Origin of the sequence: Chryseobacterium daeguense DSM 19388 (assembly GCF_000430825.1) — a bacterium.
GTDB lineage: Bacteria > Bacteroidota > Bacteroidia > Flavobacteriales > Weeksellaceae > Chryseobacterium > Chryseobacterium daeguense.
Map to the genome: position 1 here is coordinate 1 of NZ_AUMT01000019.1, position 55654 is coordinate 55654.

At 36.0% G+C, this 55654-nt stretch carries 71 protein-coding genes (1 of these 71 cut by a window edge); 52 read left to right on the forward strand and 19 right to left on the reverse strand.

All coding sequences use genetic code 11. The features are described from left to right. The 3 genes from H560_RS0117970 to H560_RS23810 form a co-directional block, all read left to right on the forward strand. On the forward strand, nucleotides 1-286 hold a 286-nt coding region (locus H560_RS0117970), incomplete at its 5' end, for an IS3 family transposase (RefSeq protein WP_027380653.1). A gap of 140 nt (nucleotides 287-426) precedes the next feature. Continuing rightward, on the forward strand, nucleotides 427-666 hold the full coding sequence (locus H560_RS23805) for a GLPGLI family protein (RefSeq protein ID WP_081414005.1): 240 nt from the start codon (nucleotides 427-429) through the stop codon (nucleotides 664-666). Between the two features lie 205 nt (nucleotides 667-871). Beyond that, the gene (locus H560_RS23810) at nucleotides 872-1003 is read left to right on the forward strand and encodes a hypothetical protein (RefSeq protein ID WP_394330268.1); all 132 of its coding nucleotides are present in this window, start codon (nucleotides 872-874) and stop codon (nucleotides 1001-1003) included. A 147-nt stretch (nucleotides 1004-1150) separates the two neighbouring features. Here H560_RS23810 and H560_RS0117980 read toward each other — a convergent pair whose 3' ends face one another. Beyond that, the gene (locus H560_RS0117980) at nucleotides 1151-2683 is read right to left on the reverse strand and encodes a trypsin-like peptidase domain-containing protein (protein WP_027381273.1); all 1533 of its coding nucleotides are present in this window, start codon (nucleotides 2681-2683) and stop codon (nucleotides 1151-1153) included. 336 nt (nucleotides 2684-3019) lie between these two features. Here H560_RS0117980 and trhO point away from each other — a divergent pair, with 336 nt between their 5' ends. Further along, nucleotides 3020-4393 (forward strand): oxygen-dependent tRNA uridine(34) hydroxylase TrhO, encoded by a 1374-nt coding sequence (trhO, locus tag H560_RS0117985; RefSeq protein WP_027381274.1) that lies wholly within the window; start codon nucleotides 3020-3022, stop codon nucleotides 4391-4393. A gap of 5 nt (nucleotides 4394-4398) precedes the next feature. Further along, on the forward strand, nucleotides 4399-4977 hold the full coding sequence (locus H560_RS0117990) for a 5-formyltetrahydrofolate cyclo-ligase (protein ID WP_027381275.1): 579 nt from the start codon (nucleotides 4399-4401) through the stop codon (nucleotides 4975-4977). On the opposite strand, the gene H560_RS0117995 is transcribed toward H560_RS0117990, so the two are convergent. Next, nucleotides 4923-5507: a hypothetical protein gene (locus H560_RS0117995; RefSeq protein WP_027381276.1), complete on the reverse strand. Its 585-nt coding sequence runs from the start codon at nucleotides 5505-5507 to the stop codon at nucleotides 4923-4925. The genes H560_RS0117990 and H560_RS0117995 overlap by 55 nt on opposite strands. After that, nucleotides 5491-6672, reverse strand: coding sequence for a hypothetical protein (locus tag H560_RS0118000; protein WP_027381277.1), 1182 nt, complete (start codon nucleotides 6670-6672; stop codon nucleotides 5491-5493). The genes H560_RS0117995 and H560_RS0118000 overlap by 17 nt, the downstream gene beginning before the upstream one ends. A gap of 182 nt (nucleotides 6673-6854) precedes the next feature. On the opposite strand from H560_RS0118000, the gene H560_RS0118005 reads away from it, so the two are divergent. Then, on the forward strand, nucleotides 6855-7196 hold the full coding sequence (locus H560_RS0118005) for a hypothetical protein (RefSeq protein WP_027381278.1): 342 nt from the start codon (nucleotides 6855-6857) through the stop codon (nucleotides 7194-7196). Nucleotides 7197-7319: 123 nt separating this feature from the next. On the opposite strand, the gene H560_RS0118010 is transcribed toward H560_RS0118005, so the two are convergent. The 8 genes from H560_RS0118010 to H560_RS0118045 form a co-directional block, all read right to left on the reverse strand. Beyond that, nucleotides 7320-8087: a TrmH family RNA methyltransferase gene (locus H560_RS0118010; protein ID WP_027381279.1), complete on the reverse strand. Its 768-nt coding sequence runs from the start codon at nucleotides 8085-8087 to the stop codon at nucleotides 7320-7322. A 79-nt stretch (nucleotides 8088-8166) separates the two neighbouring features. Further along, complete coding sequence (gene rmuC, locus H560_RS0118015) at nucleotides 8167-9672, reverse strand: DNA recombination protein RmuC (protein ID WP_394330269.1); 1506 nt, start codon at nucleotides 9670-9672, stop codon at nucleotides 8167-8169. 55 nt (nucleotides 9673-9727) lie between these two features. After that, nucleotides 9728-10369: a hypothetical protein gene (locus H560_RS0118020; protein WP_027381281.1), complete on the reverse strand. Its 642-nt coding sequence runs from the start codon at nucleotides 10367-10369 to the stop codon at nucleotides 9728-9730. Between the two features lie 23 nt (nucleotides 10370-10392). Then, nucleotides 10393-11148 (reverse strand): DUF5995 family protein, encoded by a 756-nt coding sequence (locus tag H560_RS0118025; RefSeq protein ID WP_027381282.1) that lies wholly within the window; start codon nucleotides 11146-11148, stop codon nucleotides 10393-10395. A 78-nt stretch (nucleotides 11149-11226) separates the two neighbouring features. Next, nucleotides 11227-11820: a hypothetical protein gene (locus H560_RS23135; RefSeq protein ID WP_027381283.1), complete on the reverse strand. Its 594-nt coding sequence runs from the start codon at nucleotides 11818-11820 to the stop codon at nucleotides 11227-11229. Nucleotides 11821-11822: 2 nt separating this feature from the next. Beyond that, the gene (locus tag H560_RS0118035; RefSeq protein ID WP_027381284.1) at nucleotides 11823-12290 is read right to left on the reverse strand and encodes a YciI family protein; all 468 of its coding nucleotides are present in this window, start codon (nucleotides 12288-12290) and stop codon (nucleotides 11823-11825) included. A gap of 7 nt (nucleotides 12291-12297) precedes the next feature. Then, a complete protein-coding gene (pncB, locus tag H560_RS0118040) occupies nucleotides 12298-13476 on the reverse strand; it encodes a nicotinate phosphoribosyltransferase (protein WP_027381285.1) in 1179 nt (392 codons plus the stop codon). A gap of 96 nt (nucleotides 13477-13572) precedes the next feature. Next, nucleotides 13573-14049 carry a Dps family protein gene (locus H560_RS0118045; protein ID WP_027381286.1) on the reverse strand — a complete coding sequence of 159 codons (477 nt, stop codon included), beginning with the start codon at nucleotides 14047-14049 and terminating at the stop codon, nucleotides 13573-13575. A 385-nt stretch (nucleotides 14050-14434) separates the two neighbouring features. Between H560_RS0118045 and rpsL the strand changes: the two genes are divergently transcribed. The 7 genes from rpsL (at nucleotide 14435) to H560_RS0118080 (ending at nucleotide 20470) form a co-directional block, all read left to right on the forward strand. After that, on the forward strand, nucleotides 14435-14848 hold the full coding sequence (gene rpsL, locus H560_RS0118050; RefSeq protein WP_027381287.1) for a 30S ribosomal protein S12: 414 nt from the start codon (nucleotides 14435-14437) through the stop codon (nucleotides 14846-14848). Between the two features lie 23 nt (nucleotides 14849-14871). Then, nucleotides 14872-15348: a 30S ribosomal protein S7 gene (gene rpsG, locus H560_RS0118055; protein ID WP_027381288.1), complete on the forward strand. Its 477-nt coding sequence runs from the start codon at nucleotides 14872-14874 to the stop codon at nucleotides 15346-15348. Between the two features lie 6 nt (nucleotides 15349-15354). Further along, a complete protein-coding gene (gene fusA / locus H560_RS0118060) occupies nucleotides 15355-17472 on the forward strand; it encodes an elongation factor G (RefSeq protein WP_027381289.1) in 2118 nt (705 codons plus the stop codon). A gap of 18 nt (nucleotides 17473-17490) precedes the next feature. Continuing rightward, complete coding sequence (rpsJ, locus tag H560_RS0118065; RefSeq protein ID WP_002661363.1) at nucleotides 17491-17796, forward strand: 30S ribosomal protein S10; 306 nt, start codon at nucleotides 17491-17493, stop codon at nucleotides 17794-17796. A gap of 284 nt (nucleotides 17797-18080) precedes the next feature. Then, the gene (locus tag H560_RS22570) at nucleotides 18081-18926 is read left to right on the forward strand and encodes a carbonic anhydrase family protein (RefSeq protein ID WP_162143867.1); all 846 of its coding nucleotides are present in this window, start codon (nucleotides 18081-18083) and stop codon (nucleotides 18924-18926) included. A gap of 141 nt (nucleotides 18927-19067) precedes the next feature. After that, nucleotides 19068-19892, forward strand: coding sequence for a GLPGLI family protein (locus H560_RS0118075; protein WP_027381290.1), 825 nt, complete (start codon nucleotides 19068-19070; stop codon nucleotides 19890-19892). A gap of 77 nt (nucleotides 19893-19969) precedes the next feature. Beyond that, nucleotides 19970-20470: a low affinity iron permease family protein gene (locus H560_RS0118080; RefSeq protein ID WP_027381291.1), complete on the forward strand. Its 501-nt coding sequence runs from the start codon at nucleotides 19970-19972 to the stop codon at nucleotides 20468-20470. A gap of 19 nt (nucleotides 20471-20489) precedes the next feature. Here H560_RS0118080 and H560_RS0118085 read toward each other — a convergent pair whose 3' ends face one another. From H560_RS0118085 to H560_RS0118115, 7 genes are all read right to left on the reverse strand, one after another. After that, on the reverse strand, nucleotides 20490-23195 hold the full coding sequence (locus tag H560_RS0118085; protein ID WP_027381292.1) for a hypothetical protein: 2706 nt from the start codon (nucleotides 23193-23195) through the stop codon (nucleotides 20490-20492). 144 nt (nucleotides 23196-23339) lie between these two features. After that, entirely contained in the window at nucleotides 23340-24317 is a 978-nt protein-coding gene (locus H560_RS0118090; protein WP_027381293.1) for a hypothetical protein, read from the reverse strand. Next, nucleotides 24317-24730, reverse strand: a complete 414-nt coding sequence (locus H560_RS0118095) for a hypothetical protein (protein ID WP_027381294.1) — start codon at nucleotides 24728-24730, stop codon at nucleotides 24317-24319. Before H560_RS0118095 ends, H560_RS0118090 begins: the two co-directional genes overlap by 1 nt. A gap of 161 nt (nucleotides 24731-24891) precedes the next feature. After that, entirely contained in the window at nucleotides 24892-25692 is an 801-nt protein-coding gene (locus H560_RS0118100; RefSeq protein ID WP_027381295.1) for a hypothetical protein, read from the reverse strand. A 19-nt stretch (nucleotides 25693-25711) separates the two neighbouring features. Next, entirely contained in the window at nucleotides 25712-26443 is a 732-nt protein-coding gene (locus H560_RS0118105) for an MIP/aquaporin family protein (protein ID WP_027381296.1), read from the reverse strand. A 26-nt stretch (nucleotides 26444-26469) separates the two neighbouring features. Next, nucleotides 26470-27966, reverse strand: a complete 1497-nt coding sequence (glpK, locus tag H560_RS0118110) for a glycerol kinase GlpK (protein ID WP_027381297.1) — start codon at nucleotides 27964-27966, stop codon at nucleotides 26470-26472. Continuing rightward, nucleotides 27963-29573 carry a glycerol-3-phosphate dehydrogenase/oxidase gene (locus H560_RS0118115; RefSeq protein ID WP_027381298.1) on the reverse strand — a complete coding sequence of 537 codons (1611 nt, stop codon included), beginning with the start codon at nucleotides 29571-29573 and terminating at the stop codon, nucleotides 27963-27965. The genes glpK and H560_RS0118115 overlap by 4 nt, the downstream gene beginning before the upstream one ends. A 115-nt stretch (nucleotides 29574-29688) precedes the next feature. Here H560_RS0118115 and H560_RS0118120 point away from each other — a divergent pair, with 115 nt between their 5' ends. The 31 genes from H560_RS0118120 to rplQ all read left to right on the forward strand — a co-directional run bounded on the left by H560_RS0118120 (nucleotide 29689) and on the right by rplQ (nucleotide 45849). Next, a complete protein-coding gene (locus H560_RS0118120; RefSeq protein ID WP_027381299.1) occupies nucleotides 29689-30450 on the forward strand; it encodes a DeoR/GlpR family DNA-binding transcription regulator in 762 nt (253 codons plus the stop codon). Between the two features lie 145 nt (nucleotides 30451-30595). Further along, nucleotides 30596-30883 carry a hypothetical protein gene (locus tag H560_RS0118125; RefSeq protein ID WP_027381300.1) on the forward strand — a complete coding sequence of 96 codons (288 nt, stop codon included), beginning with the start codon at nucleotides 30596-30598 and terminating at the stop codon, nucleotides 30881-30883. Nucleotides 30884-30960: 77 nt separating this feature from the next. Continuing rightward, nucleotides 30961-31602 (forward strand): GLPGLI family protein, encoded by a 642-nt coding sequence (locus H560_RS21975; RefSeq protein WP_027381301.1) that lies wholly within the window; start codon nucleotides 30961-30963, stop codon nucleotides 31600-31602. 423 nt (nucleotides 31603-32025) lie between these two features. Then, nucleotides 32026-32652 (forward strand): 50S ribosomal protein L3, encoded by a 627-nt coding sequence (rplC, locus tag H560_RS0118135; RefSeq protein ID WP_027381302.1) that lies wholly within the window; start codon nucleotides 32026-32028, stop codon nucleotides 32650-32652. Continuing rightward, on the forward strand, nucleotides 32643-33272 hold the full coding sequence (rplD, locus tag H560_RS0118140) for a 50S ribosomal protein L4 (protein WP_027381303.1): 630 nt from the start codon (nucleotides 32643-32645) through the stop codon (nucleotides 33270-33272). Before rplC ends, rplD begins: the two co-directional genes overlap by 10 nt. Nucleotides 33273-33275: 3 nt before the next feature. Next, on the forward strand, nucleotides 33276-33566 hold the full coding sequence (gene rplW, locus H560_RS0118145) for a 50S ribosomal protein L23 (RefSeq protein ID WP_027381304.1): 291 nt from the start codon (nucleotides 33276-33278) through the stop codon (nucleotides 33564-33566). 22 nt (nucleotides 33567-33588) lie between these two features. Beyond that, entirely contained in the window at nucleotides 33589-34410 is an 822-nt protein-coding gene (rplB, locus tag H560_RS0118150) for a 50S ribosomal protein L2 (RefSeq protein WP_027381305.1), read from the forward strand. 2 nt (nucleotides 34411-34412) lie between these two features. Continuing rightward, nucleotides 34413-34691, forward strand: coding sequence for a 30S ribosomal protein S19 (gene rpsS / locus H560_RS0118155; protein ID WP_002983209.1), 279 nt, complete (start codon nucleotides 34413-34415; stop codon nucleotides 34689-34691). Between the two features lie 2 nt (nucleotides 34692-34693). After that, complete coding sequence (gene rplV, locus H560_RS0118160) at nucleotides 34694-35092, forward strand: 50S ribosomal protein L22 (RefSeq protein ID WP_027381306.1); 399 nt, start codon at nucleotides 34694-34696, stop codon at nucleotides 35090-35092. A gap of 7 nt (nucleotides 35093-35099) precedes the next feature. Continuing rightward, nucleotides 35100-35855 (forward strand): 30S ribosomal protein S3, encoded by a 756-nt coding sequence (gene rpsC, locus H560_RS0118165; protein WP_027381307.1) that lies wholly within the window; start codon nucleotides 35100-35102, stop codon nucleotides 35853-35855. A gap of 106 nt (nucleotides 35856-35961) precedes the next feature. Beyond that, on the forward strand, nucleotides 35962-36387 hold the full coding sequence (gene rplP, locus H560_RS0118170) for a 50S ribosomal protein L16 (RefSeq protein WP_027381308.1): 426 nt from the start codon (nucleotides 35962-35964) through the stop codon (nucleotides 36385-36387). A gap of 12 nt (nucleotides 36388-36399) precedes the next feature. Continuing rightward, on the forward strand, nucleotides 36400-36585 hold the full coding sequence (gene rpmC / locus H560_RS0118175) for a 50S ribosomal protein L29 (protein WP_027381309.1): 186 nt from the start codon (nucleotides 36400-36402) through the stop codon (nucleotides 36583-36585). 12 nt (nucleotides 36586-36597) lie between these two features. Next, complete coding sequence (gene rpsQ / locus H560_RS0118180) at nucleotides 36598-36852, forward strand: 30S ribosomal protein S17 (protein ID WP_027381310.1); 255 nt, start codon at nucleotides 36598-36600, stop codon at nucleotides 36850-36852. A 2-nt stretch (nucleotides 36853-36854) separates the two neighbouring features. Continuing rightward, entirely contained in the window at nucleotides 36855-37223 is a 369-nt protein-coding gene (gene rplN, locus H560_RS0118185) for a 50S ribosomal protein L14 (RefSeq protein ID WP_007839504.1), read from the forward strand. 22 nt (nucleotides 37224-37245) lie between these two features. Next, nucleotides 37246-37572: a 50S ribosomal protein L24 gene (gene rplX, locus H560_RS0118190; RefSeq protein WP_027381311.1), complete on the forward strand. Its 327-nt coding sequence runs from the start codon at nucleotides 37246-37248 to the stop codon at nucleotides 37570-37572. 13 nt (nucleotides 37573-37585) lie between these two features. Then, nucleotides 37586-38137 (forward strand): 50S ribosomal protein L5, encoded by a 552-nt coding sequence (gene rplE, locus H560_RS0118195; RefSeq protein WP_007839502.1) that lies wholly within the window; start codon nucleotides 37586-37588, stop codon nucleotides 38135-38137. A 3-nt stretch (nucleotides 38138-38140) separates the two neighbouring features. Beyond that, entirely contained in the window at nucleotides 38141-38410 is a 270-nt protein-coding gene (gene rpsN, locus H560_RS0118200) for a 30S ribosomal protein S14 (protein WP_007839501.1), read from the forward strand. 145 nt (nucleotides 38411-38555) lie between these two features. Beyond that, the gene (gene rpsH, locus H560_RS0118205; protein WP_027381312.1) at nucleotides 38556-38954 is read left to right on the forward strand and encodes a 30S ribosomal protein S8; all 399 of its coding nucleotides are present in this window, start codon (nucleotides 38556-38558) and stop codon (nucleotides 38952-38954) included. Nucleotides 38955-38971: 17 nt separating this feature from the next. Further along, entirely contained in the window at nucleotides 38972-39517 is a 546-nt protein-coding gene (gene rplF / locus H560_RS0118210) for a 50S ribosomal protein L6 (RefSeq protein ID WP_027381313.1), read from the forward strand. Between the two features lie 15 nt (nucleotides 39518-39532). Beyond that, nucleotides 39533-39886 (forward strand): 50S ribosomal protein L18, encoded by a 354-nt coding sequence (rplR, locus tag H560_RS0118215; RefSeq protein WP_027381314.1) that lies wholly within the window; start codon nucleotides 39533-39535, stop codon nucleotides 39884-39886. A gap of 19 nt (nucleotides 39887-39905) precedes the next feature. Beyond that, a complete protein-coding gene (gene rpsE / locus H560_RS0118220) occupies nucleotides 39906-40427 on the forward strand; it encodes a 30S ribosomal protein S5 (RefSeq protein WP_007839495.1) in 522 nt (173 codons plus the stop codon). Nucleotides 40428-40438: 11 nt separating this feature from the next. Next, nucleotides 40439-40615, forward strand: coding sequence for a 50S ribosomal protein L30 (gene rpmD, locus H560_RS0118225; RefSeq protein ID WP_007839493.1), 177 nt, complete (start codon nucleotides 40439-40441; stop codon nucleotides 40613-40615). A 19-nt stretch (nucleotides 40616-40634) separates the two neighbouring features. Further along, nucleotides 40635-41084, forward strand: a complete 450-nt coding sequence (rplO, locus tag H560_RS0118230) for a 50S ribosomal protein L15 (protein ID WP_027381315.1) — start codon at nucleotides 40635-40637, stop codon at nucleotides 41082-41084. 9 nt (nucleotides 41085-41093) lie between these two features. Further along, entirely contained in the window at nucleotides 41094-42473 is a 1380-nt protein-coding gene (gene secY, locus H560_RS0118235) for a preprotein translocase subunit SecY (RefSeq protein WP_027381316.1), read from the forward strand. A 3-nt stretch (nucleotides 42474-42476) separates the two neighbouring features. Next, nucleotides 42477-42692 (forward strand): translation initiation factor IF-1, encoded by a 216-nt coding sequence (gene infA, locus H560_RS0118240; protein WP_027381317.1) that lies wholly within the window; start codon nucleotides 42477-42479, stop codon nucleotides 42690-42692. 63 nt (nucleotides 42693-42755) lie between these two features. Then, nucleotides 42756-42872 (forward strand): 50S ribosomal protein L36, encoded by a 117-nt coding sequence (gene rpmJ / locus H560_RS22800; RefSeq protein WP_007839480.1) that lies wholly within the window; start codon nucleotides 42756-42758, stop codon nucleotides 42870-42872. 9 nt (nucleotides 42873-42881) lie between these two features. Next, a complete protein-coding gene (rpsM, locus tag H560_RS0118245) occupies nucleotides 42882-43259 on the forward strand; it encodes a 30S ribosomal protein S13 (protein WP_027381318.1) in 378 nt (125 codons plus the stop codon). A 12-nt stretch (nucleotides 43260-43271) separates the two neighbouring features. After that, complete coding sequence (rpsK, locus tag H560_RS0118250) at nucleotides 43272-43661, forward strand: 30S ribosomal protein S11 (protein WP_002983263.1); 390 nt, start codon at nucleotides 43272-43274, stop codon at nucleotides 43659-43661. A gap of 19 nt (nucleotides 43662-43680) precedes the next feature. Further along, entirely contained in the window at nucleotides 43681-44289 is a 609-nt protein-coding gene (rpsD, locus tag H560_RS0118255) for a 30S ribosomal protein S4 (protein ID WP_027381319.1), read from the forward strand. A gap of 33 nt (nucleotides 44290-44322) precedes the next feature. Continuing rightward, nucleotides 44323-45318, forward strand: a complete 996-nt coding sequence (locus H560_RS0118260) for a DNA-directed RNA polymerase subunit alpha (RefSeq protein WP_027381320.1) — start codon at nucleotides 44323-44325, stop codon at nucleotides 45316-45318. A gap of 6 nt (nucleotides 45319-45324) precedes the next feature. Further along, a complete protein-coding gene (gene rplQ / locus H560_RS0118265; protein ID WP_027381321.1) occupies nucleotides 45325-45849 on the forward strand; it encodes a 50S ribosomal protein L17 in 525 nt (174 codons plus the stop codon). A 53-nt stretch (nucleotides 45850-45902) separates the two neighbouring features. Here rplQ and H560_RS0118270 read toward each other — a convergent pair whose 3' ends face one another. After that, nucleotides 45903-46325: a hypothetical protein gene (locus H560_RS0118270; RefSeq protein WP_027381322.1), complete on the reverse strand. Its 423-nt coding sequence runs from the start codon at nucleotides 46323-46325 to the stop codon at nucleotides 45903-45905. A 66-nt stretch (nucleotides 46326-46391) separates the two neighbouring features. Here H560_RS0118270 and H560_RS0118275 point away from each other — a divergent pair, with 66 nt between their 5' ends. From H560_RS0118275 to H560_RS0118310, 8 genes are all read left to right on the forward strand, one after another. Next, the gene (locus tag H560_RS0118275; protein WP_027381323.1) at nucleotides 46392-48242 is read left to right on the forward strand and encodes a glycoside hydrolase family 35 protein; all 1851 of its coding nucleotides are present in this window, start codon (nucleotides 46392-46394) and stop codon (nucleotides 48240-48242) included. Between the two features lie 163 nt (nucleotides 48243-48405). Beyond that, the gene (locus H560_RS0118280) at nucleotides 48406-49038 is read left to right on the forward strand and encodes a response regulator (RefSeq protein ID WP_027381324.1); all 633 of its coding nucleotides are present in this window, start codon (nucleotides 48406-48408) and stop codon (nucleotides 49036-49038) included. A gap of 3 nt (nucleotides 49039-49041) precedes the next feature. Then, on the forward strand, nucleotides 49042-49731 hold the full coding sequence (locus H560_RS0118285; RefSeq protein ID WP_027381325.1) for a hypothetical protein: 690 nt from the start codon (nucleotides 49042-49044) through the stop codon (nucleotides 49729-49731). Between the two features lie 341 nt (nucleotides 49732-50072). Beyond that, on the forward strand, nucleotides 50073-50378 hold the full coding sequence (locus H560_RS23045) for a hypothetical protein (protein ID WP_155845042.1): 306 nt from the start codon (nucleotides 50073-50075) through the stop codon (nucleotides 50376-50378). A gap of 46 nt (nucleotides 50379-50424) precedes the next feature. Next, nucleotides 50425-51159 (forward strand): sensor histidine kinase, encoded by a 735-nt coding sequence (locus H560_RS0118295; RefSeq protein WP_228372504.1) that lies wholly within the window; start codon nucleotides 50425-50427, stop codon nucleotides 51157-51159. Between the two features lie 254 nt (nucleotides 51160-51413). Continuing rightward, a complete protein-coding gene (gene eno / locus H560_RS0118300; protein ID WP_027381328.1) occupies nucleotides 51414-52706 on the forward strand; it encodes a phosphopyruvate hydratase in 1293 nt (430 codons plus the stop codon). Nucleotides 52707-52788: 82 nt separating this feature from the next. After that, the gene (locus H560_RS0118305; RefSeq protein ID WP_027381329.1) at nucleotides 52789-54075 is read left to right on the forward strand and encodes a citrate synthase; all 1287 of its coding nucleotides are present in this window, start codon (nucleotides 52789-52791) and stop codon (nucleotides 54073-54075) included. Between the two features lie 721 nt (nucleotides 54076-54796). Beyond that, nucleotides 54797-55654: the 5' portion of a dimethylarginine dimethylaminohydrolase family protein gene (locus H560_RS0118310; protein WP_027381330.1), read on the forward strand. It continues 57 nt past the right edge of the window; only the first 858 of its 915 coding nucleotides appear in the window; the start codon lies at nucleotides 54797-54799; its stop codon lies beyond the right edge, outside the window.

Below are 55654 nucleotides of genomic sequence, written 5' to 3' on the forward strand. Positions count from 1 at the left end.
GTATGCGTGCACAGAATTTACGTCAATAGTCGGGAAAAATATTACCCGAAGTATGAGTGGAAAGGGAAATTGCTATGATAATGCTGTAGCGGAGAGTTTTTTCAAAACTCTGAAAACCGAACTTGTCTATCAAAATAAATATGAAACTAGAGACCACGCCAAAAACTCTGTGTTTGAATATATAGAAACATTTTACAACACCCAGAGAAGGCATTCAGCTTTAGGAAATTTAACCATAAGAGAGTATCAAAATTTAATGTCTAATCAATCTAAAAATGTAGCATAAAGAGTATATAAATTTTGTCTCAAAAATAGTTGCAAGTTCAATTCTGTATTTCAATTTCTTTTAAATAGACAGAAAGAGGAGTTCCTGCTCTTAGGTAGAAATTATTATACATTTGAAAGTCCTGATAACTTGATTGGCAAATTGATAATAAAAGTACTTCTACTATTGGAGGTTATAAATGCAATAAGGCATCTGTTAGTATAGGTGGGAAAAAGTTTATTGCTTGGTTTACCCATGATATACCAATTAGTGATGGACCATATAAATTTAGAGGACTTCCTGGACTAATTTTAAAACTTAATGAAGTAAACAACTATATCGGTTTTGAATTGATCTCTATAAATAAAACGAGTTTACCAATAGAACAAAAAAAGGAATAGTTATCACAAAGGAGCAGTATCTATCAAAAAGAGCGGAATATATCAATGATCCATATCAGGGTAAAGTCAATAATCCTGAATACAGAAAAATGGTAGAGGAAAACAAAAAAAAATACAATAACTCTTTAGAATAATTTAAATATTCTAATCTGCGAAATCAAAGTAAAAAAAATAAAAATATCCTACGATATTTATTACCGGAGGAATGAATGATCAACGAGTCGCGGTATGGGAGCCAGTAAAATTTGCTGCAAAATTAATGGCTAATGACTTATCAAATAATCCTATTCTTTTAAAAATAGATTTTGAAGGGGACATGGAGCAAATCTTCCTATAACTCAAATATATGCAAATATTGGAGATATATTTACCTTCGCTTTCTGGCAGCTTGGCCATCCGGATTATCAACCTAAAAAAAAACAAAAAAACGCTGCAATTTGCAGCGTTTTTTGTTGATATGAAATTAAGTTTAGTTGTTCTTTAATTAAGGCATTTTAAATCCTCTGGTATAGATCTGTCCGTAAGCATCTACAAACTTTACAGATACATTTCCGGAATATTTATCAAGGATTCTTTCAACATCTTTTTGAGAATTGACTGGTTTACCATTAATCTCAATCACAATATAATTATCCACAATTCCGATTTTAGCGATTTCGCTTCCTTCGGTTACATTTTTGGCAACTACACCGCTGTTTAAGCCATAATCAGTTTTGAATCTGTCGCTTAACGGTTCAAATTCTGCCCCTATTTTTTCGGTTACACTAAGGTCTGCTTTTGTTCTTGTAGAAGTTCCACCTTTCTGGTCTCTTAAGGTAACGGTTGCCGTATTTTCCTTACCATTTCTAAGATAAGTTACAGATACCTTATCACCAGGACGCTTGCTTCCGATAGCGATAGAAAGGTCTGCAAAATCAGTAACGGCAGTGTTATCAATTTTAGTGATAACATCACCTACTTTTAATCCTGCATCTTCCGCGCCGCTGTTATCACTGAATCCTCTAACATAAACCCCCGAACCTGGTTTAACATTAGCTTTTTTACTTCTATTATAATCGGCAACCTGCATGTCATTTGATAAATCTAATGATTGTACCCCAAGGAAACCTCTCTGTACAATACCAAATTTCTTGATATCTTCAACAATCTTTCTTGCCAAATTGGCAGGAACCGCAAAGCCGTATCCCTGGTAATATCCTGTGGTAGACTGAATCGCTGAGTTAATACCAATCAAATCACCGTTTGTATTTACCAAAGCCCCACCTGAATTTCCAGGGTTAATAGCTGCATCCGTCTGAATAAAGCTTTCAATCGGGTTAGCTGCTTTTCCCTGAGAACTTAAAATTCCTATTCCTCTTCCTTTTGCAGAAACAATACCAGCCGTTACTGTAGAATTTAACCCAAGCGGATTTCCTACGGCAAGAACCCATTGCCCTACTTCAATATTGTCAGAATTGGCAAAATTTAAATAAGGCAACCCTTTTTCTTCAATTTTCAATAATGAAATATCCGTATTAGGGTCTGTTCCTATCAATGTTGCGATATAAGATTTTTTATTACTTAAGACCACTTCCAGCTTACTGGCTCCGGCAACTACGTGGTTGTTTGAAATGATATACCCATCCGGCGAAATAATTACCCCCGAACCCATTCCTGAAGGCATATTATCCGGTGCCTGCTGTCTCTGTGGCTGTCTTTGCTGGCCTCTTCCCCCGAACGGATCGCCAAAGAAGAAATCAAACAGATCCTGTTCCGAAGCTCTGTTGTTTGAAGTTCTGCTTTGGTAGTTCTTAATCGTAACTACAGCCGGAACCGTTGTTTTAGCTGCTTTTACAAAATCATCACCTACTGCCGCAGAATTCATTCCTGCGAAAGAAACATTGGACGCTTTTGTAAAGTATGATTGGTCTCCGTTGTTGGAATCATTATTAAAGTATTGTAATGTTCCAACGGTAGTAGCTCCTGAAATAACGCCTACTACTGCGAATGGTAATAGTTTTTTTAAAGTACTCTTCATTGTATATCTTTCTTGTTAATTATTAATTATAATTTTTTTTCGTTTTATAGTAAACAAATTTAATGCTAAATAGGTAGCTTATTGGTATATAATGTTTCAATTTTAACTAAAATTTAACTACAATAACATTATTTTATGTCTTAACTGATAATTATTGACGGCAATTAACAAAACTTAAAATTTTATTAATGACAAAGTGTCAGACTATATGTAATGAGTAACGAGTAATTAAATATCATCTTATCGTTAAAATATATTCATTATACATTGCTTATTACTTATATTTTAAAAATCTTTATCTTTGCAAAAATTTTTCTCACTTAAAACGTTTATAGCATGCAACTGTATAACACCTTAAGCGCAGAAGAAAGAGCTCAGCTTATTGATGAAGCCGGTAAGGAACGCCTTACATTGTCTTTCTATGCGTATGCCAAAATTGAAGATCCCAAAAAATTTCGCGACGAATTATTTATAGCCTGGAATGCCCTTGATGCTCTTGGCCGTATTTATGTAGCCCATGAGGGCATAAATGCCCAGATGAGTGTTCCTGCCGAAAATTTTGAGGCTTTCCGGGATACGCTCGAAGTATATGATTTTATGAAAGGAATCCGTCTGAATGTGGCCATAGAACAAGATGATCATTCATTTTTAAAATTAACAATAAAGGTTAGAAATAAAATCGTTGCAGACGGGCTTAATGATGATACTTTTGATGTTACCAATAAAGGAATTCACTTAAAAGCAAAGGAGTTTAATGATTTGCTGGAAGATCCCAACACAATTGTAGTAGACTTCAGAAACCACTACGAAAGTGAAGTGGGGCATTTTGAAGGAGCTATTACTCCCGATGTGGAAACTTTCAGAGAAAGTCTGCCGATCATTAATGAACAGTTACAGGATTTTAAGGAAGATAAAAACCTTTTAATGTATTGTACCGGAGGAATCCGTTGCGAAAAAGCCAGTGCTTACTTCAAGCATCAGGGCTTCAAAAATGTTTTCCAATTGGAAGGCGGGATCATTGAATATACACGTCAGATTAAGGAAGAAGGTATTAAAAGTAAGTTTATCGGTAAAAATTTCGTGTTTGACCACCGTTTAGGTGAAAGAATTACTGATGATATCATTGCGCAGTGTCACCAGTGTGGAAAGCCTTGTGACAATCATACCAATTGTGCTAATGATTCCTGTCATTTGCTGTTTATCCAGTGTGATGAATGTAAGGCTGCAATGGAAAACTGCTGTTCTACGGAATGTCTGGAAATTACTCATTTACCTCTAGCCGAACAGGTCAAATTAAGAAAAGGCTTACAGGTTGGAAACAAAGTGTTCAGAAAAGGAAGATCTGAAGCATTGAAATTTAAAAAATCAGGAGAATTACCGGCTGTAAAACCTTTAGCAAAAGCCGAAACAAAAAATATCCGTAAGAAAATAAGTACTAAAAAAATATTGCTTGGAAAAGCAGAACATTATTATTCTAAATCAAAAATTGCACAGTTTTTAATTGAAAATAAAGAGCTGTCAGTAGGAGATAAAATATTGATTTCCGGTCCTACAACAGGTGAGCAGGAAATTGCAATCACAGAACTTTATGTAAATGGAGCACCTTGTGAGACGGTACAAAAAGGAGACCAGATTACATTTGAACTTCCATTCAGGGTTCGTCTCTCTGACAAATTATATAAAATTATTACACCCTCTGAAACCGCATAAACATTATGCTGAAATCTGAGATCAGGAAAAAATATATGCAGAAAAGAAAGGCCTTGTCAACTGATGAGGCTTTCTTGTTATCAGGGAAAATTTTTGAAAATTTTATCAATTATTTTAACCTTGCTTCTAATCAATCAGCACATATTTTTATTCCGATCGAGAAATTTAATGAAATAAATACTAACATTTTTATTGATTATTTTTTAAGCCGAAACATCAGGGTTTTTGTTCCGAAAGTTGTTGATACAAAGTTGATTTCAGTAGAAATATTTAATGATACAAAATTCGAGATCAATTCGTGGGGTATTTCCGAGCCTGTTTCCGATGAAGACTCCGGTATTTTGGATTTTAATTATGTCATCACACCTTTAGTATATTGCGACTCCAAAGGAAATAGAGTAGGCTATGGAAAAGGATTTTATGACGGCTTTTTTGAAAGTATTTCGGGTGATACAAAAAAAATCGGAATTAATTATTTTAACCCCGATGAAAATATCGATGATGTCTGGGAAAATGATATTCCGCTGGACTATCTTGTAACGCCTACTGATGTGCTGTCTTTTTTGAGAAGGGGTTTTGAATAAAAATCTAAAAAGAAAAATTTAAACTCATTATTAGTATTCGGTGTAGATACTAATATATATTGAGCATTTTTCTCGAAAGAACCCAATGATTTATTCTTATTATCAAAATATTCTACATTGAATCTTGCAAAATCCAAAGTGTCCTTTTTATAAAAGTCTTTATATACTTCTAAAGTGCTTACCTTTGCACTTTTTACCTTTAAGCTATCCAGTTCGCTAAATAAGTTCCTGAAAGTCAGGCTGTCCGGTTTGTGAAAATAACTCTGCATTTGGGAATAGATTACAGTGTCAATTTCCGTATTTCTGTTTCCGGAAAGGTACAAAGTGGAAAGATCCAGTAATTCCTGCACTTTTTGTTTTGTGATGAGGTTGATAGCCTGTGCGCTATCCATCTGTACTGCAGGATAAGTCTTTGTATTCGTACTGTTTCTGAGCTTGTCCAGATCACTTATTTCCGTTTTTTTATTATTACAGGAAACAAATGCCAGGAGCAATATTGCAAAAGTTAAAAAATTATTTATTCTTTTCATCTGTGGTTGCAATTTTAAATTTAATTGAGATGATCTTTCCTTTATTATCCTTTTTCATTTCTATCACGCTTAGATTTTTTAATGATGTAGTAGGAGTGGTTACCAGTGTAATATATTTTTGCTTGTCAAGTCTTTCGATACCATATGTGTTATTGTCATAAACCTGATAGATAACTGCATTATTGCTGATTAAATTCTCCAGCTGGTTTCTTTTCTGCTTGATAAGCGTCAGCTGTTCCTCTTTTGGGGCGCCTGTAACATCTTTAATTGAGAAGTAATAAGCCGCCATCTTGTAATCATCAGGCTTCAGCTCTATCATTTCTTCATCCGGAGCATTCTCCAGGCTTCTGTTCACCTCCATGTATTCATAGAATGGTGCGCTGATCTGCATTTTAAGGTTCTTATCTTTTGTGGAATAATAAAAGCACTCTCCCGGTTTTATCTTATAAAGAATAGGGGATTCGTTTTCCTTGATCACTTTTATTTCCAGAGTATTTATTACTCCAACTCCCCGGTCTGCATCCGTAAAACAGTATTTATAAGTTTTGGAAAAAATTTCATCCTTGAAACCTAAAAATCCGGTAATCACGATCAAAACAGAAGTTACGAGGATCCATGCGTTCTTTTTAAAGAAATTTTTGTCGGATTTTACGCTTCCAAAATCAGAGGATTGCACTAATTCTGTTTTTTGATTAATTAATTGATTTTCAGTAGCTGATTTTTGTAAATCGTCGGTTTTAGGGGCTGATAAATCTATTTTTTTGGGATGAATTTCGGTTTTTGGAAGGTCAGGAGCATTTGAAACTGTTTTTTCCAATTCCTGCATGTCTTCTTCTGTGCTATCTTCGTCATCAGTGAGTAATTCTCCTGCGAAAAGGTGTTGCTTTTTGAATTCATACCATGAGTCGTATCCCGCATAAATACTCAATAAATTAAGCATGTCAATCCTTGGAAGTTTTGTTACGGGAGAAGATTTGAAATAGGTATAAAAAGATTTTTCGCTGATGTTTCCTTTTGCTTTTTTACGAAGATCTTCTTGGAAATATATAATATCGATGCCCTTCCATTTTGATATATCATCAAACGAAGGGGTGTATTCTTTCAAATATTGAGCCTGCACATCCTTTTTCAGCTGCTCAAAGTGTAATAGATCTAAATCTGTCAATTTATTCTAAGTGATTAATTAATTGATTATCAGTTGTATTTATTTGTAAAATGATTTTACAAAGGTATTACAATTATTTTTCCTAAACAAATTTTCTATCTGCTATACCTTTGTCTTGTTCAAATAACAGAACAGAGAAAGATTTTATAAAACAATATTAACAAAATTAAATTTAATTTATTATGAAAAAGTCATTATTCGTAGCTGCTATCGCTGCAATCTCTTTAGTTGCTTGTAAAAAAACTGAAGCTACTTCTACTGAAGGTGGTGCTGATTCAGCTGCTGCTGCTACTACTGATTCAGCTGCTGTTGTAGTTGATTCAGCTGCTAAAGTTGTTGATTCTGCTGCTACTACTGCTGTAGATGCTACTAAAGATGCTGCTGCTGCTACTACTGCTGCTGGTGCTGATGCTGCTAAAACTGCAACTGAAGGTGCTGCTGACGCTGCTAAAGGAGCTGCTGATGCTGCTAAAGGAGCTGCTGATGCTGCTAAAGATGCAACTAAAGACGCTGCTAAGAAATAATTTTAGCTTACGCTTTAAAAATAAAAGAACCGCTCACCCAGTGATGCGGTTTTTTTATGTCTGTTATTTGATAAATAATCAGCAATAGGTAATGAGCAATCAAGAAACAACCATGAAGAAAAACTATCCTTTCTTTTGCTTCAAGGTTTCGTAGCATGTAATCGCTACTGCATTGCTCAAATTCAGAGAGTCGATACTTCCGGACATCGGGATCAATGTATTTTTACCTTTTCCTATCCAGAAATCACTCAGGCCTGAATGTTCCGTTCCGAATAATACCGCAGATTTTTGCTTGAAATCTCTTTTATAAAGGTCTTCCGCATTTTCATCCATAATTGTGGTGTAAATATTAAAAGAATTTTTTTTAAGAAATTCCAATGTTTCTGAATTTTCTGCCTGGAAAATCTGCATTCCAAAAAGACAACCAACGCTAGATCTGATTACATTTGGATTGTAGAAATCCGTTTTACCGTCTGAAACAATAAGTGCATCTATTCCAAAGGCTTCGCAGCTTCTCAGAATAGCACCCAGATTTCCGGGTTTTTCAACTCCTTCTACGATAATAACTGTAGAATTTTCTTTGGGTTTAAATGTAGAAAGGTCTGATTCTTTTGTTTTATAAATCCCGATAATTCCTTCTGAAGTTCCACGATACGCAATTTTCTCATAGACTTTATCACTTACCAAATGTATTTTGCCTTTTGGAAGTTCACTCTGGAAGATATTTTCACAGATAAAAAATTCTACAGGTTCAAAGCCAAATTTCTGAGCCCTGTCATTTTCCTGCTGCCCTTCAACCACAAAAACCTCGGATTTTTTCCTGAATCTGTTGTCCGTAAGGAGTTTGGTAATGTTTTTTATTTTATCGTTTTGAAAGCTTTCTATTAACATTCGGCAAAATTATGTAAATTATTGTGATCTAAAAAGAAAACCCCAGTCTGGGACTGAGGTTGATTTTAATTGTTATGTTTTATTCCGTGATATCCAGTGAAATCTGTGAATTATCAATCAAGCTTTGAGGCAGGTCTTTTTTATTTTTGATCCCTAATGATTTTAATTTTTGAGTCTGCGTTACCAGATTATCGTTTCCTGTTGAAAGCTGCTTGTAAGCATCATTGTACACATTTTTTGCCTGGTCCAGGTTTTTCCCAACTTTCTCTAAGTTTTCAACAAATCCTACAAATTTATCATATAGTTTTGCCCCTCTATCCGCAATTTCCATAGAATTCCTATTCTGATATTCACGTTTCCAAAGATCTGCAATCAATTTTAAAGACGTAATTAAATTGCTTGGGTTCAATAGTAAAACTCTTCTTTCATAAGCATAATTCCAGAGGTTCTGATCTGCCTGCATTGCTGCAATATAAGCCGGCTCGCTCGGGATGAACATCATCACAAAATCCAAAGATTTTCCGTAATCGTCATACGCCTTCTGGCTTAGCTGGGTGATGTGGTTTTTAATTGATGACAAATGCTGGTTTAGCTTCATTACATAAACATCCTGATCATTTTCATCCACTAATTCCGTGAAAGCGGTCAAAGAAACTTTTGAATCAATAATTACATTTCTTTCGTCTGGATATTTCACAACCGCATCGGGACGCATTTTTTTGCCGGAAAATTCTGAAAACAAGGCTTTGTTGTCCTCATCACGAAGCTCATGCTCGAGGAAATATTCACGCCCTTTTACCAGTCCGGATTTTTCAAGGATGCTTTCAAGGATCATTTCGCCCCAGTTTCCCTGAGTTTTACTTTCTCCTTTTAATGCTCTTGTCAGCTTTTTGGCGTCTTCCGAAATTTGTTGGTTCAGCTCTGCCAGCTCCTTTACTTTTTCAGCCAGGGAAAAACGCTCTTTATTTTCCTTTTCATAAGCTTCATTTACGCGATTTTTTAAGTCGGTAATTTTTTCCTGGAAAGGTTCAAGGATTGTTTTTAAATTATTTTGATTTAAAGTGGTGAATTTTTCAGTTTTCTCTTCCAAAATTTTATTGGCCAGATTCTCAAACTGCAGTTTAGATTCCTCCTGGATTTTTGTGATTTCCTCTTTTTGAGTTTCCAGGGATTTTTGTAAACTTTCATTGATGGCCGAAAGCTCAGAATTTTTTGCGAATATGGTTTGTTTTTCCGTTAAAAGGCTCTCAATCTGGGAAGTTTGTTTTGCATTCAGCTGTTTTTGTTCTGAAAACTGAGCGTTCAACGAAGAATGTTCGGCAGAAATTTTTGCGAACTCATTTTTAAGATCATTCAGAAGATCGGTCTGCTGTAGATTAAGCTCCTTTTCTTTAGTTATGCTTTGCGTTAATTCCTGAATTTTAAGATTGGAATTTTCTAAATCCGAATTATTTTTAATATGTAAATTATTCAGTTCATCATAAGAAGTCCTTGAAACCATCGACGATTTCAATACAAAATACAAAATAACCGCTCCAAGAATTCCTCCGGCAATAAATCCGATAATTAAATATGTCATCTCCATTTTTCAAAATTACAAAAAGGAAAGTGGATTTCTTTTATGGAAACCCGTAAAAATTTTACCAAAACTTCCACCACTTTTTTTCCGGTTTGTTTTCAATAATGGCTACCGGATATGGCTGGCCGTTTATTTCCATTAATTTGAATAGAAGATTATCAAAAATATTAAGATTAAAGTTTTGGTGAGGCTCAACAATAAGTTTTGAAACTCCTATTTTAGTCTCTGGATTATAATTTTCCACTCTTGCCCAAATGAGTTCGGGTGTGTTTTTATTATTGATCAAAAAAATCTGAATGTCATCAGGAAAACCAGGAGTTCTGAACTTATCGTAATCTTTCTCTTCTCTGAAAGATTTTAAATCATCGCGTCTGTATGATTCAAGATAGGCTGGGATTCTGGCCCCTAACTTTTTCACCATTTCATCCTCTGCCAATTGAAAATCTGTTTCATAAAAATCCTCAAATCTTATAATTGCCCGTGATTTATCTGCTTCAAGATCTTTACTAATATTAAAATCTCCGTTATCTTCTGTGAATAATTTTAGTATATCAAGCGTAATTCCCTCTTCATGGTCTATGTAGGTATATCCAATAAGATTTTCGCCATTATAGCCCGTAAGTAAAGTTGACAATAAAGGAAATCGCCTGAAGTTTTCAATGATGATAAATTGATTCCAAAGTCGTGTAGAATTTTCGGTCATCGATCTATTTTAGATTTATTGCATTAAACATTTTTTGTTGAAGCCAAAATTTCAATATTCTTCGCCACATCGTTGCTTTCGCACTTTTTTAATTCCTTCAATAAAGCAGGAGTTATTATTTTTGGGTTTAAAATTTGAGTGGCAACTTTCGCAGCGGCATAATCTACAATACCGATAACAGATTCCCTCAGGAAATTTGGTGTATTGGAGGCGATAACTGCTGTAGCCCAAGAGGTGTCCCTGGCTTTTGAAATGGCAAAATCCAAGACTGCATTATCTTTCCCGTTTGAAATCTTATCAATTAAATCTACGGGATAACAGATTTTATTTAATGATTCCTGAACTTTTTGATTAATGGAAGCGATAACATTATTAATATTCTCAAAATCTTTTTTCAAGGGATTAATTTTCCTGTAAGGCATAATAGATGCTGCTGATATTCCAAGATCAAGATTAATATGAGCATTCATGCCCAGAAAAATATGCTGTAATATGAGGAGGTTTTTATTTTTTGCAGCTTCAAAGGCTATGTACCAGGAATTTGTACATTTTTTTCCTTTGGAATAAGCATCCCATGCTTCAAGATATCTTGTAGCAAAAGCGATGTCGAGTAATATCATTCTTGGATTGTCCTCAAATTTTTTCTGCTGGATTCCTTTCAGCACCTGAGCGGTCATAATTCTGTAAGTACAGGCAAAATAGCCTGCCGGGCTTTGATTTTCTTTCGCCCAGATTACAATTTCGTCCAGTCGTTTCAGAACTTCTTCTATGGTTTTCATGGTAGTTTTTATTTTGATAAATATAAGAAAACCTCACAGAATTTGTGAGGTTAGGTATATGAATGTTTATTATTTCCTTTACATAAAAACGAACATAATAATATAGGCAAAATTCAAAAGTGTAGCCAAAAAAGTTGCAATAAATACAGTCAGATTTTCCCTTGTTTTTTTAGTAAATAATCTGATAATAAAATAATTGATTATATAGGCCGGAACCAGCAAAAATAAATGAAAAACAATTAATTCATTAACCGCAATAAGGAGTGAGGACATTATCAAAGTGCTTATTGATGAAGCGATAAATATGCCTGCAAAGCTCCGTACAATTATATTTAAATCAACTTTTAAATTGTCAATATTATATTTAATCTGATAATATTTTGTGTGGACAAGGATTTTAATTTCTTTTTGAGAAAGTATATTTGAATCCAAAAGTGAAAAGCATTCTTCTTTAGATCGCTTATTCATATAATGCTGATGAATTTCTCTAATAATTCTATTCCTTTCATCCAATATTTTCCTTTGATTCTCAATTTTATCCTGAAAATCTTTCAACGAACCACGTTGTGTAATTTCCTCAAGGAGTTCATCGCTTATTTTTTCCTGATAGTCTATTTGATTTTTATAGGATTCAATTAAATCTTGTTCAGAAAAACTACTGTAAAAGCCCATTCTTAAGGATTCTCTTTCGCAATCTCCGCATGATGCTTCAGATATGTCGGCAGTGCTGCTGATCCGTACCACGGGAAAATTTCATAATTGAAAACCCCGGCCTGAACAGCGGGATCGGTTTTTACCCATTGCTCTGCTTCTTCCTTGGATTTTGTATTGAAAATGAACATTCCGCGGTAGTTTTCTTTATTTTGTTCAAGAAAAGGTCCTGCAACAGTTATTTTTCCTTCGTCTGCAAGCTTCCCGATGTTGGCAAGGTGTCCTTTCATAAGCTCACCCATTTTTGCTTTGTCTTCAATTTTCGTTGAACCTGATGTCAGCATCACGATGACGTAAGGCTTCATTCCATACTTGTCGGCACCAAGTTCGGTGGCGAGCTGCTGATTGAATTTCGGTTTTTCTGCTTTCTTTTGAGCGAATGAAAAACCAACTGCTAAAAGGGATAATACTAAAATAATTTTTGCTTTCATTTTGTTTTTAATCTTTAATTCTTAAAAATTCTTTTGCTAATTCTATCATTTTTGGATCTCCTGTGTATTTTCCATGTTCGTCGGAAAGTTTCACGGTTGGGATCCATTCCTGATTCGGAGCCTGTACTCCGATTAATTTCATCACAATATTCATTGGTTTTAAGCCAACGTCATTCGTAAGGTTTGTTCCGATTCCGAAAGATACGCCAATTTTTCCGCTACAGTAATTGGTGATCTCTTCTACTTTTTCAAGATTCAGGGCATCGGAGAAAATGATATATTTAAATAAAGGATTAATTCCGTGTCTTTGATAATGAGCAATTGTTTTATCTGCAAATTCCAATGCATCTCCACTGTCGTGACGTACCCCGTCAAAAAGCTTGGCAAATTTTTTATCAAACTGCTGGAAGAAAACATCGGTGGTATAAGTGTCTGAAAGGGCCACTCCCAGATCTCCTCTGTATACATCTACCCAATGTTCAAGAGCTAATTCGTTGGCCATTTTGAATCCATATTCTGCAGCATGGAACATGAACCATTCGTGAGCATGGGTTCCGATAGGTTTTACACCGTATTTCATCGCAAAATGCACGTTAGAGCTTCCTATAAAAGTTGAATCCTTTTTTTGTGTTAAAGCTTCCATCACCAGGTTCTGAACTTTGTGTGAATGTCTTCTTCTGGTCCCAAATTCTGCAAAATTTACCCCAAGTCTCGCCAAAATATCTGCTTTTTCAAGGGTTTTGCTCATTACTATTTCGTTTGAATCCCTTTCCATGTGGTTCATTTCGTAATGCAGCTCACTGATTAAGGCTAATAATGGAACTTCCCAAAGAATGGTACGGTACCAGAGTCCTTCCACTGTTACAGACAGTTCTGTCCCGTCCTGATGAATTTTTACTTCAGAAGGATCATAATGATAGCCTTCTAGAAAATCAAGATAAGGCAGATCAATGTACGGACATGTTCTTGCCATGAACTTTTTTTCATCTTTGGTTAATTTAAGCTCTGCCATTTTATTCACGGCTTCTCTTAATGCTGCATCAAATCCTTCCGGAAACTGATGCTTTCCTCTGTTGATAAACTCATATTTTACGATAGAGCTTGGGAATAATTTTACCACGGCATTCTGCATGGTTATTTTATAGAAATCATTATCCAGGATAGAATTCAAACGTACGTCGTGCATGATTGTGTAATTTATACGCAAATTTAATAAATAAAAATAAAATCGCCTAAATGTAAGACGATTTTTTTTAATATTTTCTGATGAAATATATTATGTTTACTTTCCAAGGTAAGAGTTGTACATCCAGACTTCTTTTTCCTGTTCTGTAATGTAGTCGCTCATCTGGGAGTTTGTACCTTCATCGCCGGCTTCAGCGGTAATGTCCAGCAATTCTCTTTGTAAATCAATGACAACTTTAAATGAGTTTAAAATATTTTCAACGCTTTTCGTTCCATTGCTTACTTCCTGGCTTTCTTTAATGGTTGCCACCTTCAGATAATCAGAATAGTTGTGTGCCGGTGTAGCTCCTAAAGTAAGGATTCTTTCAGCAATTTCATCTATTTTCAAAACGAGGCTGTTATAAAGCTCTTCGAATTTCGGGTGCAGCGTGAAAAACTGATCACCTTTGATATTCCAGTGAGAGCCTCTGGTGTTTTGATAGAAAACAGAATAGTTAGCTAAAAGTACATTCAGCTTTTCTGAAATTTTTTTGCAATCGTCTTCTTTCAGGCCGATAATGTTCGCATTTTTCATAATATTCAGTAGTTTATTTTTTATAATAGCAAATTTACAAAATATTGTGCTATAAGATGTGTTTTAATGATTGATGGTTTTTATCCTTCAGATTTTTATAATGTATATATAAAGATTGCTTTTGCTATTTATTATAATAAAGAAAGGTTGGCTATAGGTATTATATATTAATGTATAATAATATAATCCTGAATATTTCTTTATACAGGTTTGTTTATCCATTAAAATCTTGTTTCCTATATAATATATAGCAGAAGATAAATATCTCTTATCAATTGTAAGTGCCTGTTAATTAAATTTTAATAAAAAAACAATATTTGCATATAACTGCTTGTTAATTAAAAAAATATTACTATTTTTGCACCCTAAAATAAAAAGCAATTAAATGCCTACTATTCAACAATTAGTAAGAAAAGGAAGAGCCACGCTTGCCAAGAAGAGCAAATCGGCTGCCCTTGATTCTTGTCCACAAAGACGTGGTGTATGTACGAGAGTATATACTACTACACCGAAGAAACCTAACTCTGCACTTAGAAAAGTTGCAAGGGTAAGACTTTCTAACGGTAAAGAAGTTAACGCCTACATCCCGGGCGAAGGACATAATCTTCAAGAGCACTCGATAGTATTGGTAAGAGGCGGAAGGGTGAAAGACCTACCGGGAGTACGTTACCACATCGTAAGAGGTGCATTAGACACTGCAGGTGTAAATGGAAGAACACAGAGAAGATCGAAGTATGGAGCGAAGAGACCTAAACCAGGTCAGGCACCAGCTGCACCAGCAAAAGGAAAGAAAAAATAATCATTAAATAAGGTACAGAAACAATGAGAAAGACAAAAGCGAAAAAAAGACCGTTGTTACCAGATCCGAAATTTAATGATCAATTGGTAACAAGATTCGTAAATAACTTAATGCTTGACGGTAAAAAGTCAATCGCATTCAAAATTTTCTATGATGCGTTAGATATCGTAGAAACTAAAAAAGGAGAAACTGAAAAAACAGCCCTTGAAATCTGGAAAGATGCACTTACTAATGTAATGCCTCACGTAGAAGTACGTTCCAGAAGAGTAGGTGGAGCTAACTTCCAGATCCCGATGCCAATCAGAGCCGACAGAAAAATTTCTATGGCAATGAAATGGTTAATCAAATATTCTAAAGCTAGAAATGATAAGTCTATGGCTTTGAAATTAGCTAACGAAGTGGTAGCGGCTTCTAGAGAAGAAGGTGCTGCTTTCAAAAAGAAAACTGATACTCACAAAATGGCGGAGGCTAACAAAGCTTTCTCACACTTCAAATTCTAATCTGAAATGGGAAGAGATCTTAAATTTACAAGAAATATTGGTATCGCTGCTCACATTGATGCAGGTAAGACTACCACTACAGAAAGGATTTTATTCTATACAGGTGTAAACCACAAAATTGGAGAGGTTCACGATGGTGCTTCTACAATGGACTGGATGGAACAGGAAGCAGAAAGAGGTATTACCATTACTTCTGCTGCAACTACTTGTAACTGGAATTTCCCAACAGATCAGGGTAAGAAATTACCTGAAACAAAACCTTACCACTTCAACATTATCGATACACCGGGACACGTTGACTTCACAGTAGAGGTTAACAGATCTTTGAGAGTATTGGACGGTTTGGTATTCTTATTCTCTGCAGTAGATGGAGTAGAGCCTCAGTCTGAAACAAACTGGAGACTTGCTGACAACTACAAAGTGGCAAGAATGGGATTCGTAAACAAAATGGACAGACAAGGTGCTGACTTCTTGAACGTTGTAAAACAAGTAAAAGAAATGTTAGGCTCTAATGCAGTTCCAATCGTTTTACCAATCGGTGCTGAAGAAGATTTTAAAGGGGTTGTAGACTTAATTAAAAACAGAGCGATCATCTGGGATGAAGCTGGACAGGGTGCTACTTATGAAGTAGTTCCAATTCCGGAAGACATGAAAGATGAAGTTCTTGAATATAGAGAGAAATTAGTAGAAGCTGTAGCTGATTATGATGAAACTTTGATGGAGAAATTCTTCGAAGATCCGGATTCAATTTCTGAAGAAGAAATCAACGAAGCGCTTAGAAAAGCTACTATCGATCTTTCTATCATTCCTATGACTTGTGGTTCTTCATTCAAGAACAAAGGGGTACAGTTCATGCTTGATGCTGTTTGTAAATACCTTCCTTCTCCACTTGATAAGGATAACATTACAGGTACAGATCCAAGAACTGATGCTGATATCGAAAGAAAACCAGACGTAAACGAGCCTTTCGCTGCATTAGCTTTCAAAATTGCTACTGACCCTTTCGTAGGTAGATTAGCATTCTTCAGAGCTTATTCAGGAAGACTTGATGCTGGTTCTTATGTTCTTAACACAAGATCAGGAAACAAAGAAAGAATTTCCAGAATCTATCAGATGCACGCTAACAAACAAAATCCGGTTGAGTTTATCGAAGCTGGAGATATTGGTGCTGCTGTAGGATTTAAAGATATCAAAACAGGAGATACATTATCAGATGAAAAGAACCCAATCGTTCTTGAATCTATGATCTTCCCGGATCCGGTAATCGGTATCGCTGTTGAGCCTAAAACTAAGGCTGACCAAGATAAAATGGGTAACGCTTTGGCTAAATTAGCTGAAGAGGATCCTACATTCCAGGTTAAGACTGACGAGGCTTCAGGACAAACGATCATCTCAGGTATGGGTGAGCTTCACTTGGATATCATCGTAGACCGTATGAGAAGAGAGTTTAAAGTAGAAGTTAACCAGGGTCAACCGCAGGTAGAATACAAAGAAGCTCTTACAGCTACTGCAAACCACAGAGAAGTTTATAAAAAGCAATCTGGGGGTAGAGGTAAGTTCGCGGATATCGTATTTACAATTGGTCCGGCTGATGAAGGTAAAACAGGTCTTGAATTCATCAATGAAATTAAAGGTGGTAACATTCCAAAAGAATTTATCCCTTCAGTGGAAAAAGGATTCAAAGAAGCTATGAAGAATGGTCCTTTAGCTGGATTTGAGGTTGAAGCGATGAAGGTTGTGTTGAAAGATGGATCTTACCACCAGGTTGACTCGGATCAGCTTTCTTTCGAACTTGCTGCAAAGTTAGGTTTCAAAGAATCTGGTAGAGCTGCTAAAGCAGTTATCATGGAACCAATCATGAAGCTGGAAGTAGTAACTCCTGAAGAGTACATGGGTGATATCGTAGGTGACCTTAACAGAAGAAGAGGTACAGTAAACGGTATGGATGACAGAAATAACGCTAAAGTTATCAAGGCTTTCGTTCCGCTTTCTGAAATGTTTGGTTATGTAACTTCTCTTAGAACGCTATCTTCAGGTAGAGCAACATCTTCTATGGAATTCGAAAGATACGAAGCTGCTCCTACAAACGTTGCTGAGGAAGTAATCGCTAAGGCTAAAGGTTAATATTTAAATTAGATTAAAATGTCACAAAGAATCAGAATAAAACTTAAATCTTACGATTACAACTTAGTAGATAAATCTGCAGAGAAAATCGTAAAAACGGTAAAGGCTACAGGTGCTGTTGTAAACGGACCTATTCCATTGCCAACTAACAAGAGAATCTTCACTGTGTTGAGATCTCCACACGTAAACAAGAAAGCCAGAGAGCAGTTCCAATTATCAGCTCACAAGAGACTAATGGATATCTACTCTTCTTCTTCTAAAACGGTGGATGCTCTAATGAAATTAGAGTTGCCAAGCGGTGTAGACGTAGAAATTAAAGTGTGATAACTTGCATACTTTGCAATGATTATATAAATCCGTTCCTGAAAAGGGGCGGATTTTTTTATGCTTAAACTTGAGGACCTCCTTGCTGAGAAGATTGTTAAAATAAATTAATCTTTTCTCTTCTTTTTCTTTATAATTTTCATCATTTTAAGAATTTTTGTGCGGAATTAAAATTCAATTAAATGTTGATTATGAATATGTTATATTTTCAAAACATATATAAATTTGCTCTTGAAAAAAAACATACTTATTTAATTAAACAAACAAATATTTTAAAGATGCAAATGGAAAAAAAATTAAAAAGCACATTTGGACTAAGATCCAATGTAAAAAAGTTTATTGCTGCTCTTGGAATGGTTCCTCTACTTTTAATGACTTCGTGTCACAGTGATAATGAAGATATGCGTGAGCTGAATTCATATCCTTCCGACATTATCAGTACCCCAATAGTTACGTCTAATATTCCTGCGGTGGTTGCAGAAGCTCAGACGCCGATCAATATTGAGCCGTCGAAAGCAGTGGTTTTTCACAGCATTGATCCTACCATTCATTATGGAGCAGTTACAATGAATTCCGTAATGAATAACGGAGGAGAAAACCTGAGAGTAAATGTAAGCGGAGCGGATAATTTAAATAATTATATTACTGTAGGTGGTAAAAAATATAACCTGGTCAACTTTCACTTTCACTATAGCAGCGAGCATACTGTTGACGGAAAGTACAGTACAATGGAGATCCATTTTGTGAATGTATCTGCAGATAATTCTTATGCTGTTTTGGGTGTTTTGGTTGATTTAGGTAGTGGCAACACGTCACTTCAGAATTTATTTGCTCAATCTCCAACTACGAGCAATAGTGTTAATTCCTCCAATGCAACACTTGATATTTCAAATTTATTACCGACAAATACCAGAGAGTATTTTACGTATAACGGATCACTTACAACCCCTAATTTTGGTTCCAATTCTTCTATCACAAACGGCGGGCCTGTTACCTGGTTTGTATTTAAGAACAAACAGCAGTTGTCTACGGATCAGTTTAATTATTATAAGAACATCTATTTAGATCCAAACTTCAGAGCTATACAGCCCTTAAATGGTAGGAAAGTATATGTCAATCCAGGAAGATAAACATAATGAAAGGAATCAGTTAGATTCCTTTTTTTTATGCTCTAACATATAATATATAAATTTAACTGTAAATATTTTTACTTTTTTACTAATATGTATTGCAAGGTTCTGTATAATTTTTAAATTTGTAAAAATTATTCTATGAAAAAAATTCTATTATTAATGATCATGATAAGTTTCTGCTTTAATGCACAAACGAATCGTTTTATCTATGAGCTTCAGTTTAAAAGAGATTCTACACAATCTCATCTTGACAAAATTAATTTTGTACTGGATGTAAATCCTAAAGACGTAAAGTTTTACGAATATAATTACCTGGAATCAGATTCTATCAATAAAGTAAAAGGTAACTATCAACATCAATATGGAGGAGATTTCCCGACTGTAAAAAGAAACAGGAACACCTTTAAAAACCAGAATTATGAACTGATCAATTTTGATTCATTCAGCTATCCTTCGGAAGACAGGATAAACTGGAAATTATCTGCCGAAACCAAAAAAACCGGTGAACATACCTTACAAAAAGCAACTGCTGATTTTGGTGGCAGAAGCTGGATAGCCTGGTTTAATAAAGATGTCAATATTCCGGAAGGTCCATATAAATTCAATGGCCTGCCCGGGCTTGTTTTTGAACTGCAGGACTCAAAATCCAATTTTACTTTTACATTAATTAAAAATATTAAGCTTAAAGAAACCTATGATACAACGGGATTTGTAGAAACATTTTACGGAAAGAAACCTCTTGAAATTTCAGAAAAAATGAGAGAGCGGAAGAAGAAAGAGTTTTTCAATGATCCTTTAGCCAATATGAGAAATAACTTTAAGGAAAATATGGAGGGCCAGATGTTTGTAATGGGCACAAAAATTACAAGCATGGAGCAATTTAATGAACTTAGCAAAAAGCTTCAGGAAATGCTGAGAAAAACCAATAACCCGTTAGAACTCGATAAAGCTGTAAAATATTGATTCAAATAATAAATTTAAACATTAAACTCTGCCCGTTCGGCGGAGTTTTTGTATATTTTTACTAAAAAATTAATACAATGGCTAAATTGAAGAATAGTTTTTTTGAAAGGTTTTCTAATTGGGCAACAAAATTTACAGGAAGTTCATACGCATTCATCATTGCAATGCTTATTGTAGTTATCTGGGCTGCCTCGGGGCCAATTTTTAACTATTCGGAAACGTGGCAGCTTGTCATTAATACAGGTACTACAATCATTACCTTCCTGATGGTTTTCCTGATTCAGAAAGCCCAGAACAAAGATTCCAAAGCAATCCAGATCAAATTAAATGAACTAATTGCTGCCAACGAAAGAGCAAGCAACAGGATTGTAGATATTGAAGATCCTACAGAAAAAGAGCTGGATCAGCTTCACTGCTATTATGAAAAGCTTGCAGATTTTGCTGAGGAAGACGGGGATATTCATACCTCACATTCAATAGATGCGGCACAGCGGAATCAGGACGATAAGCTGATTTTTTCAAAATCCAAACATAGAGAATGGCTAGCAAAAGCACAACAAAAAAAGGAATCGCAGTGATTCCTTTTTTTTGTCTAAATTATCTCATAAAGTAACTAAAATAAGAACAGCTTCCCATAAGGCTTTTTGCTGTTTCCGTATTAGCATACTGTGTTTTCAGCATTTCAAAATACGTTCTGTATTTTTGATTCTTGATCTGGTCAAGCTCTTTTTGATGCGTATCGGTTTTTTCGCTCCATTTGGGGTCAGAATAGTCAATATTAGAGGGGTGATTCGCTTCATACTGGTAATATTTACCCTGCTCTGCACTCGCCATCTGGAAAAGAATTCTGGCTTTCTGCTCATTGTCCGCTGAAATGTCTAATGCTTTTTTGTAATAATTAATGGCAAGATCAAAATTATCAGGCTCAATGTAAGAACGGTCAAGGAAATTTTTATAATAATACTGATACGGATTTTTCTTTTCTGTGTTCACAAAATCATATTTTCCGCCGTTGCTGTTATCAATATCCATTACAAAAAGTTCTCTGTAATACCCTAGAATAGAAGTGTTATACAACAGATTTCCGATAAGCTGATTGGCTTTAGAAGACCTTTCATCTTTTCCGGTTCCTAATTTTTTTAGCTGAACCAAAGCATCTGCCAGTTCCAGTTTATTCATCATCGGCTTAATAAATGAAAACTGTGCGTAATCTTCTTTTATCATGCTTTCATTGTCTGCACTTTGGTAGCTTTCCCAGACGTTATGCCCGAAAACGAGATCAGAAATATTATTGAATCCATTATAAGTGCCGGCTGCATATTGAAGCGTGCCCGGTTTTTTCTGTTCATAATTCCATTCCGTTCTTGGAATTCCTGAGAAATTCTGTGCTTTCTGATAGAAGGATTTAGCTTTTTCAAAATCCGCCTGTCTCATGGCTCTGTCGCCATAGATTACGGCAAAAAAGGCATCAATATTTCCTACATCATTAATGTTTTTAGCGATAATCTGCTGTTCAAACTGAGTTTTATTTGGTTTTCTGTAGAAGTCTTCCACACTTTTTACCAGGCTTGAATTCGGATTATACTGAAGGTCTGAAAGTTTATTATTCATTAAAAAAGACTTTCCGTCTTCTCCCTGAAGAAAATATCGGTTGGCCAGTACATCTTTGAGAAAATCAGCTGTGGAAGGGACTTCACCATAATAATCATACTCATCTGTTTCCGTACTGTCTTTTTTAGCTTCAGGTTTTTCAGTAAAATATTCAGCATAGTCTTTCATTAAATGATCTTCGTATTCAGCGTCAATTTTTGGCTGGGAAACGATATCATTCAGAACTTTCATCCTTTTGATTTCTTCCAGGTATTCAGGATTTGAAGTTTTGATATTTTCTAAAATTTCGGTGCTGGCCTTATAATCTTTTTTCAAGAATTTTAAATAGGCATCTGCAATCTGCCAGTACTCATCTTTGGATTTTTCTTTTGTTTTATTGGTAAATTTTTCCAAATCATCCAGAAAATCTTTCGATTTTTCGTCATACCAGTAATTATTATTAGTGAAAACAGGGATTCTGTTTGGGTTATCCAGCAATTCATCATCGCTTTGGTCTGCTTTATTCTCATCGGAACCTTGTTCTTTTGATCCTCCAAAAAGATTTTTAAAGAATCTCACAATTTTCTGCCAGAAAGAAAGCTCTTCCTTTTTTACTTCTGTGGTTTCGGTTTTGGCTTTATCTGAAGTTTTATTTGAATTAACAACCTTAGTCGCAGAATTGCTATTGTCCGAATTATAATAATAAATCGGCAGGTAATTTCTTTCCAGTTCATTGATGCTTCTCACCGCCATTACTTTTAGAATTTCGGAATCAGGATTGATTTCGAACATTTTTTCCATCACCGGAATCGGATTATTAAAGTCTTCATAGCCTAAAAGAAAATAAGCCATATCTTTCTCATCATTGGTCGCTGCTCTTTTCAGGATGTTATTAAAAGAGGCTGTATCCGAAAGTTTCATGGATACAAAAGCAGATTCTTTACGGCTTTTGCTGTCTTTAAAAACCTGGAAAAAGTTCCAGTTGGCATCGCTGTTCAAACCCAGACCACGCTGTGCACCGGCAAGCTGGTCGAGAGCCATGATGTAAGGTGCGCCTTTCAGCTTGATAGGCTGAACATACATATTAAAAGCCTGAACAGCCTTATCGTAATTTCTCGTATAATGATTGAAACGAACGATCTGGAAACCGTAACGCTGCTTTATTTCAGGATTTTTTGCGGCATTGTAGAGAGAAGTTAATGCTTTGATTGTTTTATTATAATCAAGCTGAGTAGCATTTTTCGCGGACTGATTTTCATTGTAATAGAATGAATTCGGACTCTCTACATAATTAATCCTCATGTATGGCTCAAGATATTTGGCTTCAATGAGGTAATCAATTCCTTCATGATATTTCTGATAAAAGCCGGAACCCTGCTTTATTAGCAGTTGATTGGCCGGACTTCCTTTTTTCAAAGCATTAAGGTCATTCATGCTCATTTTATTTACCAGGAAGTCGGTTTCGGCATAGCTTAGCTGATTGTTGAAAAATTTTCTCCAGGAATCAATATTTTCATCCGGAATCTGAGAGGGCTTAAAATCAGTATAAAACCTCGTGGAATAGCTGTGGAGAAATGGCAGGTAAGATTTATCCTTGATGATGCTCTGTGTAAACAGGTTGAAGTATTCATAATCAGGATCAGACCATGCGCAGGCTTCAGTTTTTGCATAAAAAAGCGATACAACAGCAAGTGAAAGGAAGTACTTTTTCATATTATGTATGGTGTTTTTGAGTTTGTTGTTTTAAATGGAATTACCAGTTACATTTATTCTCAATCATTTGGTGAACTAATGTGATCAAATCTCTCGCAGATTAGGCAGACTACACAGATGGTTATGTTAAAAAAAATCCGCGAACTAAAAATTAAAATTCTGCCCGGTAACAAATTTACTATCTAATTGATAATAAATAATTGAAAAGGATGGTATTTTTTTATCTAAAAAGGAAACAACATCTTTCAGCTGATCGTCAGAAATTTCCTCGACTTTTATTTTAAAACCTTTGTTCATATAGTTTCCAAAGTAGAAGCCGTCTTTCTGTATTTCAATTTCCGTTTCCGAAATCTTTTTAAAGGCTGGATTTTCAAGGTCTTTTTTTGATAAGGCATTTATCAGTTTGTGTTTACCCAAATAATTGGTCACAATCCCCCAGGAATAAATAGGGAGGGCAACTTCAATTTTTTTAAGAGGATACTCATCTATTTTTGAAAGGTAAGTTTTCAGGATATTAACGTCAAGAATGGAGTTCTTATCAGAATTTTCCAGTGGAGAAGAAGTAGAGTAGCACATCAGATAGACTTTTTCTACGGGCGGAATTCCCGCCTGGGACTTATCTTTTACCTGATGAAGCCGTAAAGTGCAGGTAATTTCTTTTCCGGAGATTTTCTTTAATTCTTTTAAAAATGCAAAATAATCGTCCCGCGTTCCGGCCGTCCAGTCACAGTCGATCTGGATTTCGTTATTTGTTTTTAAATGATATTCCGAAGTTTTTCTTTGAATTAAATCTTGAATGCTTTTTGCTAAAAAAATGATCTCTTCATTTTTTATAAACAGAAAAGTTCTGTTGGTAATAAATACCGTCGGAACAATCTGCTTGTCGGTTTGAAAACTATTATCCTTAATAATAATGCCTACCGGTTGAAATTTCCCATCGATCTTATCAACATCAAAAAAACGGCTGTATACATAAGGAGCTGTTGCCTTGTGTAAGACATTTTTTTCTGTTTTGTCTAAAGCCAATTTGGTTTTCCAATAATAAAATGTGTACGGATGGTGTTCTTTTTTACTGCAGGAAACAGCAAAAAGCAGAATGAAAAGTAAACGTAAAATCTGCATTATTGATATAAAGCGCTTTCGCAGTTACAGTTCATTTCAGCCATTTCGGATACCGGGCAGCAGTCATCCGACTTTTTAATTTTCCCGTTTTCATCTGTAAGGTAAATCTTTTCTTTATCGAATTTTACGTAAAAAGTTTCATTGTAAGTTTTAAAATAGACCTTCATCACGTCCGGATTATATTTTCCGGCGTTGATTTCTTCCTTGGTTTCCGTTCCGTCCGCCTGATTGATCTGGACAAAACCGAAGTGTACATCACCATTTTTTTTAACATCAAGATAATAAGCCGGAGTTCCGGAGCCGCTGCCTCCCTGCTCAATATTAAAATCTCTTTTTCCCGTGAATGGTGCTTTGGATTGCGCAAATGAAAAGATACAAATGCACAAAAGAAGAACACTAAAAGCTTTTTTCATATCTAAAGTTTTTCTCAAAATTAAAGTTTTCTCAGCAAAAATTACACCGTAAAATAACGGAAATACCTTTATTAACGCCTTTTTGCATAGATTCAATTTAAATTTAAATAAAAAAACCATCCCCTATAAAAGGAATGGTCTTGTTTATATTGAGAGAAAAATTAAAATACGGTAGCCGCAAGCTGGACTCTCGCATATTTGTGAGCCGGATTCCACATTGCTGTCATGGAAACAGGAAGATTATAATGATCTGTAATTTTTATTGTTTTGCTGGCTTTTAGTCCAATGTTCACTACCTGGAATCCCTTTTTTCCGTTTCCATACAGGGAAACCGAATCGTTCAGGGCAAATCCAGCTCCTACAAAGGCATCAAGATTTACTTTTTTGTGGGCAATCACTGGATAAGAAGCTTGAATGTACGTTGAAAACTTATTTTTTTTATAGCTTCCGTCTTCCTTCAAAATCACTTCACCCGCATTAGCCCCTCCGTAAAGCATGATGTCTGCCTCAATATTGATAGGAAATGAGGGCCCGAAAGTGTAATTGGTTCTAAGATCAATAATATGAGCCGTTCTTCTGTTTGAATAGTTGAAAATATCGTCAGAGGCAACTTCGGTATTGATGTTTCTTGCATTAAAAAGGTCCCACAACCCGATGTAGAATCGACCGTCAGAATATTGAACGTAATAATTGATTTCTTTATAATGTGTTCCGTCTTTATCATCAGCCATTGAGGAGGCGCCCCAGATTCCCGCTTTCCATTTTTTGTCTTTGTCTAAAGCATAGGAAAGATTTCCCATTACAACAGGCTTATCTGTAATAATCAATCCTCTCCAAAGATGATTGGTCTGTATATTTGCAGTAAAATCTAATCTGCTGTCTTCTTTAATTTCATCATTTTCCTGGGCAAAAAGATTCCCCATACCCAGCATAGCCAGGCATATTATGAATAGTTTTTTCATTTATGTAACTTTCTTTGATTTAACTTAAAGCGCCGTAGAGCAGTGCAGCAATGACTGCTCCTAAAACAGGCCCCGCAACAGGAATCCATGCGTAGCTCCAGTCGCTGCTGCCTTTTACAGGAAGAATGGCGTGCATAATTCTCGGGCCAAGATCTCTTGCGGGGTTAATGGCATATCCTGTGGTTCCGCCCAAAGACAAACCGATTGCCCAAACCAAAAGGGTTACCGGTAAAGCACCTACTGTACCCAAACCGATTTTTGCTGTCGGATCATCGTTTAGTGTAAGGCTCGGATCTGCAAAATAGAAGATCACGAAAACAAGAACAAAGGTTCCGATGGTTTCACTGATCATGTTAGAAAGAGGGTTTCTGATGGCTGGTCCTGTACTGAAGCAAGCCAGTTTTGCCCCTTCATCTTCTGTAATGGCAAAATGATCTTTGTTAAACAACCAGACAAGAAAAGCCCCGATCATGGCTCCGATCATTTGTGCTGCAATATAAGAGGGAACCTGCTCCCATGGAAATTTTCCGGCAATGGCCAGTCCTATCGTAACAGCGGGATTTAAATGAGCCCCGCTTACCGGGCCTGCTACTGTAACACCTACAAAAACGGCGAGTGCCCATGCTGTGGTGATTACAATCCATCCGGAGTTGTTACCTTTTGTATCTTTTAAAACTACGTTGGCTACAACGCCGTTTCCTAATAATATGAGAAGCATTGTTCCAATTACTTCTGCTATAAATGGAGTCATATTTAATGTGCTTTTTTAGTGAGGGATTAATCTTCTATCCAGTTTTGTGAACGCTGAACGGCTTTTGCCCAAGTGGAAACCATTTTATCAGCCTTCGCTTTTTCCATTTTCGGGTGGAAATCCTTATCTATTATCCATTGTGACTGGATTTCGTCAATATTTTTCCAGTAACCAACGGCTAAACCTGCCAGATAAGCAGCTCCCAAAGCCGTTGTTTCCAATGTTTTTGGCCTTGTAATTTTAAATCCGAATATATCCGATTGAATCTGCATCAAAAGATCACTTGCAGAAGCTCCGCCATCCACTCTCAGCTCAGGGCTTTTTCTTCCTGAATCCGCTTCCATGGCTTTTACAATATCATATACCTGAAAAGCAATACCTTCCAAAGTGGCTCTGGCAATATGTCCGTCTGTGGTTCCCCGTGTAATTCCTACAATAGTTCCGCGGGCGTACTGGTCCCAGTAAGGCGCACCCAGTCCTGTAAGCGCAGGAACGAAATAAACACCGCCACTGTCTTCTACAGATTGGGCCAATGGATTTACTTCTTCTGCGGTTTTGATTAATTTAAGTCCGTCTCGCAGCCATTGGATAGCAGCTCCGCCCACAAATACGCTTCCTTCCAAAGCGTAATTGACTTCTCCATTAATTTTCCATGCTACGGTTGTAAGAAGGTTGTTTTTTGATGCAACAGCTTCTTTTCCTGTATTCATTAATAAGAAACATCCTGTTCCGTAGGTATTTTTTACCATTCCCGGTGTGGTGCACATCTGCCCGAATAATGCTGCCTGCTGATCTCCTGCAATTCCTGAAATTGGAATTTTTGTTGAAAACAGTGTAGTGGAAGTTTCTCCGTAGATTTCACTGCTTTGTTTTACTTCGGGAAGAATAGCTTTCGGAATATTGAATAATTTCAATAAATCTTCATCCCATTCTAGAGTATGGATGTTCAAAAGCATAGTTCTGCTCGCATTGGAAACATCGGTAATGAACATTTTTCCTCTCGTCAGCTTCCATACAAGCCATGTATCCACAGTCCCGAAACAAAGTTTTCCGGCTTCTGCTTTTTCTTTTGCTCCTTCTACATTGTCCAGGATCCATTTTAATTTGGTTGCAGAAAAATAAGCATCCAGGACGAGCCCTGTTTTATCTTTAATCGTTTCAGCATGGCCCTGCTCTTTTAATTCATCACAATATTTAGATGTTCTCCTGTCCTGCCATACGATAGCGTTGTAAACAGGCTCTCCCGTTTCCCTGTCCCATACTACAGTAGTTTCCCGCTGATTGGTAATCCCAATGGCTGCTACTTCCCGGCCGGAAATTCCTGCCTTGGCGATAACTTCTGCGGCTACGGAAATCTGTGAAGACCAAATTTCATTAGGATCATGCTCCACCCAGCCCGGAGTAGGGTAAATCTGTTCAAAGGGTTTCTGCGATACATATTCAATTTCTCCGCTGCGGTTGAATAGGATGGCTCTTGATGAGGTTGTACCTTGATCCAGAGCGAGAATCAATTTTTCACTCATTGTGCAATATTATTAAGGTTAGTTGATTTTGGTGAATAAGGAGTCAGTAGATATCCTTTTGCTAATTCTATGAATTCTTTTGCCTGCTCATTGGCCCATTCTTCTGAATGTCCGTTTTCTTTGGCTATGATTAAAGCAATCTTATGAGCGCTGTCAATAGCTGCTCTTGCATCCAGAAAAAGAAGACGTACTCTTCTTGCTAAAATATCTTCGATGGTTTCTGCCATTTCATTTCGGACGGCCCACACTGCTTCTGCAATTGTAAACGGATGATCCGGATGTATTTTTTCGGATAATTCCGGATTATTATATTGTAAGGCTTTTATCTTTGGAATATCTGATCCGTAAACGTATAAATGATTGCTTCTGTCAACGGTTTCAGGTTTTACATTTCCATGAATTGAAAGATTTTCTGTTTTGGAAGTGGTCATTCCTAAGTTGTGAACTTTCATTGCTTCATTGATGGTGTCTTCTGCCATTTTTCGGTAGGTGGTCCATTTTCCCCCGATGATTGAGATCAGGCCTGTTTCTGAAGTTACCACTTTATGGCTCCTTGAAACTTCTTTTGTGCTTTTACTCCCATCTTTTGGTGCAGCCAATGGTCTTAGTCCTGCAAATACGGATTTTACATCTTCACGGGTTGGCTTTTTTGCTAAATACTGTCTGGCGGTATTTAAAACGAAACTAATTTCTTCTTCCAAAGCTCTGGGTTCAAAGCTTTCGTTTTCTAATAAAGTATCTGTGGTACCTACCAAAGCCCTGTCGTGCCATGGAACTACAAACAATACTCTTCCGTCTGAAGTTTTAGGAATCATAATAGCATCATCGCTCAGCAGGAAAGATTTATCCAAAACCAAATGAATGCCCTGACTGGGAACTACGAATTTTCCGTGTTTTGGATTATTCATATTTAATATGTCATTGGTAAAAACTCCGGTTGCGTTTATGACTACTTTCGCATGAATTTCGAATTGCTGTTTTGTGAACTGATCTTCTGCTACAACGCCGGTTATTTTATTGGAATCGTTTTTAATTAAACTGATGACCTTGATATAATTAATAGCTGTTCCTCCTTTTTCCACAATAGTCTGGGCAAGATTTATTGCAAGTCGTGCGTCATCAAACTGCCCGTCCTGATAGACTACGCCGCTGGCAAGATTTTTTTGCTCAATCGTGGGAAGTTTTTCAATGGTTTTTGCTTTGCTGATGTATCTTGTTTTGCCCAGGCTTAGTTTTCCAGCCAGAAAATCATAAATCGAAAGTCCTATTTTGTAATAAATTCCTCCCCACCATGTGTAATTCGGAATAATGAAAGACTGGTTTTTTACTACATGTGCTGCATTTTTAGCCAATAAGCCTCTTTCCTTTAGCGCTTCTTTTACCAATCCTATATCTCCCTGGGCAAGGTATCTTACCCCTCCATGTACCAGTTTTGTGCTTCTGCTGGAAGTTGCTTTCGCGAAATCGTGAGATTCCAGCAGTAATGTTTTAAATCCTCTGCTTACTGCATCCAATGCCGAACCTAAACCACTCGCTCCGCCACCGATGATGATAAAGTCCCATTGCTGGACGGTGGATAATTTGCTGAGTTCTTCATTTCGTTTCATAATATTTCGTTATGTTTCGTTTTCAAATTTATAAATTTAAAATGAAACTAAAAAGAAAATAAATGAAATTTTTCGAATCAAAATAAAATTGGTATTTTTGATGAAACGAAACGCTATGGAAAAATTACTGCCAAGACATAATGATATACTAAAGGAGCTGGATGAAAAGGATCATGTGCTTGTGCAGGATTTATGCGAAAAGTTTAATGTATCATCGGTTACGATTCGAAAGGACCTGAATTATCTTGAAAGCCTTGGCCTGCTTTTTCGTAATCATGGAGGAGCAAGCAAGCATGTAAGATACGCCTATGAAAAAAATGTAGATGAAAAAGAAAACATCAATGTAGAAGCTAAACAGAGCATTGCAAAAGCTGCTTTGTCTTTGATTGATGAAAACGACTGTATCATTCTTGCTTCCGGAACTACAATGCATTACTTGGCGAGGATGCTCGTGAATTTCGGACCGCTTACGGTTTTGACTTCTTCTTTACGTGTGGCAATAGAGCTGTGTAATAATCCTAATATTAATATTATACAATTGGGAGGCGAGGTAAGAAAAAGCTCTACTTCCATTGTAGGTTCTATTTCTGAAGCCATTTTGAAACAATTTTCCTGTAATAAACTTTTCTTGGGTGTGGACGGGATTGATATGGATTTCGGGATCAGTACTTCCAATGCCGCTGAAGCTCATCTGAACCAGCTCATGATTGAGTGTTCTGAAAAGGTGGTAATTCTTGCAGATTCTTCCAAATTAAATAAGAAAGGCTTCGGTAAAATAGTAGATCTTGATAAGATTGATTACCTGATTACGGACAATGGTATTTTAAAGGAAGATAAAGATATGCTTGAGGAAATCGGAGTCAATGTTATTATTTGATTAAATAAGTGCACACAAATCTGTCAATGTATTTTCGCTATTAAAAATATTTCATCATTTGTTGAAAAACACTTGTTTTTTTTATTCTATTATTCTTAGTTTTGACTTGAAATTCAACTAAACAAACTAATAGCAATGAAAAAAAATGTTTTTTATCGCAGCTTTAGCTGTTGCAGGATTCGTAAGTGCAAATACTACTGAAGAAATCAAAAAAGAAGTGAATGCTGAAAGCTCAAAGGAAAGAACAGTGCTAGTAGAAAACAAAGATCAAAAAGGTGCTTCTCAAACCCTTAAGGTTACTTTCGAAGAGCATGACTGGGTTACTATTGTTACTCCTTGCGGAGCTGTTTTTTATCTGGATTATAATGATTACTCTACTAGTGATGAGTTTTGGAATGATGTACATCATTTTGCTGGAATAAAGTGTTCATAATCAATTTGTAAGAAAGAAATTAGTGCGGAATCGGCGGCTTAAGGCTTCCGATTCTTTTATTATTTATATTTTTAAGTATGAAGTTTTATTTAACATTGTTTATTTTTTTCTCTGCTATTTTTCATGCGCAGTTCCGCATTGAAGGGGCAAAATTTTCAATGAAAACTGCCAACTATACCACTGAAAACTTCGGTGGAAGCTTATATAATGTCTATTATCATTTCAGTTTTAGCAAGGACGCGGCGCATCTTGAAAAGAAAAAAGAGACTGTATGTGTTCTGCAGATAGGAAAGGAGTATTCGAAATTTACTGATGTGAAGCAGCTGAAACTGGATTCCCTAAATGAGCAGTACAGCCATAAAAAAGAAATTAATGCCCGGGAGATGGAAGCACTGATGAACATCAATGTAGCTTTTCCGGCAGTAATCCTTAAAGATTTAATAAAAAAGGAAATTACATTTCAGGGAAAAATAAAAGACAGTTATCAGTATCAGGAAAAGCAGCCGGAATTTAAATGGAAAGTGGAAAAAGACACCAAAACTATCCTGGGATACAGCTGCAGGAAAGCGACTGTAGATTTCCGGGGACGGGATTACGTCGCGTGGTTTACAGAAGCTATATCTTCTAATAACGGATCTTATAAATTCGAAGGATTGCCGGGGCTTATTCTTGAGCTTTATGATACAAATAAAGAATTTCATTTTACAGCTGTAGGGTAGACAAGAAAACTTTTCCTATATATATATAAGAAATGAAGACCGGATCCTAAAAATTACCCGTGAAAAATACGCAGAAGTAGAAAAAAGCTATCATGATAATCCTGCTTTTTTTCATGGCAAAGCTTACAATGCAGACGGAAGTCTTATGGTTGGCAAATCAAAACCACTTCCCTACAATCCTATTGAGCGGAACTAATTTGTATCTAAAATTTCACCTGCTTACTCACCACTAAAAGTTGTGTATTTTTTGTAATTGATTAAAAATCAAAATATTTTACAGCAAATATTTGTCAGTTATAAAAATATTCATAAATTTGCACACTCATTTTAGGGGCGTAGTATGCCTATATCAAAAGTAGAAATTACTTCAGACCTCCGAAAAATGGTGATAAATAAAGGATAAATTTTATTATAACATAAACAATGTCAGGTATTATTGGTAAAAAAATCGGTATGACGTCTTTGTTTAACGAAGAAGGAAAAAACATTCCTTGTACAGTTATTCAGGCGGGTCCATGCTCGGTTTTACAGGTCAGAACCGTAGAAAAGGATGGATACAAGTCTGTTCAATTGGGTTTCGATGACAAGAGTGAGAAGAACGTTGGTAAAGCGTTAGCTGGCCATTTTAAAAAGGCTGGTTCTGCTCCTAAAGCTAAGTTGGTAGAATTCTACAGAGAATTCGTAGACGAGGTAAAAGTAGGAGAAGAAGTAAAGGTTGATCTATTTGCTGAAGGTGAATTCGTTGACGTAACAGGTACTTCTAAAGGTAAAGGTTTCCAAGGTGTTGTTAAAAGACACGGATTTGGAGGTGTAATGCAGGCAACTCATGGTCAGCACAACAGACTTAGAGCTCCAGGTTCTATCGGTGCTGGTTCAGACCCTTCAAGAGTATTCAAAGGGATGAGAATGGCTGGAAGAATGGGAGGTAAGCAGGTAACTGTTCAAAACCTTCAGGTATTAAAAGTGGATCAAGAACAAAATCTTTTAGTAGTAAAAGGTGCTGTTCCGGGAGCTAAAAATTCTTATGTAATTATCAGAAAATGGAACTAGTAGTATTAAATACATCAGGAAAAGAGACCGGAAGAAAAGTAACTCTAGACGAAACAGTATTCGGAATTGAGCCAAATCAGCACGCGGTTTACTTAGAAGTTAAACAGTACCTTGCTGCACAAAGACAAGGAACTCATAAAGCAAAAGAAAGAAGCGAAATTACAGCTTCTACTAAAAAACTTAAGAAGCAAAAAGGATCTGGTTCTGCTAGATACGGGGATATCAAATCTCCAACTTTCAGAGGTGGAGGTAGAGTATTCGGACCAAAACCAAGAGACTACAGATTCAAATTGAACAAAGCTCTTAAGAGATTAGCAAAAAAATCTGTTTTATCTCAGAAATTGAGAGACAACAGCATCAGAGTTTTAGAAGATATGAGCTTAAACGCTCCTAAGACTAAAGATTTCATCACTGTATTGGATGCTTTGACATTGAACGGTAAAAAGTCTTTATTCATTCTTCCTGAAGCTAACAAGAATGTATATTTATCTTCAAGAAACTTACCTAAAACTAAAGTAATGAACTTCAATGAAGTGAGCTCTTACGATTTAGTAAATGCAGGTGAGATCGTATTCTTCGAAGGTGCAGTTGAAAAATTCCAGGAAAATTTAAAGAAATAAATCATGTCTATTATCATTAAACCAGTTATCTCAGAAAAGGCTAATTACCTTACGGATTTAAGAGGTTCTTATTCTTTCTTGGTAGATACTAAGGCGAATAAAATCCAAATTAAAAAAGCTGTAGAAGCGGCTTATGGTGTAAAAGTAGCAGACGTTAACACAATGATTTATGCTCCGAGGGTTTCTTCGAAATACACTAAAAAAGGTCTTCAAGTAGGAAAGACAAACAAATTGAAAAAAGCGGTAATCAAACTTGCTGAAGGTGAGGTTATCGATATTTTTGCTGTAAATTAATTATTAATTATAAATAATAGTAATGTCTGTTAGAAAATTAAAACCTATCACCCCGGGACAGAGATTCAGAATTGTAAACAATTTTGAGGAAATTACTACTAACAAACCAGAGAAATCTCTAACAGTTGGTATTAAAAAGTCAGGTGGACGTAACCAAACAGGTAAAATGACCATGCGTTACACCGGAGGTGGACACAAAAAGAAATACAGAATTATTGACTTCAAAAGAAACAAAGCAAACGTTGAAGCAACAGTAAAGTCTGTAGAATACGATCCAAACAGAACTGCATTTATCGCTTTATTAGAATATGCTGACGGAGAGAAGAGATACATCATCGCTCCAAACGGTATCAAAGTAGATCAGAAAGTAGTTTCAGGTGAAAGCGTAGAACCAAATGTAGGTAACGCAATGAAATTGAAAAATATTCCATTGGGTACTGTAATTTCTTGTGTTGAAATGAAACCTGGTCAAGGTGCTATTTTAGCAAGAAGTGCTGGTTCTTCGGCTCAATTAACATCAAGAGACGGAAAATATGCAATCATCAAATTGCCTTCAGGAGAATCAAGAATGATCCTTACTGAATGTATGGCAATGATAGGTTCAGTTTCTAACTCTGATCACCAATTAACTGTATCAGGTAAAGCTGGTAGAAGCAGATGGTTAGGTAGAAGACCAAGAACAAGAGCGGTTGTAATGAACCCGGTAGATCACCCGATGGGTGGTGGTGAAGGGCGTTCTTCTGGAGGTCACCCAAGATCTAGAAACGGTAAGCCGGCTAAAGGTTACAAAACTAGAAAGAAAAACAAAGTGTCTAACCGTTACATCGTATCTAAAAGAAAATAATTATGGCAAGATCACTTAAAAAAGGACCGTTCATTCATCATACTTTAGATAAGAAGGTTCAGGCAAATATAGAGTCTGGTAAGAAGACAGTTATCAAAACTTGGTCTAGAGCATCTATGATCTCTCCGGACTTCGTAGGACAAACTATTGCTGTACACAACGGGAAATCTTTTATCCCTGTTTACGTTACAGAAAACATGGTGGGTCACAAGTTAGGCGAATTTTCTCCAACAAGATCTTTCAGAGGTCATGGTGGTAACAAAAACAAAGGAAGCAGATAATCATGGGATCTAGAAAACAAGATAGTTCAATCGCAAGAAAAGAAGCTAACAAGGACGTTGTTAAAGCTTCATTAAATAATTGCCCGTCTTCTCCAAGAAAAATGAGATTAGTTGCTGATATCATTAGAGGAGAGCAGGTAGATAAAGCTCTTTATATCCTAAAATATTCTAAAAAAGAAGCATCTAACAAGTTAGAGAAATTACTTCTTTCTGCTATGGCAAACTGGCAGACTAAAAATGAAGGTGCGGATATCGAAGAAGCAAACCTTATCATTAAAGAAATCTTCGTGGATAGCGCAAGACAATTGAAGAGACTAAGACCGGCTCCACAAGGTAGAGGGTACAGAATCAGAAAAAGATCTAACCACGTTACGTTAATCTTAGGTAATAAAGAAAATTAATCAAGGTATGGGACAGAAGACAAATCCAATTGGTAACAGATTAGGTATCATCAGAGGATGGGATTCTAACTGGTTTGGCGGAAACGATTATGGAGACAGAATCGCGGAAGACTACAAAATCAGAAGATACCTTGAAGCTAGATTATCTAAAGGTGGGATTTCAAGAATTTATATTGAAAGAACATTAAAATTAGTAACAGTTACAATCACTACTGCTAGACCGGGACTTATCATCGGTAAAGGAGGTCAGGAAGTTGATAAATTAAAAGAAGAGTTGAAGAAATTGACTAAAAAGGATATTCAAATCAACATCTTCGAAATCAAAAGACCTGAGCTTGATGCAGTATTAGTAGCTGACAGCATTGCTAAGCAAATCGAAAACAGAATCTCTTACAGAAGAGCTGTGAAGATGGCGATGGCTGGTACAATGAGAATGGGTTCTGAAGGTATCAAAGTTCAAATCTCTGGTAGATTGAACGGAGCTGAGATGGCAAGATCAGAATCTTTCAAAGACGGAAGAATTCCTTTGTCTACTTTCAGAGCAGATATCGATTACCACATCGGTGAGGCATTAACTCAATACGGAAAGCTAGGTGTAAAAGTTTGGATCATGAAAGGTGAAGTTTACGGTAAAAGAGAACTTTCTCCACTAGTGGGACAGCAGAAAAAAGGAGGTCAGTCTGACAGAAGAGATAACAGAGGAGGAGACAGAAGAGACAATAGAGGACCTAGAAAAAATAACAACAATAACAATAATAATTAATTAGAAGTTAGAAGATAGAAACTAGAAATTAGATCTTCCGTTACAAGAACTGAATTCACTTTTATCTAACATCTAACATCTAACATCTAACATCTATATTAGAATTATGTTACAACCAAAAAGAACCAAGTTCCGTAGAGTACATAAGATGAAGATGAAGGGGAGTGCCCAGAGAGGTAGTCAACTTGCTTATGGAACTTTCGGGATCAAGGCGACAGAAGGTGCTTGGATCACTGCAAGACAAATTGAAGCTGCGCGTATTGCTGCTACAAGATATATGAAGAGAGAAGGTCAGCTATGGATCAAAATCTTCCCGGATAAGCCAATTACTAAAAAACCAGCGGAAGTACGTATGGGTAAAGGTAAAGGTGCTGTGGAATATTGGGTAGCCGTAGTAAAACCAGGTAAAATTATGTTCGAAGTAGGAGGAGTTCCTTACGAAGTAGCGAAAGAAGCTCTTAGACTTGCGGCACAAAAATTACCAGTAGTTACCAAATTCATCGTTGCTAACGATTTTGTTAAACCTCTTTAATCTTTGAATACAATGAAAAAAGCTGATATTAAAAATTTAAGCGCGGGTGATATTCAAGCTCAATTAACTGAAGCAAAAGCTCAATATTCTAAATTGAAATTGGCTCATGCAATCAGCCCAATTGAAAACCCGATCCAAATCAGAGATTTGAGAAAAACAATCGCTAGACTAAACACTGAGTTAACTAACAAACAATAATTTCATTTTACAATGGATAGAAATTTAAGAAAAGAAAGAATCGGAGTGGTTTCCAGCAATAAAATGGAAAAAACCATTGTTGTTAGTGAAACGATGAGAATGAAACACCCGATGTACGGTAAATTCGTATTAAAAACGAAAAAATATACTGCACACGACGAGAACAATGAGTGCAACGAAGGAGATACAGTGCTTATCCAAGAAACTAGACCTTTGAGCAAAAATAAGAGATGGAGATTAGTAAGAATCATTGAAAAAGCTAAGTAATAATGTTACAAACAGAATCAAGATTAAAAGTTGCTGATAACACAGGTGCTAAAGAAGTATTGGTTATCAGAGTTCTGGGAGGAACCAGAAGAAGATATGCTTCAGTTGGTGATAAAATCGTTGTTACTATCAAAGATTCTACACCATCAGGAAACGCTAAAAAAGGTCAGGTATCTAAAGCTGTAGTAGTAAGAACAAAAAAAGCAGTTAGAAGAAAAGATGGTTCATACATCAAGTTCGAAGACAATGCTTGTGTATTACTAAACGCAGCAGGAGAAATGAGAGGAACTCGTGTTTTCGGACCGGTTGCCCGTGAGTTGAGAGACAAAGAATATATGAAAATCATTTCATTAGCTCCTGAAGTACTTTAATTTTTAAAATTTTTAAAAGAAAATGTCAAAGTTAAAAATAAAAAGAGGAGATAACGTAATCATTACTACTGGTAAGAAAGATATCAAAGGTAAGACTGGTGAAGTTATTGAAGTGATCAAAAAAGAAGGAAAAGACCCAAGAGTTGTTGTAGCAGGACTTAACATCGTTAAAAAACACGTTAAGCCTTCAGCTTCAAATCCTCAAGGAGGAATTACTGAAAAAGAAGCTTCTATTCATATCTCAAACGTAGCTTTAGTTGGTAAAGACGGAAAAGCTATCAAAGTAGGTTACAAAATCGAAGGAGATAAGAAAGTAAGAATCAATAAAAAAACGGGTGAAACTTTATAATTTTAAATAACACATGGAATATATAGCAAGACCCAAGAAAGCATATAAAGAAACAATTGTTCCTGCAATGATGGAAGAATTTGGGTACAAGTCAGTAATGCAAGTACCTAGATTAGAAAAAATCATCTTATCTCAAGGTTTAGGTGATGCTACTGCAGACAAGAAAATCATTGATTATGCTGTAGAAGAACTTACAAATATCACTGGCCAAAAAGCTGTTGGTACGATCTCTAAGAAAGACGAAGCTGCTTTCAAATTGAGAAAAGGAATGCCTGTAGGTGCTAAAGTTACTCTGAGAGCAAACAAAATGTATGAATTCTTAGACAGACTTACTTCTTCTGCTTTGCCTCGTATCAGAGATTTCTCTGGAATCAAGGCTGATGGTTTCGATGGTAGAGGTAACTATAACTTAGGGATCACTGAACAAATCATCTTCCCTGAGATCGTAATCGACAAAGTGAAAAAAATCCAGGGGATGGACATCACTTTCGTTACAACTGCGAAAACAGATAAAGAAGCGAAAGCATTATTAACTCACTTCGGTTTACCATTTAAAAAGAACTAAGAAATGGCTAAAGAATCAATGAAAGCGCGTGAGCGCAAAAGAGAAGCACTAGTTGCTAAATACGCTGACAAAAGAAAAGCTCTTAAAGAAGCAGGTGATTACGAAGCATTACAAAAACTTCCTAAAAACGCTTCTCCTGTAAGATTACACAACAGATGTAAACTAACAGGAAGACCAAGAGGATACATGAGAACATTCGGAATTTCCAGAGTAACTTTCAGAGAAATGGCAAATAACGGATTAATCCCGGGAGTTAAAAAAGCTAGTTGGTAATAATTACTAATTAAAATCGGGACAATTAAGTTGTCTGGATACTAAAGAATATAAAATATCAGACCTAAGTTTTCTGAAGTCTGATATTTTTCTCTTCAAGTCCTTTCAATACTGATTGTTCTTTAACCAATAATTTAAAAGAAAAATGGTAACAGATCCAATTTCAGATTTCCTAACAAGAGTAAGGAACGCACAAAGCGCAGGCCACAAAGTGGTGGAAATTCCTGCATCGAAAATCAAAAAGGAGATTACTAAGATTTTATTTGATCAAGGGTATATCTTAAACTACAAGTTTGAAGATAACGCTGTTCAGGGAACAATCAAAATCGCTTTAAAGTACGACAAACAAACTAACAAGCCGGCTATCAAGTCTATCCAAAGAGCTTCAAGACCAGGTTTGAGACAGTACAAAGGTTCAGCTGAACTTCCAAGAGTACTAAACGGTTTGGGTATTTCTATCATCTCTACTTCAAGAGGAGTAATGACTGACAAGAAAGCTAGAGAAGAAAAAGTAGGCGGTGAAGTAATCTGCTATGTTTATTAATTTTTAATCAAAGGAAAATGTCAAGAATTGGTAAAGCAATTATAACAGTTCCGGCAAACGTTACAATCACTGAAAACAACGGTGTAGTAACTGTAAAAGGTCCTAAAGGAGAACTTTCTCAGGAACTTACAGCAGGAATTACTTTAGAACAAAAAGATGGTGAGCTGAATGTAAACAGACCATCTGATTCTAAGCAACACAAAGCGCTTCACGGTTTATACAGAGCGTTGATCGCCAACATGATCGTTGGGGTATCAGAAGGTTTCGAAAAGAAACTAGAACTAGTAGGGGTAGGATACAGAGCTTCTCACTCAGGTCAAAAGCTTGAGTTAGCTTTAGGATTCTCTCACGGTATCGTATTAGAACTTCCTGGTGAAGTAAAAGTAGATACATTGACTGAAAAAGGTAAAAATCCAATTATTACTTTAACGTCTCACGACAAGCAACTTCTTGGAATGGTAACTGCAAAGATCCGTTCTTTCAGAAAACCTGAGCCATACAAAGGAAAAGGTGTAAGATTCGTTGGTGAAAATGTTAGACGTAAAGCTGGTAAATCTGCTTAATAAATTATAAGTATTATGGCATTAAGTAAAGTAGAAAAAAGAATAAGAATAAAAAGAAGAGTAAGAGGAAAAATCTCTGGATCTTCTGAATTGCCAAGATTATCTGTATACAAAAGTAATAAGGAAATTTACGCTCAGTTAATCGACGATAAAAGTGGAAAAACTTTAGCATCAGCTTCTTCCAGAGAGAAAGGTGTAGATGCTAATGGTACAAAAACGGAAGTTTCTGCTGCTGTTGGTAAGGCTATCGCTGCTAAAGCTAAGGCTGCAGGAATCGAAAATATTGTATTTGATAGAAACGGATTCGTATATCACGGAAGAGTAAAAGCTCTTGCTGATGGTGCGAGAGAAGGTGGACTTAAATTCTAATCATTAAATTTCGGAAAATATGTTAGGACTAGATAATATAGAAAGAGTAAAACCGGGAGGATTAGAATTAAAAGATCGTCTCGTAGCTGTTAATAGAGTAACAAAAGTAACTAAAGGAGGTAGAGCTTTCGGATTTTCTGCTATCGTGGTAGTAGGAAATGAAGAAGGAGTTATCGGTTACGGTTTAGGAAAATCTAAGGAAGTTGCTTCTGCAATCGCTAAGGCTGTTGAAGATGCTAAGAAAAACTTAGTGAAAGTTCCTGTAATGAACCACACAATTCCTCACCAGACTACTGCAAGATACGGTGGTGCAGATATCTTCTTAAGACCCGCTTCTCACGGTACAGGGCTTATCGCCGGTGGTGCGGTAAGAGCGGTATTGGAGTCTGCTGGTATTCACGATATCCTTTCAAAATCTAAAGGATCTTCTAACCCTCACAACGTGGTGAAAGCTACTTTCAAAGCGTTATTGGATATCAGAAGACCTGAAGAAATTGCTAGAATGAGAGGAGTTTCTCTAACTAAAGTGTTTAACGGTTAATATATAAAACAATGGCAACAATCAAAGTAAAGCAAGTAAGAAGCGCTATTGGAAGAACAAAAACCCAAAAGAGAACGCTTGAAGCATTAGGATTTAAGAAACTTCACCAAGTTGTAGAACACGAAGCTACTCCTTCTATCTTAGGAATGATAGCTGCAGTTAGTCATTTACTTGAAGTTCAAAAATAATTTTTAAAATAATTTTAAAATGAATTTAAACAACATAAAACCAGCTGCAGGATCTACTTTCAATTCAAAAAGAATTGGTAGAGGACAAGGTAGTGGAAAAGGAGGTACTTCTACAAAAGGGCATAAAGGTCAGAAAGCAAGAGCTGGTTATTCTCAGAAGATCGGTTTTGAAGGAGGTCAGATGCCTTTACAAAGAAGATTACCGAAATTCGGATTCAAAAACGTAAACAGAAAAGAGTTTAGAGCTATTAACTTAGATGATATTCAGATTATGATTGATAACAAATCTGTTTCTGGAGACATCACCAAAGAAGTTTTGGTAGCAAACGGTTTGGCAACTAAAAACGAATTAGTGAAAATTATGGGTAGAGGAGAATTGAAATCTGCGGTTTCAATCTCTGCTGACAAGTTCACTAAATCTGCTGAAGAGCTTATCGCTAAAGCAGGTGGAAAAGCAATTACCTTATAATAAAAACTAATGAAAGAATTTATACAAACACTTAAAAATATTTGGAGTCTTAAAGAGCTTAGAGATAAAATTCTCTTTACTTTAGGTATCATCCTTGTGTATAGATTCGCATCTTATATCTCTCTCCCTGCAATTAACCTTGCAGAAGTGGGAGATCTCTTAGAGCATTATAAAAGTCAAGGCGGAAACAAGCAGGGAGCAGGTCTCCTTGGCTTGCTTTCGTCATTTACAGGAGGGGCATTCAGCCACGCTTCTGTGATGGCGTTAGGAATCATGCCTTATATTTCTGCTTCTATTATTGTTCAGTTGATGGGGATGGCTATTCCTTATCTTCAGAAACTTCAGAAAGATGGAGAGTCAGGTAGAAATACATTGAACCAAATTACAAGATGGTTAACTATCGGAGTTTGTTTAGTGCAGGCACCTTCTTATTTAACTTCTATTACTCAATTATTCTTACCATATGCTCAGTTCCAGTCTGCATATTATGTAGAACCAAATTCTGTCATGTTCTGGCTGCCAAGTATTGTTATTTTGGTTGCCGGTTCAGTATTTGCAATGTGGTTAGGTGAGAAAATCACCGACAAAGGTATCGGGAACGGTATCTCTATCCTTATTATGGTGGGGATCCTTTCAAGATTGCCGGAAGCATTCGTACAGGAAATGGCTGTGCAGAACGGAAAAGGAGGAATGGGATCTATCATGATCCTTATTGAAGTATTGTTCTGGATGGTAGTGGTTCTTTTAGCAGTAGTCTTATCGGTTGCTGTCAGAAAAATTCCTATCCAATATGTAAGCAGAGCTCAAGCAAGAGGAGGTGTAAACAGAAATCTTATGCAAGGAGCAAGACAGTGGATTCCACTTAAAGTTAATGCTGCCGGTGTAATGCCGATCATCTTTGCTCAGGCATTGATGTTCGTACCTGGTTTATTAACGAAGGTAGATGAATCTAATACTTTTCTTGCAGGTTTCAAGAATGTTTTTAGCTGGCAGTACAATGTATTGTTCGCGCTATTGATTATTATTTTCTCATTCTTCTATACTGCGATCACAATTCCGGTAAACCAAATGGCTGATGATTTGAAGAGAAATGGAGGTTTAGTACCGAAGGTAAGACCCGGAAAAGAGACCGCTGATTATTTAGATGATATTTTATCAAAAATTACCTTGCCTGGTGCAATATTTTTGTCTATCTTTGCAGTCCTTCCGGCAATTGTACACGGAAGCTTTGTTCAGACAGATGCGTTCGCCTTATTTTTCGGGGGAACATCACTATTGATTATGGTTGGAGTAATTTTAGATACTGTTCAACAGATTAATACATATCTGCTGAACCATCATTATGATGGCTTAATGCAGTCTAAATTATCAAGAACGACTGGATATTAATTTATGGCAAAACAAAAACATATTGAACAAGACGGCGTTATAACGGAAGCACTTTCGAACGCTCAGTTCCGCGTAGAACTAGAAAATGGGCATATTCTTATTGCTCATATCTCTGGTAAAATGCGTATGCACTATATTAAGTTATTACCTGGTGATAAGGTAAAATTAGAAATGTCTCCTTATGATCTATCGAAGGGGAGAATCACATTTAGATATTAAAACAATCTGCCAAATGGAGCATACGTTCCATTTGGCTGTTGTTAAAAAAATAAATACTATCAAATGAAAGTAAGAGCATCAATTAAAAAAAGAAGTGCTGATTGCAAAATCGTACGCAGAAAAGGTGTACTATTCGTAATCAACAAGAAGAACCCAAAATTTAAACAAAGACAAGGCTAAAATTAAATTATGGCGAGAATTTCAGGTATTGATTTACCAAAAAACAAAAGAGGTGTTATCGGTTTAACTTACATCTACGGAATTGGAAGAAGTACATCTTCAGAAATCCTTAAAGCTGCCGGTATCAGCGAAGACAAGAAAGTCAACGAATGGAATGACGATGAATTGGCTGCAATCAGAAACTATATCTCAGAAAACATTAAAGTGGAAGGAGAATTAAGATCTGAAGTGCAATTGAACATCAAGAGATTGATGGACATAGGATGCCAACGAGGAATACGTCACAGACTTGGATTACCTTTAAGAGGCCAGAGAACGAAAAACAACTCTAGAACACGTAAAGGAAAGAGAAAAACTGTTGCTAACAAGAAAAAAGCTAGTAAATAATCGTTAGGAATTATGGCAAAACAAACTAAAGTAGTTAAGAAAAGAAAAGTAAAAGTTGAAGCTATTGGTGAAGCTCATATTCAGGCTTCTTTCAATAACATCATCATTTCTTTAACAAATAAAAACGGAGAGGTTATCTCTTGGGCTTCTGCCGGTAAAATGGGTTTCAGAGGTTCTAAAAAGAATACTCCATTTGCTGCTCAGATGGCAGCTGAAAATTGCTCTGCTGTAGCTCACGAAGCTGGTCTTAGAAGAGTAAAGGTGTTTGTGAAAGGTCCGGGTGCAGGTAGAGAATCTGCTATCAGATCTATCCACAATTCAGGAATTGAAGTTAGCGAAATCATTGATGTGACTCCTATGCCGCACAATGGATGTAGACCACCAAAAAGAAGAAGAGTTTAATTTTTAGAATTTACCCATTATGGCAAGATATATTGGACCTAAAACTAAGATTGCTAGAAAGTTTGGTGCTGCAATCTACGGAGATGACAAAAACTTCGAGAAAAGAAAAAACCAACCGCCAGGACAACACGGTCCTAACAAGAGAAGAGGTGCTAAAAAATCAGAATACGCAGTTCAGTTAGCTGAAAAACAAAAAGCTAAGTATACTTACGGTATCTTAGAAAGACAGTTTGCTAACTTATTCGAAAAAGCACACAGAAGTAAAGGTGTAACAGGTGAAGTTCTATTACAACTTTGCGAATCAAGACTGGATAACGTAGTATACAGATTAGGTTTTGCTAAAACAAGATCTGCTGCTAGACAATTGGTTTCTCACAGACACATCACTGTGAACGGAGAAATCCTTAACATCCCTTCATATTTGGTAAAAGCTGGTGATGTAATCGCTGTAAGAGAAAAGTCTAAGTCTCTTGAAGTAGTTACAAATGCATTAGCTTCTAAAGCAAATTATGAGTGGTTACAATTCAACGATGAGAAGAAAGAAGGTACTTTCGTTTCTGCTCCTGAGAGAATCCAAATTCCGGAAGACATCAAGGAACAGCTTATCGTCGAACTTTACTCTAAATAATTTTTTAATCAAATTTTTGCTCAACCCAATAATATGGCAATTTTACAATTCATAAAACCCGATAAAGTAATTTTACTTAACTCTGATGAATTTAGAGGTCAATTTGAATTCAGACCACTAGAACCAGGTTTCGGGCTTACAATCGGTAATGCTTTGAGAAGAGTGTTGCTTTCTTCTCTGGAAGGTTATGCTATTTCATCTATCAAAATAGAAGGTGTAGAGCACGAATTTTCAACTATTCCAGGAGTAATCGAAGATGTTACCGAAATTATTCTTAACCTTAAGCAGGTAAGATTAAAAGCTACGGCAGAAAACCAGTCTAACGAGCAGGTTGTTGCTAAAGTTTCGGGTCAAACGGTTATTACTGCTGGTGATTTAGGGAAGTCTGTCAACGGATTCGAGGTGCTGAACCCGGATTTGGTGATCTGCAACCTAAACAGTGATGTAACTTTCGAAATTACTTTCAATGTAGAAAAAGGAAGAGGGTATGTGCCTTCTGAACAAAATAAGTCAAACAATGCACCTGTAGGTACTATTGCTATTGACTCTATTTTCACGCCAATTAAGAAAGTACAATACAGCATTGAAAATTATCGTGTAGAGCAAAAAACAGACTACGAAAAACTTGTATTAGATATAGAAACTGACGGGTCTATCAGCCCTCAGAATGCTTTAACGGAAGCTTCTAAGATATTAATTTATCACTTCATGTTGTTCTCTGATGAGAGAATCACCCTTGAAACTGAAGCTGTGAAAGCATCTATCCAATATGATGAGGAAACTCTTCATACAAGACAATTACTTAAGTCTAAATTAGCAGATATGGATCTTTCCGTAAGAGCCCTTAACTGTCTGAAAGCAGCTGAAGTAGAAACTCTTGGAGAATTGGTTTCTTACAGTAAGTCTGATTTGATGAAATTCAGAAATTTTGGTAAAAAATCTTTGACAGAACTAGAAGAATTAGTGCATTCAAAAGGTCTTAACTTCGGTTTCGACGTTGCAAAATATAAGTTAGACGCTGATAAATAATTAATAATGAGACACGGTAAAAAATTCAATCACTTAGGAAGAACAGCTTCTCACAGAAGTGCTTTACTTTCTAATATGGCTTGTTCTCTAATTGAGCATAAAAGAATCAACACTACTGTAGCTAAAGCTAAGGCTTTAAGAGTATATGTTGAACCTCTATTAACAAAAGCAAAAGAAGATACTACACACAATAGAAGAGTTGTTTTTTCATATCTTCAAAATAAAGAAGCAGTTGCTGAATTGTTCAGAACTGTAGCTCCAAAAATCGCTGAGAGAAATGGTGGTTATACAAGAATCATCAAGACAGGTTTCAGACCAGGTGATGCTGCTGACACTGCTCTTATCGAATTGGTAGACTTCAATGAGCTTTACAATCCTAATGCTGAAGAGAAAAAAGCTACAAGAAGAAGCAGAAGATCAACAACAGCTAAGAAAGAAGCTGTAGTTGCTGAAGCTCCTGTAGTAGAAGAAAAAGCTGCTGAGCCAACTGCTGAAGCTGCTGATTCTACAGAGGAAAAAACTGAAGAATAATATTCATTCAGATATAAAAAAAACCGTTCAGATTCTGAACGGTTTTTTTATGCTTAAATTTTTGTCTTTACAAGTTCAATAATATTATTTCCTTGGTCCAGAATCAGGCTGTCACCCTTCACCGTGGCCTTCATATCCATTTTTTCGTAAGTGGTCTCATGGCCTTTGGATTCAATTTTATTAAGGATAAATGTTTTATTATTGCTTCGGACACTCATAGTTCCTTCATCGTAATTGAAAACAACTTTTACGAGACTTCCGTCGGTTGCTTTATAAACGTAGTCGGTTTTCAGATATTTTTTTCCGTTTACATCAGTTTCATAGTGAATAGTGGAGTCTATTTTCCCATTATCTGCCAGTACAGCTCCGGAATCGTCAGATTTTAATATACTTTTATTTCCGCTTTCAGTTGATTTTTTACAGCTGATTATTGATAATACCAGAATGGAATTCAGTATGATAAGGCTTTTTTTCATGATTATTTCAGTTTGATAATAAGGTCAAATTTATTCATTATTTTTACAAAAATCATGCCTATCACAATGAAAAAGTTTATCAAAAATTTATTACCAGTTATTTTCCTTGTGTCCTTTAATTTTATGTTTTCCCAGAAAGGAAGCTTTAAAATTGAAAATGGAAATTTCTTATTAAATGGAAAGCCATTCACCATTCATTCGGGTGAGATGCATTATCCAAGAATACCTTCACTATACTGGAAGCACCGTTTGCAGATGATGAAAGCGATGGGGCTTAATACCGTTGCCACCTATGTTTTTTGGAATTACCATGAAGAATCTCCGGGGAAATGGAATTTCTCAGGTGAGAAAGATCTGAAAAAATTTATCAAAACAGCCCAGGAGGTTGGCTTGTATGTTATCGTTCGTCCCGGTCCTTATGTATGTGCAGAATGGGAATTCGGAGGGTACCCCTGGTGGCTTCAGAAAGATAAAAATTTAGAAATAAGAGCGGATAACAAAGCTTTTCTTGAGCAGTGCGATAAGTACATAAGCGAGCTGGCAAAGCAAATTGTTCCGTTGCAGATTAATAATGGCGGGCCAATTATTTTAGTTCAGGCAGAAAATGAATATGGCTCTTATGTTGAACAAAGAAAAGATATTTCATTGGCTCAGCACATGCAGTATAGCAGCAAAATAAAAGACATGCTCAAAAGTCATGGTATTTCTGTTCCTTTATTTACCTCAGATACTACCAACTACTTCGAGGGGGGAACAATAGAGGGTGCATTGCCAACAGCCAACGGAGAAAGCGACATAGAGGCTCTCAAAAAAGGTATAAATAAATATAATAAAGGAAAAGGCCCGTATATGGTGGCTGAATATTATCCGGGATGGCTTGATCATTGGGCAGAGCCTTTCGTGAAGGTTACTACAGAGAAAGTCGTAAAGCAATCGGAGATTTACATTAAAAATGGAGTTTCATTTAATTATTATATGATCCATGGAGGAACGAATTTCGGACTTACAAGCGGTGCGAATTATGATAAAAATTTTGACATCCAGCCGGATATTACAAGCTATGATTATGACGCTCCAATCAGTGAAGCAGGGTGGGCAACACCAAAGTATATGGCTTTGAGAGATGTTTTTCAAAAAAATAATAAAAATAAACTTCCGGATGTACCAAAACCTATGAAAGTTGTCACTTTCCCAGAGGTGAACTTTACTAAGAGAAGTTCTATTTTTGATTTAATTAATAATAAAAAACCTGTGACCAATAATCAGCCAATGACTTTCGAGGATTTGAATATCGGAAACGGCTATGTTTTGTACAGAAGAACATTCGACAAAGCCCAAAAAGGAAAGCTTGAAATAAAAGGATTGAGAGATTATGCCAACGTTTACATAAATCATCAATGGAAAGGAGAACTGAACAGAATCTATAAAAAATATGACCTCGAAATTGATATAAAAGCAGGAGACAAGCTGGAAATTTTAGTAGAAAATATGGGCCGGATCAATTATGGCTCGGAGATCGTAAATAACTTAAAGGGAATCATCAGTCCGGTAAAAATTGAAGGCAATGAAATCACAGGCAACTGGGAAATGTTTCCGCTGACCTTCGAGACATTCCCCCAACACAATTATAATGTAAAAGACATTCCTGTAAACACGCCGGTAATCCAGGAAGCAGAATTCAATCTGGAAGAAACCGGAGATACGTTTTTGGACATGAGAGATTTCGGAAAAGGGATTGTTTTTGTGAATGGGAAAAACCTAGGGAGATACTGGAAAGTAGGGCCGCAGCAGACCTTGTATGTACCGGGAGTATGGCTGAAAAAAGGAAAAAATACGATTCAGATTTTTGATCAGATTAAAATGAATAAATCTATAAAAAGTATTGATCATCCTATTTTGGAAGAGCTTGTGAAATAATAAGCTGAAACTATTCTTTAAAATAATCCGTTTACAATAAAAATTTAATTAAATTTAATCAAATTAAAAAATAATTCCACCATGAACTCAAACCTTGAAATTACACAAACGTGTAATTGATTCCTCTTTGTTTTCTGTTGAAATTTGTATCAAACAAAAGAGCATGAGTATTTCCATAGCCATAGTAGAAGACGAAAAAAACTACAACAATGCGTTGAAGAAGGTTATCGATTACCAGCATGATATGAAAGTAATAGGCCAGTTTTTCGATGGTAAAGAAGCTTTGGAAAAGCTGTCTGATATGAATCCGGATGTTGTGATGATGGATATTCAGCTTCAGGATATGCTCGGCATTGATATTATTGAAAAACTGAAAAAGGAAATGCCCAAAACCCAGTTTATCATCTGTACAAGCTTTGAAGATGACGAAAAAATTTTCAATTCTCTGAAAGCAGGCGCTACGGGTTATCTCATTAAAGGTGAGAGCATGGATAAGATTCTGTCTTCCATCCGCGATGTATACAATGGAGGTGCACCTATGAGCTTTTCTATTGCGAGGCGCGTCTTAAGTCATTTTGAAAAAAAAACTTCTGAAACCCAAATCTTCGATCAGCTTACTGACCGTGAAAAAGAAATTCTGGAGCTTTTGTCGCAAGGTTTACTTTACAAAGAAATAGCAGATAAAAAATTCATAAGCATTGACACAGTAAAGAAACATGTGGGTAACATCTACAAAAAGCTTCAGGTAAATAATAAAGTAGAAGCTATTAATAAATTTAACCATTATAAAAACTAAACCATGAAAAACTCAGAAACAGGCATGAATTGTGCTGAAACCAAAATCCAATTGATAAAAGATATTCTCGATAATGACTGTCATGATTTAAAAAATAATAAGTCAAAAGACTTTTTTGATGGCGAAATTTCCAGAGAGGAAATGGAAAGAGAAGTAATGAATCTGGGTACTTTCGCATCATTGGCGTTGCCATCTTCTTTTTTTATCGAGCAAATAGAACCTGTTTTCACTTCGAATGTTCTTGCAAGCAAGTGTATTCATATCTATTTTATCAAAAATCAGGACGGAATAAGCCTTTTGTTCAGGTTTAATAAGGACGAGCAGAACAATTCAGATGAAATAGGGTTTGGTGCAAGAGAAAAATTGTTAGAGCTTAAAAACGGAAGACTGTCAGATATTTCTCCTCAGAATGCAAAATCTTTTATAGAAACTTTTAAAGAGCTATACCAAAACCAGGGTTTTGGAACAGGAGAAACTGCCTATACCCAGTACATCACTTTTCACTACGTAAATATTTTAAAGAATTTTTCAGGCTTTGAGCCTACAACTCGATTGATATGTGGCGCCAAACCAGATCCCGTGAATCACAAATTAAGATTAAATCTTATTCTCCAAATCGACAGGGGATATTGCAATAACCCGCAGACACAGGAAAAAACAGCCTTTTTCAACATAGGTAATATGCAGCCCTAATGTATACCGGGACACAGTTGGCATATTTGTTTGTGTTATTTCTTGTTGTTTCTTACTCGGTGTTTTTATGGATAAAAAACGGGGAAAAACAACAGGAATTTTTATGCATTTACCTGGGGATTACTTTCTCTCTGGAATTTTTAATGTATATATTTCAGATTTACTTTAAAAGCAGTACAGATTTTGGTTTCTTATACAATATTTATATTCTTTTTTGCGCCTTTTTCTTTTTGAAATATTTTAATAAAAATCAGGACAGAAGCCTTATAACAATTAATACAGGCGTTTTTTCAGTGTTTGTTTTTGTTTATATTTTTTATATTTTTAAAAACTATCGAGAGGTGAATCAGGTGATAGGAATTTCATTTGCATTGATTTATATTCTCTACAGCTTAATCTGGTTTTATGGTAAAATAAAAAATCCCAGCTTAGAAAAGATTACGAATGACCCAAAATTCTGGATTGCTTCCGGATTGCTCTTCTGGGGCGTTTTTTTCATATTGAGGATTATACCAAGATATTTTTTTAATAAAGTAGATGGAGAAGTACTTATCGTTTCCCAGTCATTCTTCTTTATTATTAATATTTTTTTCTATCTGCTTTTTTTAATTTCATTAATTAAATACAGTAAAAATAATGGATCATGATAATCTGAATGAAATAAAGTTAACCTACATTATAATTACCATTGTAATGCTTTTTTTCATTGGATTCATCATTTTTGTTGTCTTAATGTACAACAGAAAGCAGCTTCTCTACCTTAAAGAAAGACAGCTTAACGAAGCAGAGTATCAAAACCAGCTCCTTCAGAAAGAACTGGAAAAGCAAAGAATGATTGAGCAGGAAAGAGAAAGAATTTCACATGATATGCATGATGACCTGGGTGCAGGAATTTCTGCATTAAAGCTTCAGGCGGAATTCTTAAAACAGAAAGCTAATGACGGAGAACTGAAAAATGATATTGATGAGCTCCTCAAAACTTCCGAGGAAATGAATCTTTCTATGAGAGAAATGCTCTGGAGCCTGAATTCAGGAAATGATACTCTGGAAAGCTTTATCAATTATTCAGGAATATATGCCCGTAATTTTCTCAGGAAAACTAATATCCAGCTTAGCATTAAGGACGAGAATATTATACCTGAAACTACAATTTCTACCGACCAGAGACGAAATCTTTTATTATGTCTTAAAGAAACGCTGAATAACGCGTACAAACATAGTAATGCGGATCAACTAAAAATTTCGTTTAAACAGATTGATGATCTGTTTATTATGAATGTCCATGATAACGGTATTGGTATCGGGCAAGACAAATCAGACGGAAACGGACTCAGAAATATGAAAAAAAGAATGGAACAGCAAAACGGAAATTTTGAAATTAAAGCAGAAAACGGAACTCAAATTTCTTTTTCTTTACCTTTAAAATGAACAGCCAACCATTTCAGTAATATCGAAAAAACGATTTAAACGGCGGAATATTTTAAGCTTTTAAAAGGATGCAATTTTAGTTTATCTTTAAATTTCCCAAAATATAATAAAATTTTAGAGAATTTTTGTTTTATTAATAAATATTAAAGTGTACTTTTTCATCAGTTTAGTTTTTTCATTAAATTTGTAACTCAAGTATAATTATTAATAAAAAACAACTGGATGCAATTGCGGAAAGTTTAAAACAAAAAATTATGAGTTACATTTCTTACATTGAAGCGAGACAAATTTTAGATTCTAGAGGAAATCCTACAGTAGAGGTAGATGTATTCACGGAGAGTGGTGCGATGGGGCGTGCTGCGGTACCTTCTGGAGCTTCTACGGGAGAGCATGAAGCGGTAGAGCTGCGTGACGGCGGTTCAGAATATATGGGGAAAGGTGTTCTTAAGGCTGTTGAGAATGTAAGAGAGGTGATCGCACCGGAATTGGTGGGCCTTCCTGTTTACGACCAGAACCTTATCGATCAGATTATGATTGATCTGGATGGTAGCAATAATAAAGGAAATCTTGGAGCAAATGCAATTCTTGGAGTGTCTTTGGCTGCCGCTAAAGCTGCTGCTGCAGAATTGAAAATGCCTTTATACAAATATGTAGGTGGTGTAAATGCAAATACACTTCCTGTTCCGATGATGAATGTAATCAATGGTGGTTCTCACTCAGATGCACCTATCGCATTCCAGGAATTCATGATCATGCCGGTAAAGGCAGATTCTTTCTCTCATGCTTTGAGAAAAGGAACTGAGATCTTCCATAACTTAAAATCTATCCTTCATTCAAGAGGATTGTCTACTGCAGTAGGTGACGAAGGTGGTTTTGCGCCAACCTTCAAGGGTACTGAAGATGCATTGGATACATTGCTTCAGGCTATCGAAAAAGCAGGTTATAAGCCTGGGGACGATATCATGTTGGCATTAGATTGTGCGGCTTCAGAATTCTACAAAGACGGAACTTACGACTACAGAAAATTCCAAACGGCCGATGCGCCTCAGTTCTCAAGCAGCGAGCAGGTTTCTTATTTAGCGGAATTGGCTGCAAAATATCCTATCATCTCTATCGAAGACGGTATGCAGGAAAATGATTGGGAAGGCTGGAAAATGTTAACAGATAAAATCGGGGACAGAGTACAGTTAGTAGGTGACGATTTATTCGTAACCAATGTGGAAAGATTATCAAGAGGTGTAAAAGAAGGAATTGCAAACTCAATCCTTGTAAAAGTAAACCAAATTGGCTCTCTTTCTGAAACAATGGCTGCAGTACAGATGGCTCAGCACAACAAATTCACTTCTGTAATGTCTCACAGATCAGGAGAAACAGAAGATTCTACAATTGCAGATTTAGCAGTAGCAATGAACTGCGGGCAAATCAAAACAGGATCCGCTTCAAGATCAGACAGAATGGCGAAGTACAACCAGCTGTTGAGAATAGAAGAAGCTCTTGGAGAAACTGCAATTTTCCCAGGATTAGAAGCATTTAAAGTAAAAAGATAATTGAATTTATAAATTACGGCAAGCGAAATTTTTTGTTTGCCGTATTTTGTAATAAGTAGTATATTTAAAAAAAAATAAATAAATGTCAGACAACAAAGTAATATTGAATTACGACGGTAATTCGTATGAATATCCAATCGTGGATAGTACTATCGGAGACAGAGGAATCGATATTTCAAAATTAAGAGACCAGACAGGTTTAATTACTCTTGATTTAGGTTACAAAAACACCGGAGCTACACTTAGCGACATCACTTACTTAGACGGAGATAAAGGAGAATTATTCTACAGAGGTTATCCAATTGAGCAGATTGCTGAAAAATCTAACTTCACAGAAGTAATGTATCTTTTATTACAAGGTGAATTACCTTCTCAGGATCAGTACACTTCTTTCGAAAACAATATCAAAAAATATAATTTCGTAGCAGAAGAAATGAAAAAGCTTATCGATGCTTTTCCTCGTTCTGCTCACCCTATGGGAGTTTTATCTTCTTTAACTTCCGCTTTAACTGCCTTTAATCCTAAAGCTGTTAACGTAAACTCTAAAGAAGAAATGGACCTTGCTGCAGAATTAATGATTGCTAAATTCTCTCACCTTTGCGCATGGACTTACAGAAAAACTCAGGGATTGCCGCTTAACCACGGAGATAATAACCTGAATTATGTAGAAAACTTCTACAAAATGGCGTTCAGAATGCCAAACCAGGATTTCGAAATCAATCCGGTTGTAGTGGAAGCTTTAGACAAATTATTAATCCTTCATGCAGACCACGAGCAAAACTGTTCTACATCTACTGTAAGAATGGTAGGTTCTGCTCACACAGGTCTTTTCGCTTCTATTTCTGCAGGGGTTTCTGCACTTTGGGGACCACTTCACGGAGGTGCAAACCAGGCAGTTATCGAAATGCTTGAATTGATCGAAAAAGACGGAGGAGATGTAAACAAATGGGTAGCAAAAGCTAAAGATAAAAACGACAGCTTCCGTTTGATGGGCTTCGGGCATAGAGTTTACAAAAACTTCGATCCTAGAGCGAAAATCATTAAAAAAGCTGCTGATGATATTCTTAATGCACTTGGAATTCAGGATAAAGCGCTGGATATTGCAATGCAGTTAGAAAAAGTAGCTCTTGAAGACGAATACTTCGTAGAAAGAAAATTATACCCGAATGTAGATTTCTATTCAGGAATCATCTACAGAGCGTTAGGTATCCCTACAGAAATGTTCACTGTTATGTTTGCATTAGGAAGACTTCCGGGATGGATCGCTCAGTGGAAAGAAATGAGACTGAAAGGAGACCCTATCGGAAGACCAAGACAGGTATATCAAGGTGCTAAGCAAAGAGATTACATTGATATGGTAAACAGATAAACTAACCAATTTATTATAATAAAATCCCAAAGTTGACTTTGGGATTTTTTATTTTAAAAAAAATTGAGCAAGAATAACCTTCTTTAATATAATAACTAATTTAAGAAAAGAAGGCCTTACAATATGTGATAAGCTGTCAAAAGTTGAATTATCTGATTTTGGATTAAATTAATATCTGAAACAGCATAATGCTATACACAATCAATTTGTGATTTGATTATATTAAAAGGAATATGCATAAATTATAAAAGATTTTCTATTAATTGTTCTTTTTATCTTTCCTACTCATCTCTATTCCCAAAATGAACATCAGTCGAAGATCGGCAGTAACACCCAATCTATTGAAAGAATATACAGAGACGGCAGATTAAGACAGGTTGCCATTGCACAATGTTCCTGCCCTTTTAAAACAGCTTACAGATGAAATAAATATATATAAAGCACAATAACAAGAGTTATCATTTTCAGTGTTTGACCGGGGAGAGATCTCCGGTTTTTTATTTTTTAATGATAATAAATGAGTAAATAAAAGATTGTCAATAAATTATCTGGTAAAACAATGAATGCGAGCAAATAAATGCATTATTTGCATCACGTACTTGAGTAAAAAACTACTATCCGATGATTACGCAGAATAAAATTTAATTTTAAAACTAAAAACGGTTCAAAAGTTTCCTAAATACAGACCTTTACTTATATTTGTAGCATTGCATAAACCTTTATGAAACTAAACATTAAAAACGAAACGGGAAGGCTGAAATCAGTAGTTTTAGGTCAGCCCAATTCAATGGGGCCGGTACCTACGATGGAAGAAAGCTATGATGCCAAATCATACTATTCCATAGAACACAATATTTACCCGAAAGAAGCAGACATCATCAACGAAATGAATGCTTTTGAAGCGGTTCTGAAAAAATATGATGTTGAGGTGCTTCGCCCGGAAATTATCAAAGACTACAACCAGGTTTTTGCCAGGGATGTAGCTTTTGTGATTGATGATAAGATGATCATTTCTAATGTAATAGCAGACAGGGCAGATGAGCAGGAAGCCTATAAAAAAGTGTTTGAAAAAGTGGCGTGGAGAAAAATTATCAATCTTCCTGAAACTGCACATATTGAAGGGGGAGATGTAATTGTCTGGGATGATTTTTTGTTTATCGGAACCTGTTTCAGTGAAGATTACAGAAATTATAAAACAGCAAGAACCAACGAATATGCCATCGAAATCCTCAAAGAATATTTTCCGAAGAAGAGAATTATCGATCTGGAACTAAAGAAAAATGATAAAGTTCCGTATGAAGGAATTTTACATCTGGATTGTACTTTTAACCCTATTGGAAAAGATAAATGCATCATTTATAAAGATGGTTTTGTGGATGAAAGCGATTACCGCTTGATTATTGATATTTTCGGAGAGGAAAACTGCTTCCACGTAACAGCAGAAGAAATGTTTGAAATGGTACCGAACATCTTCTCCATTTCTCCCGAAATAGTAGTATCAGACAAAGCTTTCGTAAGAATGAACAATCACCTGAGAAATGAGTGGGGAATGACCGTTGAAGAAATTCCTTACCGGGAA

Coding starts and splice junctions, on each gene's coding strand:
- H560_RS23810 (WP_394330268.1), top strand. CDS start 872: ATGAATGATCAACGAGTCGCGGTATGGGAGCCAGTAAAATTTGCTGCA.
- H560_RS0117980 (WP_027381273.1), bottom strand. CDS start 2,683: ATGAAGAGTACTTTAAAAAAACTATTACCATTCGCAGTAGTAGGCGTT.
- trhO (WP_027381274.1), top strand. CDS start 3,020: ATGCAACTGTATAACACCTTAAGCGCAGAAGAAAGAGCTCAGCTTATT.
- H560_RS0117990 (WP_027381275.1), top strand. CDS start 4,399: ATGCTGAAATCTGAGATCAGGAAAAAATATATGCAGAAAAGAAAGGCC.
- H560_RS0117995 (WP_027381276.1), bottom strand. CDS start 5,507: ATGAAAAGAATAAATAATTTTTTAACTTTTGCAATATTGCTCCTGGCA.
- H560_RS0118005 (WP_027381278.1), top strand. CDS start 6,855: ATGAAAAAGTCATTATTCGTAGCTGCTATCGCTGCAATCTCTTTAGTT.
- H560_RS0118010 (WP_027381279.1), bottom strand. CDS start 8,087: ATGTTAATAGAAAGCTTTCAAAACGATAAAATAAAAAACATTACCAAA.
- rmuC (WP_394330269.1), bottom strand. CDS start 9,672: ATGGAGATGACATATTTAATTATCGGATTTATTGCCGGAGGAATTCTT.
- H560_RS0118020 (WP_027381281.1), bottom strand. CDS start 10,369: ATGACCGAAAATTCTACACGACTTTGGAATCAATTTATCATCATTGAA.
- H560_RS0118025 (WP_027381282.1), bottom strand. CDS start 11,148: ATGAAAACCATAGAAGAAGTTCTGAAACGACTGGACGAAATTGTAATC.
- H560_RS23135 (WP_027381283.1), bottom strand. CDS start 11,820: ATGGGCTTTTACAGTAGTTTTTCTGAACAAGATTTAATTGAATCCTAT.
- H560_RS0118035 (WP_027381284.1), bottom strand. CDS start 12,290: ATGAAAGCAAAAATTATTTTAGTATTATCCCTTTTAGCAGTTGGTTTT.
- pncB (WP_027381285.1), bottom strand. CDS start 13,476: ATGCACGACGTACGTTTGAATTCTATCCTGGATAATGATTTCTATAAA.
- H560_RS0118045 (WP_027381286.1), bottom strand. CDS start 14,049: ATGAAAAATGCGAACATTATCGGCCTGAAAGAAGACGATTGCAAAAAA.
- rpsL (WP_027381287.1), top strand. CDS start 14,435: ATGCCTACTATTCAACAATTAGTAAGAAAAGGAAGAGCCACGCTTGCC.
- rpsG (WP_027381288.1), top strand. CDS start 14,872: ATGAGAAAGACAAAAGCGAAAAAAAGACCGTTGTTACCAGATCCGAAA.
- fusA (WP_027381289.1), top strand. CDS start 15,355: ATGGGAAGAGATCTTAAATTTACAAGAAATATTGGTATCGCTGCTCAC.
- rpsJ (WP_002661363.1), top strand. CDS start 17,491: ATGTCACAAAGAATCAGAATAAAACTTAAATCTTACGATTACAACTTA.
- H560_RS22570 (WP_162143867.1), top strand. CDS start 18,081: ATGGAAAAAAAATTAAAAAGCACATTTGGACTAAGATCCAATGTAAAA.
- H560_RS0118075 (WP_027381290.1), top strand. CDS start 19,068: ATGAAAAAAATTCTATTATTAATGATCATGATAAGTTTCTGCTTTAAT.
- H560_RS0118080 (WP_027381291.1), top strand. CDS start 19,970: ATGGCTAAATTGAAGAATAGTTTTTTTGAAAGGTTTTCTAATTGGGCA.
- H560_RS0118085 (WP_027381292.1), bottom strand. CDS start 23,195: ATGAAAAAGTACTTCCTTTCACTTGCTGTTGTATCGCTTTTTTATGCA.
- H560_RS0118090 (WP_027381293.1), bottom strand. CDS start 24,317: ATGCAGATTTTACGTTTACTTTTCATTCTGCTTTTTGCTGTTTCCTGC.
- H560_RS0118095 (WP_027381294.1), bottom strand. CDS start 24,730: ATGAAAAAAGCTTTTAGTGTTCTTCTTTTGTGCATTTGTATCTTTTCA.
- H560_RS0118100 (WP_027381295.1), bottom strand. CDS start 25,692: ATGAAAAAACTATTCATAATATGCCTGGCTATGCTGGGTATGGGGAAT.
- H560_RS0118105 (WP_027381296.1), bottom strand. CDS start 26,443: ATGACTCCATTTATAGCAGAAGTAATTGGAACAATGCTTCTCATATTA.
- glpK (WP_027381297.1), bottom strand. CDS start 27,966: ATGAGTGAAAAATTGATTCTCGCTCTGGATCAAGGTACAACCTCATCA.
- H560_RS0118115 (WP_027381298.1), bottom strand. CDS start 29,573: ATGAAACGAAATGAAGAACTCAGCAAATTATCCACCGTCCAGCAATGG.
- H560_RS0118120 (WP_027381299.1), top strand. CDS start 29,689: ATGGAAAAATTACTGCCAAGACATAATGATATACTAAAGGAGCTGGAT.
- H560_RS0118125 (WP_027381300.1), top strand. CDS start 30,596: ATGTTTTTTATCGCAGCTTTAGCTGTTGCAGGATTCGTAAGTGCAAAT.
- H560_RS21975 (WP_027381301.1), top strand. CDS start 30,961: ATGAAGTTTTATTTAACATTGTTTATTTTTTTCTCTGCTATTTTTCAT.
- rplC (WP_027381302.1), top strand. CDS start 32,026: ATGTCAGGTATTATTGGTAAAAAAATCGGTATGACGTCTTTGTTTAAC.
- rplD (WP_027381303.1), top strand. CDS start 32,643: ATGGAACTAGTAGTATTAAATACATCAGGAAAAGAGACCGGAAGAAAA.
- rplW (WP_027381304.1), top strand. CDS start 33,276: ATGTCTATTATCATTAAACCAGTTATCTCAGAAAAGGCTAATTACCTT.
- rplB (WP_027381305.1), top strand. CDS start 33,589: ATGTCTGTTAGAAAATTAAAACCTATCACCCCGGGACAGAGATTCAGA.
- rpsS (WP_002983209.1), top strand. CDS start 34,413: ATGGCAAGATCACTTAAAAAAGGACCGTTCATTCATCATACTTTAGAT.
- rplV (WP_027381306.1), top strand. CDS start 34,694: ATGGGATCTAGAAAACAAGATAGTTCAATCGCAAGAAAAGAAGCTAAC.
- rpsC (WP_027381307.1), top strand. CDS start 35,100: ATGGGACAGAAGACAAATCCAATTGGTAACAGATTAGGTATCATCAGA.
- rplP (WP_027381308.1), top strand. CDS start 35,962: ATGTTACAACCAAAAAGAACCAAGTTCCGTAGAGTACATAAGATGAAG.
- rpmC (WP_027381309.1), top strand. CDS start 36,400: ATGAAAAAAGCTGATATTAAAAATTTAAGCGCGGGTGATATTCAAGCT.
- rpsQ (WP_027381310.1), top strand. CDS start 36,598: ATGGATAGAAATTTAAGAAAAGAAAGAATCGGAGTGGTTTCCAGCAAT.
- rplN (WP_007839504.1), top strand. CDS start 36,855: ATGTTACAAACAGAATCAAGATTAAAAGTTGCTGATAACACAGGTGCT.
- rplX (WP_027381311.1), top strand. CDS start 37,246: ATGTCAAAGTTAAAAATAAAAAGAGGAGATAACGTAATCATTACTACT.
- rplE (WP_007839502.1), top strand. CDS start 37,586: ATGGAATATATAGCAAGACCCAAGAAAGCATATAAAGAAACAATTGTT.
- rpsN (WP_007839501.1), top strand. CDS start 38,141: ATGGCTAAAGAATCAATGAAAGCGCGTGAGCGCAAAAGAGAAGCACTA.
- rpsH (WP_027381312.1), top strand. CDS start 38,556: ATGGTAACAGATCCAATTTCAGATTTCCTAACAAGAGTAAGGAACGCA.
- rplF (WP_027381313.1), top strand. CDS start 38,972: ATGTCAAGAATTGGTAAAGCAATTATAACAGTTCCGGCAAACGTTACA.
- rplR (WP_027381314.1), top strand. CDS start 39,533: ATGGCATTAAGTAAAGTAGAAAAAAGAATAAGAATAAAAAGAAGAGTA.
- rpsE (WP_007839495.1), top strand. CDS start 39,906: ATGTTAGGACTAGATAATATAGAAAGAGTAAAACCGGGAGGATTAGAA.
- rpmD (WP_007839493.1), top strand. CDS start 40,439: ATGGCAACAATCAAAGTAAAGCAAGTAAGAAGCGCTATTGGAAGAACA.
- rplO (WP_027381315.1), top strand. CDS start 40,635: ATGAATTTAAACAACATAAAACCAGCTGCAGGATCTACTTTCAATTCA.
- secY (WP_027381316.1), top strand. CDS start 41,094: ATGAAAGAATTTATACAAACACTTAAAAATATTTGGAGTCTTAAAGAG.
- infA (WP_027381317.1), top strand. CDS start 42,477: ATGGCAAAACAAAAACATATTGAACAAGACGGCGTTATAACGGAAGCA.
- rpmJ (WP_007839480.1), top strand. CDS start 42,756: ATGAAAGTAAGAGCATCAATTAAAAAAAGAAGTGCTGATTGCAAAATC.
- rpsM (WP_027381318.1), top strand. CDS start 42,882: ATGGCGAGAATTTCAGGTATTGATTTACCAAAAAACAAAAGAGGTGTT.
- rpsK (WP_002983263.1), top strand. CDS start 43,272: ATGGCAAAACAAACTAAAGTAGTTAAGAAAAGAAAAGTAAAAGTTGAA.
- rpsD (WP_027381319.1), top strand. CDS start 43,681: ATGGCAAGATATATTGGACCTAAAACTAAGATTGCTAGAAAGTTTGGT.
- H560_RS0118260 (WP_027381320.1), top strand. CDS start 44,323: ATGGCAATTTTACAATTCATAAAACCCGATAAAGTAATTTTACTTAAC.
- rplQ (WP_027381321.1), top strand. CDS start 45,325: ATGAGACACGGTAAAAAATTCAATCACTTAGGAAGAACAGCTTCTCAC.
- H560_RS0118270 (WP_027381322.1), bottom strand. CDS start 46,325: ATGAAAAAAAGCCTTATCATACTGAATTCCATTCTGGTATTATCAATA.
- H560_RS0118275 (WP_027381323.1), top strand. CDS start 46,392: ATGAAAAAGTTTATCAAAAATTTATTACCAGTTATTTTCCTTGTGTCC.
- H560_RS0118280 (WP_027381324.1), top strand. CDS start 48,406: ATGAGTATTTCCATAGCCATAGTAGAAGACGAAAAAAACTACAACAAT.
- H560_RS0118285 (WP_027381325.1), top strand. CDS start 49,042: ATGAAAAACTCAGAAACAGGCATGAATTGTGCTGAAACCAAAATCCAA.
- H560_RS0118295 (WP_228372504.1), top strand. CDS start 50,425: ATGCTTTTTTTCATTGGATTCATCATTTTTGTTGTCTTAATGTACAAC.
- eno (WP_027381328.1), top strand. CDS start 51,414: ATGAGTTACATTTCTTACATTGAAGCGAGACAAATTTTAGATTCTAGA.
- H560_RS0118305 (WP_027381329.1), top strand. CDS start 52,789: ATGTCAGACAACAAAGTAATATTGAATTACGACGGTAATTCGTATGAA.